The organism is Flavobacterium suncheonense GH29-5 = DSM 17707, assembly GCF_000430025.1.
Taxonomy (GTDB): domain Bacteria; phylum Bacteroidota; class Bacteroidia; order Flavobacteriales; family Flavobacteriaceae; genus Flavobacterium; species Flavobacterium suncheonense.
Genome location: NZ_KE387021.1, coordinates 244,448 through 302,118, shown reverse-complemented (window position 1 = coordinate 302,118; position 57,671 = coordinate 244,448). Strand labels below are relative to the sequence as shown.

General features: G+C 39.5%; 49 protein-coding genes (2 of these 49 running past the window's edge). 23 read left to right on the top strand and 26 right to left on the bottom strand.

Annotated elements, in window-relative coordinates:
* From G498_RS0113885 to G498_RS15200, 10 genes are all read left to right on the top strand, one after another.
* Positions 1 to 717 carry the 3' portion of a M48 family metallopeptidase gene (locus tag G498_RS0113885; RefSeq protein ID WP_026981713.1) on the top strand. 99 nt of this gene lie to the left of the window's left edge, so the window shows 717 of its 816 coding nt (coding positions 100-816); the start codon falls outside the window, past its left edge; it ends in the stop codon at positions 715 to 717.
* 65 nt (positions 718 to 782) lie between these two features.
* On the top strand, positions 783 to 2,093 hold the full coding sequence (locus G498_RS0113880) for an MFS transporter (protein WP_026981712.1): 1,311 nt from the start codon (positions 783 to 785) through the stop codon (positions 2,091 to 2,093).
* A gap of 62 nt (positions 2,094 to 2,155) precedes the next feature.
* Positions 2,156 to 2,869, top strand: coding sequence for a hypothetical protein (locus tag G498_RS15205; RefSeq protein ID WP_051269918.1), 714 nt, complete (start codon positions 2,156 to 2,158; stop codon positions 2,867 to 2,869).
* Between the two features lie 192 nt (positions 2,870 to 3,061).
* Positions 3,062 to 5,515 (top strand): endopeptidase La, encoded by a 2,454-nt coding sequence (gene lon, locus G498_RS0113870; RefSeq protein ID WP_026981711.1) that lies wholly within the window; start codon positions 3,062 to 3,064, stop codon positions 5,513 to 5,515.
* 120 nt (positions 5,516 to 5,635) lie between these two features.
* Positions 5,636 to 6,655, top strand: coding sequence for a type IX secretion system protein PorQ (porQ, locus tag G498_RS0113865; protein WP_026981710.1), 1,020 nt, complete (start codon positions 5,636 to 5,638; stop codon positions 6,653 to 6,655).
* 4 nt (positions 6,656 to 6,659) lie between these two features.
* Entirely contained in the window at positions 6,660 to 7,346 is a 687-nt protein-coding gene (gene cmk / locus G498_RS0113860; RefSeq protein ID WP_026981709.1) for a (d)CMP kinase, read from the top strand.
* A 190-nt stretch (positions 7,347 to 7,536) separates the two neighbouring features.
* Positions 7,537 to 8,790 carry a nucleoside permease gene (locus G498_RS0113855; protein WP_026981708.1) on the top strand — a complete coding sequence of 418 codons (1,254 nt, stop codon included), beginning with the start codon at positions 7,537 to 7,539 and terminating at the stop codon, positions 8,788 to 8,790.
* A gap of 159 nt (positions 8,791 to 8,949) precedes the next feature.
* Positions 8,950 to 9,828: a cupin-like domain-containing protein gene (locus tag G498_RS0113850; protein WP_026981707.1), complete on the top strand. Its 879-nt coding sequence runs from the start codon at positions 8,950 to 8,952 to the stop codon at positions 9,826 to 9,828.
* Between the two features lie 346 nt (positions 9,829 to 10,174).
* Complete coding sequence (gene rpsA, locus G498_RS0113840; protein WP_026981705.1) at positions 10,175 to 11,944, top strand: 30S ribosomal protein S1; 1,770 nt, start codon at positions 10,175 to 10,177, stop codon at positions 11,942 to 11,944.
* Between the two features lie 102 nt (positions 11,945 to 12,046).
* Positions 12,047 to 14,263, top strand: coding sequence for a DUF7619 domain-containing protein (locus G498_RS15200; RefSeq protein WP_035744095.1), 2,217 nt, complete (start codon positions 12,047 to 12,049; stop codon positions 14,261 to 14,263).
* A 53-nt stretch (positions 14,264 to 14,316) separates the two neighbouring features.
* Here the strand turns inward: G498_RS15200 and G498_RS0113830 are convergent, their stop codons facing one another.
* From G498_RS0113830 to G498_RS0113810, 5 genes are all read right to left on the bottom strand, one after another.
* A complete protein-coding gene (locus tag G498_RS0113830; protein ID WP_026981704.1) occupies positions 14,317 to 15,033 on the bottom strand; it encodes a hypothetical protein in 717 nt (238 codons plus the stop codon).
* A gap of 131 nt (positions 15,034 to 15,164) precedes the next feature.
* Positions 15,165 to 17,591, bottom strand: coding sequence for a phenylalanine--tRNA ligase subunit beta (gene pheT, locus G498_RS0113825; protein ID WP_026981703.1), 2,427 nt, complete (start codon positions 17,589 to 17,591; stop codon positions 15,165 to 15,167).
* Between the two features lie 82 nt (positions 17,592 to 17,673).
* Entirely contained in the window at positions 17,674 to 18,537 is an 864-nt protein-coding gene (locus G498_RS0113820) for a bestrophin family protein (protein WP_026981702.1), read from the bottom strand.
* A gap of 57 nt (positions 18,538 to 18,594) precedes the next feature.
* A complete protein-coding gene (gene recG, locus G498_RS0113815) occupies positions 18,595 to 20,697 on the bottom strand; it encodes an ATP-dependent DNA helicase RecG (protein ID WP_026981701.1) in 2,103 nt (700 codons plus the stop codon).
* A gap of 108 nt (positions 20,698 to 20,805) precedes the next feature.
* Positions 20,806 to 21,534: a Dph6-related ATP pyrophosphatase gene (locus G498_RS0113810; protein ID WP_026981700.1), complete on the bottom strand. Its 729-nt coding sequence runs from the start codon at positions 21,532 to 21,534 to the stop codon at positions 20,806 to 20,808.
* Between the two features lie 75 nt (positions 21,535 to 21,609).
* Between G498_RS0113810 and G498_RS0113800 the strand changes: the two genes are divergently transcribed.
* Entirely contained in the window at positions 21,610 to 23,670 is a 2,061-nt protein-coding gene (locus G498_RS0113800) for a M1 family metallopeptidase (RefSeq protein WP_026981699.1), read from the top strand.
* Between the two features lie 96 nt (positions 23,671 to 23,766).
* On the opposite strand, the gene G498_RS0113795 is transcribed toward G498_RS0113800, so the two are convergent.
* A complete protein-coding gene (locus tag G498_RS0113795; RefSeq protein ID WP_026981698.1) occupies positions 23,767 to 24,285 on the bottom strand; it encodes a DUF7935 family protein in 519 nt (172 codons plus the stop codon).
* Positions 24,286 to 24,384: 99 nt separating this feature from the next.
* On the opposite strand from G498_RS0113795, the gene G498_RS0113790 reads away from it, so the two are divergent.
* The 3 genes from G498_RS0113790 (at position 24,385) to G498_RS0113780 (ending at position 28,929) form a co-directional block, all read left to right on the top strand.
* On the top strand, positions 24,385 to 25,557 hold the full coding sequence (locus G498_RS0113790) for a carboxypeptidase-like regulatory domain-containing protein (protein WP_026981697.1): 1,173 nt from the start codon (positions 24,385 to 24,387) through the stop codon (positions 25,555 to 25,557).
* A 273-nt stretch (positions 25,558 to 25,830) separates the two neighbouring features.
* A complete protein-coding gene (locus tag G498_RS0113785) occupies positions 25,831 to 28,161 on the top strand; it encodes an ATP-dependent helicase (protein ID WP_026981696.1) in 2,331 nt (776 codons plus the stop codon).
* 147 nt (positions 28,162 to 28,308) lie between these two features.
* On the top strand, positions 28,309 to 28,929 hold the full coding sequence (locus G498_RS0113780; protein WP_026981695.1) for an L-threonylcarbamoyladenylate synthase: 621 nt from the start codon (positions 28,309 to 28,311) through the stop codon (positions 28,927 to 28,929).
* A gap of 88 nt (positions 28,930 to 29,017) precedes the next feature.
* Here the strand turns inward: G498_RS0113780 and G498_RS0113775 are convergent, their stop codons facing one another.
* From G498_RS0113775 to G498_RS0113765, 3 genes are all read right to left on the bottom strand, one after another.
* The gene (locus G498_RS0113775; RefSeq protein WP_026981694.1) at positions 29,018 to 29,851 is read right to left on the bottom strand and encodes an OmpA/MotB family protein; all 834 of its coding nucleotides are present in this window, start codon (positions 29,849 to 29,851) and stop codon (positions 29,018 to 29,020) included.
* A gap of 77 nt (positions 29,852 to 29,928) precedes the next feature.
* Positions 29,929 to 30,924 (bottom strand): glycosyltransferase family 2 protein, encoded by a 996-nt coding sequence (locus G498_RS0113770; protein ID WP_026981693.1) that lies wholly within the window; start codon positions 30,922 to 30,924, stop codon positions 29,929 to 29,931.
* Between the two features lie 12 nt (positions 30,925 to 30,936).
* Complete coding sequence (locus G498_RS0113765; protein ID WP_026981692.1) at positions 30,937 to 31,386, bottom strand: type I restriction enzyme HsdR N-terminal domain-containing protein; 450 nt, start codon at positions 31,384 to 31,386, stop codon at positions 30,937 to 30,939.
* Between the two features lie 60 nt (positions 31,387 to 31,446).
* Between G498_RS0113765 and holA the strand changes: the two genes are divergently transcribed.
* The 3 genes from holA (at position 31,447) to G498_RS15900 (ending at position 33,163) form a co-directional block, all read left to right on the top strand.
* Complete coding sequence (gene holA / locus G498_RS0113760) at positions 31,447 to 32,451, top strand: DNA polymerase III subunit delta (RefSeq protein WP_026981691.1); 1,005 nt, start codon at positions 31,447 to 31,449, stop codon at positions 32,449 to 32,451.
* A 32-nt stretch (positions 32,452 to 32,483) separates the two neighbouring features.
* Positions 32,484 to 32,912, top strand: coding sequence for a hypothetical protein (locus G498_RS0113755; RefSeq protein ID WP_026981690.1), 429 nt, complete (start codon positions 32,484 to 32,486; stop codon positions 32,910 to 32,912).
* A gap of 74 nt (positions 32,913 to 32,986) precedes the next feature.
* Positions 32,987 to 33,163: a CAL67264 family membrane protein gene (locus G498_RS15900; protein ID WP_240470452.1), complete on the top strand. Its 177-nt coding sequence runs from the start codon at positions 32,987 to 32,989 to the stop codon at positions 33,161 to 33,163.
* Positions 33,164 to 33,225: 62 nt separating this feature from the next.
* Here the strand turns inward: G498_RS15900 and G498_RS0113745 are convergent, their stop codons facing one another.
* The 6 genes from G498_RS0113745 to G498_RS0113720 form a co-directional block, all read right to left on the bottom strand.
* Positions 33,226 to 33,432 carry a helix-turn-helix domain-containing protein gene (locus G498_RS0113745; protein ID WP_026981689.1) on the bottom strand — a complete coding sequence of 69 codons (207 nt, stop codon included), beginning with the start codon at positions 33,430 to 33,432 and terminating at the stop codon, positions 33,226 to 33,228.
* Between the two features lie 3 nt (positions 33,433 to 33,435).
* Entirely contained in the window at positions 33,436 to 33,972 is a 537-nt protein-coding gene (locus tag G498_RS0113740; protein WP_026981688.1) for a DUF2975 domain-containing protein, read from the bottom strand.
* A 155-nt stretch (positions 33,973 to 34,127) separates the two neighbouring features.
* On the bottom strand, positions 34,128 to 35,657 hold the full coding sequence (locus G498_RS0113735) for a carboxypeptidase-like regulatory domain-containing protein (RefSeq protein ID WP_026981687.1): 1,530 nt from the start codon (positions 35,655 to 35,657) through the stop codon (positions 34,128 to 34,130).
* 127 nt (positions 35,658 to 35,784) lie between these two features.
* Complete coding sequence (locus tag G498_RS0113730) at positions 35,785 to 36,171, bottom strand: ribosomal maturation YjgA family protein (RefSeq protein WP_026981686.1); 387 nt, start codon at positions 36,169 to 36,171, stop codon at positions 35,785 to 35,787.
* Positions 36,172 to 36,196: 25 nt separating this feature from the next.
* Positions 36,197 to 37,594, bottom strand: a complete 1,398-nt coding sequence (locus tag G498_RS0113725) for a S41 family peptidase (protein WP_026981685.1) — start codon at positions 37,592 to 37,594, stop codon at positions 36,197 to 36,199.
* A gap of 124 nt (positions 37,595 to 37,718) precedes the next feature.
* Positions 37,719 to 38,003 (bottom strand): hypothetical protein, encoded by a 285-nt coding sequence (locus G498_RS0113720; RefSeq protein WP_205619164.1) that lies wholly within the window; start codon positions 38,001 to 38,003, stop codon positions 37,719 to 37,721.
* A 116-nt stretch (positions 38,004 to 38,119) separates the two neighbouring features.
* On the opposite strand from G498_RS0113720, the gene G498_RS0113715 reads away from it, so the two are divergent.
* Positions 38,120 to 38,875: an oxygenase MpaB family protein gene (locus tag G498_RS0113715; RefSeq protein WP_026981683.1), complete on the top strand. Its 756-nt coding sequence runs from the start codon at positions 38,120 to 38,122 to the stop codon at positions 38,873 to 38,875.
* A 434-nt stretch (positions 38,876 to 39,309) separates the two neighbouring features.
* Here G498_RS0113715 and G498_RS0113705 read toward each other — a convergent pair whose 3' ends face one another.
* From G498_RS0113705 to G498_RS0113680, 6 genes are all read right to left on the bottom strand, one after another.
* Positions 39,310 to 40,782: a T9SS type A sorting domain-containing protein gene (locus G498_RS0113705; RefSeq protein WP_026981681.1), complete on the bottom strand. Its 1,473-nt coding sequence runs from the start codon at positions 40,780 to 40,782 to the stop codon at positions 39,310 to 39,312.
* Between the two features lie 344 nt (positions 40,783 to 41,126).
* On the bottom strand, positions 41,127 to 41,432 hold the full coding sequence (locus G498_RS0113700) for a YciI family protein (protein WP_026981680.1): 306 nt from the start codon (positions 41,430 to 41,432) through the stop codon (positions 41,127 to 41,129).
* A gap of 15 nt (positions 41,433 to 41,447) precedes the next feature.
* Positions 41,448 to 41,915, bottom strand: coding sequence for a hypothetical protein (locus G498_RS0113695; RefSeq protein ID WP_026981679.1), 468 nt, complete (start codon positions 41,913 to 41,915; stop codon positions 41,448 to 41,450).
* A 95-nt stretch (positions 41,916 to 42,010) separates the two neighbouring features.
* Positions 42,011 to 43,099 (bottom strand): hypothetical protein, encoded by a 1,089-nt coding sequence (locus G498_RS0113690; protein WP_026981678.1) that lies wholly within the window; start codon positions 43,097 to 43,099, stop codon positions 42,011 to 42,013.
* A 165-nt stretch (positions 43,100 to 43,264) separates the two neighbouring features.
* Positions 43,265 to 44,797, bottom strand: a complete 1,533-nt coding sequence (locus G498_RS0113685) for an ATP-binding protein (protein WP_026981677.1) — start codon at positions 44,795 to 44,797, stop codon at positions 43,265 to 43,267.
* A gap of 171 nt (positions 44,798 to 44,968) precedes the next feature.
* Positions 44,969 to 45,718 carry a hypothetical protein gene (locus G498_RS0113680; protein ID WP_026981676.1) on the bottom strand — a complete coding sequence of 250 codons (750 nt, stop codon included), beginning with the start codon at positions 45,716 to 45,718 and terminating at the stop codon, positions 44,969 to 44,971.
* Positions 45,719 to 46,020: 302 nt separating this feature from the next.
* Here G498_RS0113680 and ettA point away from each other — a divergent pair, with 302 nt between their 5' ends.
* Positions 46,021 to 47,712, top strand: a complete 1,692-nt coding sequence (ettA, locus tag G498_RS0113675) for an energy-dependent translational throttle protein EttA (RefSeq protein WP_026981675.1) — start codon at positions 46,021 to 46,023, stop codon at positions 47,710 to 47,712.
* 121 nt (positions 47,713 to 47,833) lie between these two features.
* The gene (locus tag G498_RS0113670; protein WP_161625349.1) at positions 47,834 to 50,053 is read left to right on the top strand and encodes an ATP-binding response regulator; all 2,220 of its coding nucleotides are present in this window, start codon (positions 47,834 to 47,836) and stop codon (positions 50,051 to 50,053) included.
* 45 nt (positions 50,054 to 50,098) lie between these two features.
* Here G498_RS0113670 and G498_RS0113665 read toward each other — a convergent pair whose 3' ends face one another.
* From G498_RS0113665 to G498_RS0113655, 3 genes are all read right to left on the bottom strand, one after another.
* On the bottom strand, positions 50,099 to 50,551 hold the full coding sequence (locus tag G498_RS0113665; protein ID WP_026981673.1) for an Hsp20/alpha crystallin family protein: 453 nt from the start codon (positions 50,549 to 50,551) through the stop codon (positions 50,099 to 50,101).
* 95 nt (positions 50,552 to 50,646) lie between these two features.
* A complete protein-coding gene (locus G498_RS0113660) occupies positions 50,647 to 51,924 on the bottom strand; it encodes a DEAD/DEAH box helicase (RefSeq protein WP_026981672.1) in 1,278 nt (425 codons plus the stop codon).
* A 63-nt stretch (positions 51,925 to 51,987) separates the two neighbouring features.
* Complete coding sequence (locus tag G498_RS0113655) at positions 51,988 to 53,019, bottom strand: formimidoylglutamase (RefSeq protein WP_026981671.1); 1,032 nt, start codon at positions 53,017 to 53,019, stop codon at positions 51,988 to 51,990.
* A gap of 106 nt (positions 53,020 to 53,125) precedes the next feature.
* Here G498_RS0113655 and G498_RS0113650 point away from each other — a divergent pair, with 106 nt between their 5' ends.
* Positions 53,126 to 54,001, top strand: coding sequence for a hypothetical protein (locus G498_RS0113650; RefSeq protein ID WP_026981670.1), 876 nt, complete (start codon positions 53,126 to 53,128; stop codon positions 53,999 to 54,001).
* A 109-nt stretch (positions 54,002 to 54,110) separates the two neighbouring features.
* On the opposite strand, the gene hutI is transcribed toward G498_RS0113650, so the two are convergent.
* The gene (gene hutI, locus G498_RS0113645) at positions 54,111 to 55,346 is read right to left on the bottom strand and encodes an imidazolonepropionase (protein ID WP_026981669.1); all 1,236 of its coding nucleotides are present in this window, start codon (positions 55,344 to 55,346) and stop codon (positions 54,111 to 54,113) included.
* 70 nt (positions 55,347 to 55,416) lie between these two features.
* Here hutI and corA point away from each other — a divergent pair, with 70 nt between their 5' ends.
* Positions 55,417 to 56,499, top strand: a complete 1,083-nt coding sequence (gene corA, locus G498_RS0113640; protein ID WP_026981668.1) for a magnesium/cobalt transporter CorA — start codon at positions 55,417 to 55,419, stop codon at positions 56,497 to 56,499.
* 12 nt (positions 56,500 to 56,511) lie between these two features.
* Positions 56,512 to 57,210 carry a DUF1003 domain-containing protein gene (locus tag G498_RS0113635; protein WP_026981667.1) on the top strand — a complete coding sequence of 233 codons (699 nt, stop codon included), beginning with the start codon at positions 56,512 to 56,514 and terminating at the stop codon, positions 57,208 to 57,210.
* On the opposite strand, the gene fumC is transcribed toward G498_RS0113635, so the two are convergent.
* Positions 57,207 to 57,671 carry the 3' portion of a class II fumarate hydratase gene (gene fumC / locus G498_RS0113630; protein ID WP_026981666.1) on the bottom strand. 918 nt of this gene lie beyond the right edge of the window, so only the last 465 of its 1,383 coding nucleotides appear in the window; its start codon lies beyond the right edge, outside the window; it ends in the stop codon at positions 57,207 to 57,209. The genes G498_RS0113635 and fumC overlap by 4 nt on opposite strands.

Sequence of the window (57,671 nt, the reverse complement as noted above, 5' to 3'; positions counted from 1 at the left end):
TCTAACAGCGAAATATTTCCGTCTTCTTTCCAGCAATACAACCAGTTTCTTGGTGAAAATAAAGTGATTAAAGGCACAAAGGATGCCCAGAGAGTGGAAAATGTGGGGATGAAAATAAAAGTAGCTGCCGAAAAATGGCTGAATGCCAACGGTTATGAAGGTTACCTGAAAGATTATAAATGGGAATACAATTTGGTGGACAGTAAAGAAGTTAACGCTTGGTGTATGCCGGGAGGAAAAATCGTGTTTTACACCGGAATTTTACCAATCTGTAAAGACGATGCCGGAATGGCCACCGTTATGGGCCATGAGGTTGCACACGCCTTAGCCAATCACGGGCAACAGCGTATGAGCGCCGGAATGTTACAGCAGTTAGGAGCTGTAGGTGTTGGTGTGGCAACAGGCGGAAAAAGTGCAGAAACCCAACAAATTGCCATGACGGCTTATGGAGCCACTACAGAATTGGGCGGGATGCTGCCTTTTAGCCGCTCACACGAAAGTGAAGCGGATATGATTGGTCTTACCTTAATGGCTATTGCTGGGTACAACCCTGATAGCGCTGCGGATTTCTGGGTAAGAATGTCGGCTAATTCGGGAGGACAAAAACCGCCGGAATTTATGAGTACGCACCCTTCTGATGAAACGCGAATCAAAAAGATTAAAGAGTTGATTCCGCAGGCAAAAGCAGAAGCAGCCAAATTTGGTGTGAAGTTTTAACTGAAAAAAAATATGTATATTCGAATCCCGGTGCAAATCGGGATTTTTTTATACCAAATACCATTATGAAACAACTTGAAAAGGGAAGCGGTAAACTTTTAAATGCCTGGGCTTCTTACGATTGGGCTAATTCTGTATACAGTCTTGTTATTGCTTCGGCAGTTTTCCCCATATATTACGGTCAGCTTTTTAAGGACAAAGGAACTCAGGAAATCGAGGTTTTCGGAACCGTTTTAAAAAACACGGCGTTAATTAGTTTCATAACTGCTTTTGCCTTTTTGGTAGTGGCTTTTTTTTCTCCTTTATTATCGGGAATTGCAGATTATGTGGGAAATAAGAAAAACTTCATGCGCTTTTTCTGCTATTTAGGAGCGTTCTCCTGTATTGGATTGTATTGGTTTGATTTGGACAATATTTATGTGGGTTTGGCCTGTTATTTCTTGGGATTGATTGGTTTCTGGGGAAGCTTGGTTTTTTATAATTCCTATTTACCGGATGTCGCTTTTCCGGAGCAGCAGGACAGAATCAGCGCCAGAGGCTATTCCATGGGGTATATCGGAAGTGTAGTGCTTTTGATCATTAATCTGGCCATGGTTATGAACCCCGATGCTTTTGGAATTCACGGGGAAAACGCCTCCATAGTTGCCATGAAATATTCCTTTGTTTCGGTAGGAGTTTGGTGGATTGTATTCAGTCAGTATGCCTTTTATTATTTGCCGATCGGAAATGCGAACAGTGGTAAAATACATTCCGGAGTCCTTTTCAACGGTTTTAAAGAGTTGCGGAAAGTCTGGCATCAGTTGGAAGACAATTTAAGACTGAAGCGTTATCTGGCAAGTTTTTTTGTGTACAGCATGGCGGTGCAAACCGTAATGTTGGTCGCTACCTATTTCGGAGAACAGGAAATCGCCTGGAAAAACGATGACGAGAAAACAATGGGTTTAATTATCAGTATTCTGGTGATTCAACTGGTCGCGGTGTTGGGAGCAATACTGACGTCCAGAGCCTCCGAAAAATTTGGAAATATCAAAACACTAATTGTCATCAATTGTATTTGGGTGGTTATTTGTATCACGGCTTTTTTTGTAACCCTGCCGATTCATTTTTACCTTACCGCAGGATTTGTAGGTTTGGTTATGGGAGGAATTCAGGCACTTTCCCGTTCCACCTATTCAAAATTTCTTCCGGAAGACACGCTGGATACCGCTTCGTTCTTCAGTTTTTACGATGTGGCCGAGAAAATCGGGATTGTAATAGGCATGATGCTATATGGTTTTATAGACCAGATTACCGGAAGCATGCGCAATTCGATTGTGTTTTTAGCGTTGTTTTTTATCTCAGGTGTGATATTATTAACACGGGTGCCAAAAAAATAATGCTGAAAGAAAAATAATAGTATATTTGGAAAATTTTATAAAAAAAACTTAACCTGATAAATATGAAAAAACTAAAATCACTTGCTTTTTTTGCATTGTTTTTGTCTGCTTTGTCTTTTACTTCCTGTGACGGAGATGTTGAACCGTTAGATCCGGCTTTAAATCCAGGTGATGGAGGAGGTGGAGGAACACCATCCGGAGATTATTGGCCGGCAGCAGTGAATAATGAATGGACTATGGAGATGAACGGTGTAGAACAAACGCCGATGAAAATGATAGGAACAGATACCTTTAACGGTGCAACCTATTACAAATTTTCATCCCAATCCAGCGGAGGTGTTACCAGCGCAACAACATGGTTACATAAAGCAAATGGCGTTTATACGCTTAAAGTGGGTGATTTGAATCTTAATATGGGCGGAATTACCGGAACACAAACAGGTTACGAGATGGTTATTCTAAAAGATTTAGCCGTAGGACAAACCTGGAGTGGAACTTATCAACAATCAACAACTTATACAGGTATCCCTGCTATTGTACAATCAACAACTTATACAGGAACCATCGAAGAAAAAGGAATTACTTTAACCGTCGATGGTGTTGAATACACAGATGTTATCAAAGCACATATTTATCAGCATACAGAGTCTGAAACCTCAATGTCAATTGTAAATACAGATTACTGGTATGCTAAAAACGTAGGGCCGATCAAATCTGTAACTTATAGCGGTAGTGGAACTTACGAGAGTATTTTAGTAGACTATGTTCTACATTAAGAAATAAAATAACAGAATGTAAAAGCCCGGAATTACTTTCGGGTTTTTTTATGGCATAAAGATTGACTAATACTAATAAAGAATAGCAATAAAACGTAAATTTGTATTGATATTCAACAGGATAGCTGTTTTTTGTAAACCACGCAGTTATCTGTTTTTTATTGTTTAATGACAAAAAGTCCTAAAAATACTATGTCAAACCACAAATTACTTACACTTGACAACTTGTCACTTCAGGAAATCGATACGGATGCCGAATTAATTCCGTTATTAACTCCGGAAGATGAAGAAGAAATGACCAATGAAGCACTGCCTCAGGATATTTCCATACTGCCGTTGCGCAATACGGTGCTGTTTCCGGGCGTTGTAATTCCGATTACAGCCGGAAGAGATAAATCGATTAAGTTAATTAACGATGCCAACAACGGTAATAAAATCATCGGAGTTGTCGCTCAGAAAGATGAAAATGTTGAAGATCCGGGAGAGCAGGATATCCATAAAATCGGAACTGTTGCCCGAATTCTTCGTGTCTTGCGACTTCCTGACGGCAATACAACCGTAATCTTACAAGGAAAAAAGCGTTTCGAAATCGATAGTGTAACCACGGAAGAACCTTACTTAAAGGCTATAATCAAAGAAGTTCCGGAGGCAAGACCAACCGTAAGAGACAAGGAATTTCTGGCGATTATCGAATCGATAAAAGAACTGGCTATTCAAATCATAAAGGAAAGTCCGAATATTCCAACTGAGGCTACTTTTGCGATCCGTAATATTGAAAGTAATCCTTTCCTGATCAATTTTGTTTCGTCCAATATGAATTTAAACGTAGAGGAAAAACAAGGATTGCTTTCGGTTAACAATCTGAAAGAAAGAGCGTTGGAAACCTTGCGTTACATGAATATCGAGCAGCAGAAACTGGAGCTGAAAAACGATATTCAGTCGAAAGTGCGTTTTGATCTGGATCAGCAACAGCGTGAATATTTCCTGCAACAGCAAATGAAAACCATTCAGGAAGAATTGGGTGGCGTTTCACACGATCAGGAAATTGAAGACATGCGCGTAAAATCCAAATCCAAAAAGTGGAATGAAAAAGTAGCGCAACATTTCGATAAAGAGATTGCCAAATTACAGCGTATGAATCCGCAATCGCCGGATTTCAGTATTCAGCGCAATTATCTGGAACTGTTTCTGGAACTGCCCTGGAATGAATATTCGACCGATAAATTCGATTTAAAAAACGCCCAGAAGATTTTAGACCGCGATCATTTCGGTTTGGAAGATGTGAAAAAACGAATCATCGAACATTTAGCGGTTTTAAAGCTGCGCAACGACATGAAATCGCCAATCATTTGTCTGTACGGACCTCCGGGCGTAGGAAAAACATCCATCGGAAAGTCGATTGCCGAAGCTTTGGGACGACAATATGTTCGCATGTCCTTAGGCGGTTTGCGCGACGAAGCCGAAATCCGCGGACACCGAAAAACCTACATTGGAGCCCTTCCGGGAAGAATCATTCAGAACATCAAAAAAGCGGGCACTTCCAATCCGGTTTTTGTGTTGGATGAAATCGATAAATTGTCCTCAAGCAACAGTGGAGATCCGTCTTCGGCCTTACTGGAAGTTTTAGATCCGGAACAAAATTCGGATTTTTACGATAATTTCCTTGAGATGGGTTACGACTTGTCAAAAGTGATGTTTATCGCCACTTCAAACAGTTTGTCCAGCATTCAGCCGGCGTTGCGCGACCGTATGGAAGTGATCAACGTGAGCGGTTATACCATTGAAGAAAAAATCGAAATCGCGAAACAGCATTTGTTGCCAAAACAGTTGAAAGATCACGGTTTAACAGCGAAAGATCTGCAAATTGGTAAAAAACAGCTTGAAAAAATTATTGTAGGTTATACCCGTGAATCCGGAGTGCGCGGTTTGGAAAAACAAATTGCGTCTATGGTTCGAAATGCGGCCAAATCCATCGCTTTGGAAGAAGAATACAACAAAAAAGTAACTGATGAAGATATCGTTAAAGTATTGGGTGTGCCGAGAATGGAGCGCGACAAATACGAAAACAACGAAACGGCCGGAGTCGTAACAGGGTTAGCCTGGACCAGTGTTGGCGGTGATATTTTGTTTATCGAATCGATTATTTCCAAAGGAAAAGGCAACATGACCATGACCGGAAATTTAGGAACGGTGATGAAAGAATCGGTAACCATTGCCTTGGAATACATCAAAGCCAATGCCGAAAAATTAGGCATCAGCCCGGATGTTTTGGCGAATTACAACGTACACATTCACGTTCCGGAAGGCGCTACGCCAAAAGACGGACCAAGTGCCGGTGTGGCGATGTTAACGTCTTTGGTATCAAGTTTTACCCAAAAACGCGTGAAGAAAAGTCTGGCCATGACCGGTGAAATCACCTTACGCGGAAAAGTGTTGCCGGTGGGCGGTATCAAAGAGAAGATTCTGGCGGCTAAAAGAGCAAACATCAAAGAAATCATTTTATGTTATGAAAACAAACGTGACATTGATGAAATTAAAGCAGAATATTTAGAAGGTTTAACCTTTCATTATGTAGATAAGATGAGTGAAGTACTCGATATCGCCATCACCGATCAGAAAGTTAAGAATGCCAAGAATATAGCTTAATAATATCAAGTATTACCAAGAGATTCCAATTTAGCTTTTAAGTTGGAATCTCTTTTTTTGTGAAATCTCGTATATAATTTTATCTTCGCAATTGCGTTATACATTCAGAAATACAGAATAATGTTAAAAAAAATAGCCAGTCTGACCATTTTACTTGTCTGCACGTTAAGTTACAGTCAGATTGGAGGAAAATACACCTATCAGTTTCTGAATCTGGTAACCTCGCCGCGTCAGGCTGCGTTGGGCGGAAAAACCCTTACCATTTACGATCAGGATGTGAATCAGGGCATTTACAATCCGGCTACGATAAACGCAGAGATGGACAACCACTTGGCGTTAAATTACGGCAGTTATTTCGGAGAAGTAAGTTACGGTACGGGTGCTTATGCCTACACTTGGGACAGACACGTGCAAACCCTGCATGTCGGGGTAAACTATGTCAACTACGGTAGTTTTGAAGGGTATGACGAAATGGGACTGAAAACCTCCGATTTTACCGGAAGCGAAATGGCACTTTCTTTCGGCTATGCCTACAACATTCCCTGGACACCCATTTATGTTGGCGCCAATGTGAAACTGATTTCTTCCACTTTGGAATCCTATAATTCCTTTGGAGCCGCCGCCGATTTCGGAGCTTTGTATATTGATGAAAAAAACGACATTAACATTGCCATAGCAGTTCGTAATGTCGGAACACAGCTTACGACTTATGCCGGTGAACGCGAAAAACTGCCTTTGGAAGTGATGGCCGGAATTTCGCAGGAACTCGAAAATGTGCCGTTGCGTTGGCATTTAACGCTGGAAAATCTGCAGGAATGGAATATTGGTTTCAGCAATCCAAACCGGTCTGAGCAAACCATTGACGGTCCGGCTAAGGAAGAAAAAGTGGGTTTTGTAAACAACGCATTGCGCCACGTAATTATAGGTGCCGAACTGTTTCCGAAAAAAGCGTTTAACGTTAGGTTGAGTTATAATTTCAGAAGAGGCGAGGAGCTCCGAATTGTGGAGCAGCGTAACTTTTCGGGAATTTCTGCCGGTTTCGGACTTCGCTTCAATAAAATAAAATTTGATTATTCTTATTCGCGTTATACCGTAGCGGCTAACATGAGTCTCTTCGGCTTAACGCTTAATTTACAATAGCATTTTGAAAAAAATAACCATTGCCATCGACGGATTTTCCTCCACCGGGAAAAGTACACTTGCGAAACAGTTAGCCAAGCAATTAGGGTATGTTTATGTGGATACCGGCGCCATGTACCGGGCCGTAACGCTGTATGCCATGCAAAATGGTTTTGTTTCCGAGTCGCATTTAAACAAAGAAGCTTTGATACAAAGCCTGCCCAATGTAAAGCTGCATTTTGAATTCAATCCGGATTTGGGTTTTGCCGAAATGTACCTGAACGGAATCAATGTGGAAACCGAAATCCGAACCTTAGATGTTTCAAGATTGGTGAGTAAAGTGGCCGAAATCTCGGAAGTTCGCGCTAAATTAGTGGAACAGCAGCAGGAGATGGGCAAAAACAAAGCCATTGTGATGGACGGCCGCGACATCGGAACCGTGGTTTTTCCGGATGCCGAACTGAAAATATTCATGACCGCAAGCCCGGAAACCAGAGCGCAACGCCGTTATGATGAGCTTTTGGAAAAAGGTCAGTCTGTAAGTTTTGCAGATGTTTTGCAAAATGTAAAAGAACGCGATTATATCGATACCAACCGAGAGGATTCTCCTTTGGTAAAGGCAGACGACGCCATAGTGGTAGACAATTCCGCCATGGACCGCACCGAACAGTTTGAATTAGTACTGAATATTGTAAAAGACAAATTGAAGTAAATCTAACCGTCATTTCCATAAAAAAACAGCTTTAAAAAGGAAGTTTAAAAAACAGAATTCTCCGAAAATCTGTAAATTATTCATCATACTCTTAAATCCAGAGTAAGTTCCGCAACAAAACCGGAATTTATTTTGGATTTTTTGTTTTTAGTGTTAGATTTACCGGCTTTTTTAAATTTACCAAAACCACATGAATATTAAAATCAGATTAACTTTAATGAGCTTCCTGCAATTCTTTGTTTGGGGAGCCTGGCTTATAACCGTTGGTAATTATTGGTTCGGAACAAAACAATGGAGTGGTGCCGAGTTTGGAGCGATTTTTTCCACTTTGGGAATTTCTTCCATCATTATGCCGGCGCTGACCGGAATCGTGGCAGACCGTTGGATTAATGCAGAGCGTTTGTACGGTGTTTTGCATATCTTGGGAGGTTTGGCTTTAGCGTATATTCCGCAGGTGGACAACCCGACTACGTTCTTTTGGGTGATTTTTGCGTCGATGTTGTGTTATATGCCGACGATTTCGCTGTCCAATTCGATTGGTTATACCATTTTAAAGAGCAATAATTTTGATGTGGTAAAAGTGTTTCCGCCCATTCGTGTTTGGGGAACCGTAGGTTTCATTGTAGCGATGTGGATAACGAATTTAACCGGAAATAAAGCTTCCGCTAATATGTTTTACATTTCAGCTATAGCGGCTGTAATTCTGGGGCTTTATTCGTTTACGTTGCCGGCTTGTCCGCCGCAGAACAAAACATCAAAAGATGCTTCATTGATACAATCATTGGGTTTAAATGCTTTCAAGCTTTTTGCCGATTATAAGATGGCTTTGTTTTTCATCTTTTCGATGTTTTTAGGAGGCGCTTTGCAGTTAACGAATATGTATGGCGATACCTATTTGTCTGAGTTTGAAAAGATTCCACAATATGCAGATTCTTTTGTGGTGCGCTATTCAACTATTATTATGTCGATTTCGCAGATTTCGGAGACTTTGTTTATTTTGGCGATTCCGTTTTTCCTGAAGCGTTTCGGAATTAAGCAGGTAATGCTGATTTCGATGCTGGCTTGGGTGTTACGTTTCGGTTTGTTTGCTTACGGCGATCCGGAAGGCGGTTTGTGGATGATTATCCTGTCGTGTGTGGTTTACGGAATGGCATTCGATTTCTTTAATATTTCAGGTTCTCTTTTTGTGGAGACGACTACCGATTCTAAAATTCGTTCTTCGGCTCAGGGATTGTTTATGATGATGTCCAACGGTTTCGGAGCGTTTTTCGGCGGATTAATCAGCGGATATGTGATTGATACCTATTTTACGGTTAATGGTCAAAGAGACTGGCATAACATCTGGCTGGCGTTTTCGGTTTACGCTTTGGTAATTGCGATTGCCTTTGCGGTGTTGTTTAAGCACAAGCACAATCCGAAGGATGTGGAGAATATTGCACATTAAATACAAATAATGACTTATAAAGAAGCCTTTTTGAATTTTCAGAAAGGTTTTTTTATTTCCACGATGTACTAAAACAATCCAAAAAATGTTAGTATTTTTAGGTTTGTTAATCGCTCGAACCTGATATTAATAATGATTTTGCCTAAATGATTGTTATCTATGAGATTAGAAAAAGTAACCGTAGTAGAAAGTATCTCCAAAGAAGATTTTATTAAAAATTACTTTAAGCCTCAAAAGCCGTTACTTATAAAAGGTTTTGCCAAGCAATGGGAAGCCTTTGAAAAATGGAATCTGGATTATATTTATGAAAAGGCAGGGGAACAGGTAGTGCCGCTTTACGATAATAAACCGGCCAGTGCTTCTAAAAGTTCCGATGCGCCGGTTACTCATATGAAGTTTAGGGATTATATCAGCAAAATCAAAAAAGAACCTTCCGATTTGCGTATTTTCTTTTACATCATCACAGACAGAATGCCCGAGTTGTTGAAAAATTTCGCCTATCCGGATTTGGGAATGAAGTTCTTCAAACGTTTGCCTACTTTGTTTTTCGGTGGGAGCGAAGCCCGCGTTTTAATGCATTACGATGTGGATTTAGGGGATTTCATTCATGTACATTTTGAAGGGAAGAAACGTATTTTGTTGTTTGATCAGAAGCAATCGGCGTTTTTGTACAAAGTACCACTTTCCGTACATACGATTTATGAAGTGGATTATGAAAACCCCGATTACGAAAAATTCCCGGCTTTGAAGTATGCCGAAGGCTATGAGATTTTTATGGAACACGGCGATGCGCTTTACATTCCCGGTGCGTTTTGGCATTTTAACCGTTATTTGGATGCGGGTTTCTCCCTTTCGTTAAGGGCTTTGCCTAACCGTCCGATACAGTTTACCAATATGCTGTACCATGTTTTTGTGATGCGCTATACCGATAAGCTGATGCGTAAACTTTTCAAGCAAAAATGGGTCGATTTTAAACAGGAATGGGCCTATAAAAAAACAGCTAAAAAACTGAAAAAGCATTTGCGAGAAACTGCGTAATATACAAGACCCGATGTTTCATCGGGTTTTTTGTTGGCTGGTATTCAATACAGTTTTTCTAATAGCCCCGATTGAAGAAAGCGCCATGCGCGCCGGAAAGCGGGAATTTCGTTTTCCAGAAATGCCGGAACCATTCGCTCCAGAATATTCAAAACTCTTTTTTCTTTGTTTTTGGTTCTATTCTCTTGCTCAAAACTTTGGTAATTAAAGATTTATTTGTACTTTTGCACACCTTTTGGCGCGAAGTGTTTCCTTTAGGTATCAATCATTTATATGTAAAACGCTTCTGTTTTTTCTAACGCATTACGAAACACGAGAGGAACAGAATACAAATTTTTTATCAGACATGTCTGAATTACAAAAAACACAAGAAGAGTTTTTAGCAAATTTTAACTGGCACAACTTCGAAGAAGGTATCGATGCAGTAGACGCTCAAAACCTTAAAGAATTCGAAGATTTAGTAGCTAAAACATTCATCTCTACCGATGCTGAAGAAGTAGTGGAAGGTGTAGTGGTTAGAATTACTGAAAGAGACGCTATCGTTGACATCAACGCTAAATCTGAAGGTGTTATCTCTTTAAATGAGTTCCGTTACAATCCGAACTTAAAAGTGGGTGACAAAGTGGAAGTATTAATCGACGTTCGTGAGGACAAATCAGGTCAGTTAGTATTATCACACAGAAAAGCACGTACAATCAAAGCTTGGGATAGAGTTATCGCTGCTAATGAGTCTGGAGAAATCGTTAACGGTTTCGTGAAATGCAGAACTAAAGGTGGTATGATCGTTGACGTATTCGGAATCGAGGCGTTCTTGCCAGGTTCTCAAATTGACGTGAAACCTATCCGTGATTACGATCAATATGTAAACAAAACTATGGAATTCAAAGTGGTGAAAATCAACCACGAATTCAAAAACGTTGTTGTTTCTCACAAAGCGCTTATCGAAGCTGATATTGAAGTACAGAAAAAAGAAATTATCGGTCAATTAGAAAAAGGACAGGTATTAGAAGGTGTTGTTAAAAACATTACTTCTTACGGTGTATTCATCGACTTAGGAGGTGTAGACGGATTAATCCACATCACTGACTTATCTTGGTCTAGAATCAACCACCCATCTGAAGTTCTTGAATTAGATCAAAAACTGAACGTGGTAATCCTTGATTTCGATGATGAGAAAACAAGAATCCAATTAGGTTTAAAACAATTACACCCTCACCCGTGGGATGCTTTAGATGCTAACTTAAAAGTGGGTGACAAAGTGAAAGGTAAAGTTGTAGTTCTTGCGGATTACGGTGCTTTCATCGAAGTGGCTGAAGGTGTTGAAGGTTTAATCCACGTTTCTGAAATGTCTTGGTCTACACACTTAAGAAGTGCTCAGGATTTCGTAAAAGTTGGGGATGTTGTTGAGGCAGTTATCTTAACTTTAGACAGAGAAGAAAGAAAAATGTCTTTAGGTATCAAACAATTAACACAAGATCCTTGGACTGATATCACGGCTAAATATCCTGTAGGTTCTAAACACACAGGTATCGTTAGAAACTTTACTAACTTCGGTATTTTCGTAGAGTTAGAAGAAGGAATCGACGGTTTAGTATACATCTCTGACCTTTCTTGGACTAAGAAAATCAAACACCCATCTGAATTCGTTAACGTAGGTGACAAATTAGATGTTGTGGTATTAGAATTAGACGTAGAAGGACGTAAATTGTCTTTAGGTCACAAACAAACTACAGCTAACCCTTGGGATAAATACGAAGAGGCTTTCGCGGTTGGAACAATCCACAACGGAACTATCGCTGAAATCGTAGACAAAGGTGCTACTGTAGAATTTGGTGATGATATCGTGGCTTTCATTCCTACTCGTCACTTAGAAAAAGAAGACGGTAAGAAATTGAAAAAAGGAGAAACGGCAGACTTCAAAGTAATTGAGTTCAACAAAGAATTCAAAAGAGTAGTGGCTTCTCACACGGCTATCTTCCGTGAAGAAGAAGAGAAAAACGTGAAAGCTGCTGAGTCTAACAATGTTGCTTCCTCTTCAAACAATGCTGAAAAATCAACTTTAGGTGATATCGATGCATTAGCTGAACTAAAAGCTAGAATGGATAAAGGAGAGTAATCTTTTTATTCTTAAATATTGAAAATCCCAACCGTTACCGGTTGGGATTTTTTTGTAAGAAAAATCTAGATACGATATATTTACACCACTAAATCTACTTAAATGAAGAAATTTTACTTTTTATTAATTCTTTTTAGCATTATATCAGTTTCGAAGGCACAGGTTATTACCTTTTCGGATACAAATTTAGAATCAGCAATTTTATTGTCGAGTCCGAGTAATAATACAGCTAAAGATTTTAATAATAATTTTGTTGCAGTTGATGTTAATGAAAATGGATTGATTGAACTGAGTGAAGCTTTATTGATTAAAGAGTTATATCTTGAGAACAGGAGTATTGTTTCATTAGAAGGGATAGGTTATTTTGTAAACCTAACTTCTTTAGACTTTAATTTTAATCAGGTTTCAAACACTGATTTAAGCGCATTGGTAAATTTGGAGAAGCTTCATTGTTCGACAAATCAGATTACCTCTTTATTAGATTTAAATTTATCTCCAAATGTTAATTTAAACACATTGGATTGCAGTTTTAATTCGCTAACAGATTTAGATTTAAGTATATTTACTGGTTTGACTTATGTTGAATGTTCGAATAATTTTATTCAAGATTTAAATCTTACTAATTTGCATAGTCTTACAGAGTTATATTGTGTAAACAACCAACTTACAGCTTTAAATGTTTCTGATTCTGAAATGCTTAACATTGTTGACTGTTTTAATAATTATATTCAAACGTTAGATTTTAGTCATGTAACATACGGGTCTTTTGGCTTTAGTTGTGACAACAATCAGCTAAGAAGTCTTTTTGTGAAAAACGGACAGTATAATAATTTTAATTTTTCTGGAAACCCAACGCTTGAGTATATATGTGTTGATGAGGCGGAATTAGATGATATACAAGCAATGGTAAGCGTAAATGGGTATTCAAATTGTGTTGTAAATTCATATTGTTCTTTTGTTCCTGGAGGTAGATTTTACACTATACAAGGTAATTCTAAATTTGATGATAATAATAACGGTTGTGATGTTTTGGATTCAACATTTCAAAACTTAAAATTCAGTATTTCTGAGGGAATAAATAGCGGAACTTTCATTTCAGATACTTCAGGAAATTATTCTATTACTGTGCAGGCAGGAACACATACTATAACTCCGGTCTTGGAAAATCCATCCTATTTCTCTGTTTCACCCGCTAATGTTGTTGTAGATTTTCCAACACAACCATCTCCATTCACTCAAAACTTCTGCTTAACAGCCAATGGAGTACATCAAGATTTGGAAGTTGTATTATTCCCTACAAACCCTGCAAGACCTGGTTTTGATAGTTATTATGCCTTAATATATAAAAACAAGGGAAATCAAATACAATCAGGGGCTATTTCTTTGAGTTTTGAAGATTCAAAAATGGACTTATTATCAGCTTCTCCAATGCCTAATAGTCAATCTGTTGATAATTTGAGTTGGGATTTTACCAATTTGCAACCATTAGAAAGCAGAGTTATTTACTTCACAATGAATATTAATGCTCCAACTGACATACCTTCAGTTAATATTGGAGACCAGTTGAATTTTACCACCACAATAACATCAATGGTTGGTGATGAAGTGCCTTATGATAATATTTCTGCTATCAAACAAATTGTTGTGGGTTCTTACGATCCCAACGATAAAACTTGTTTGGAAGGAGCTGTAATTTCGCCAAGTGAAGTAGGGAAGTACGTGCACTACGTAATCCGTTTTGAAAACACCGGAACTTATCCTGCTGAAAATATCGTAGTAAAAGACATGATTGATACCACAAAATTTGATGTGAACTCAATTGTTCCAATCAAAGGCAGTCACGATTTTTATACCAGAATCAACGGCAACAAAGTAGAATTCATCTTCGAAAACATCAACTTACCTTTCGACGATGCCAACAACGACGGTTACGTAGCCTTCAAAATCAAAACCAAGCCAACTTTGGTAAACGGCGATACTTTCAGTAATTCAGCAAACATTTATTTCGATTACAACTTCCCGATTGTAACCAACACAGCTACCACAACAATTCAGGCGTTAAGCACTCAGGATTTTGAGTTTGGACAATATTTCAATGTATATCCGAATCCGGTAAATACTGTTCTGAATATTGACACTAAACAAACTATCGAAGTAAGCTCTATCAGCATTTACAACCAATTAGGACAGTTAGTTGTTGTGGTTCCAAGTGCGCAAAATGTGAAAACGGTTGATGTTTCGAGTTTGGCTTCCGGGAATTATTTTATCAAAATCAATTCGGATAAAGGAACTTCTAACGCTAAGTTTATCAAGAGATAAAATCAGAAAATAGTCTGAAATAATCCCGATTGCAGTTTGTGGTCGGGATTTTTTTATCCGCCAAAATTACTGTTCCAGATGTTCACGTTGAAGTTTTTTCCTTTCGAAACAAAAAAGTAAATCGCAATGGCGCACCAGTATTTGAACAGAAAAAGAAAGGAAATCAACCGGAAAGTTGTCGGTTCGGCTTTGCCATAGAAATTATCGGGTAGTGCCATACTGCACAGCACACTGATAAGGACAAGGGTTAGTAACAGCCAGCCTAAATTCCGGAAAGGCAGTACCAGCCATTTTCGCAGCGGATGCAAATCATTGCCCCATTTGTGAATCAGATAGTAATAATCGTTGCCGATGGGCGCAAACAGAATCGGGTCGTTGTATTTTTTCAGTTGGAATACTTTAGACGGCGCCATGAGTTTAAAGCCGCTCAATGTGGTGTGATGCCGTTTTTCAAGATGACTGATTTTCGTGATAACTTCCTCCGGAAAAGGAACTTTGTACAAATGACTGTCCAGAAAACGCAGACGATAATCAATACAAATGGCTTTTATCTGATCGATATGGAAAATATTCTCAGTTTCCAGCAAATCGAAAACAAAAGCATTCTCAGTATTTTGATTTTTAGAACTCAGTTTTTTCCGGATTGCGGAGCGTTTGGCTTCATTTTCAGCCAATATCTTCTCAACAGACGCTAACTGCTCTGAAATGATTCCGGTTTTTTGCCGCTTAAGAATCAGTTTCTCGCGAATATCCGTTGGTTTTAGAAGCATAAGAGCTGTATTTGTAATCAGCTCTAATTTAGTGATTTAGTGGCTGAAAATCAAGTTTTTAACTTTGTTATTTGCAATAAAAAAATCCTGCAAAACGGGTCTGCAGGATTTTGTATGTATGGTTTCTTTTTTTATCGCAAGGTAGCACCAACTTCTTTCTCGAAATTTTGTTGCAGCTTACTCATAATTTTGTCAATCTGAGCATCGGTAAGCGTTTTGGAGCTGTCTTGCAGCGTAAAACTCACCGCATACGATTTTTTGCCTTCCGGAAGGTTTTTACCCCGATATACGTCAAACAGGTTTACTTCTTTAAGCAACGATTTCTCCGTTTGTTTCGCGATTTCGTAAATCTGTTCGAAACCAACCGAAGCATCAAGCAATAAGGCTAAATCTCTGCGAACTTCCGGATATTTTGGAATGTCTGTAAATTTAATCTTTGTGCTTATCGCTTTTAAAACGGTTTCCCAGTTGAAATCAGCAAATAAAACTTCCTGTTTGATATCGAAATGCTTCAAAACCGATTTTTTAACGGTACCGAACTCCACCAAAGTATCTGTTCCGACATTCAGGCGAACACCTTCGGCAAAAACATCGCTTTCCAAAGGCTTGGTGATGGTTTTGGCAATTCCCAATCGGGATAAAATGGCGTTGATGTATCCTTTGAAAAGGAAGAAATCCGATGCTTTTTCAGGCGTCGTCCAGGATTCCATCAAACGGTTTCCGGTTACGGTTAACGTCAAATGTTTGTGTTCTTCATAGCCTGAAATCGGTTTATGGTAAGATTTCCCGAATTCAAATAATTTTAAATCGGAATTTCTTCGGTTGATGTTATACGACACCGCTTCCAAAGCACTGAACAACAACGATTGGCGCATGGCCGACAAATCACTGCTCAACGGATTCAGCATCAGAACATTGTGCTCTTCTTTCAGTTTTTCCGACAGCGAAACGTATTCCGGTGAGGTTAACGAGTTGGCCATCATTTCATGGAATCCCAACGAAGTCAGCTGATTAGCCACAATATTCTGAATCTTGTAATCTTCCGTTCGCGAGGAATTGGAAATCGAAGCGTTCAGTTTGGTGGTAAAATTGATGTTGTTGTAACCGTAAACGCGCAAAATTTCCTCAATTACATCGATTTCGCGCTGTACATCCACACGGTAGGACGGAATGACCAATCCTAAACCGGCATCGGAAACACTGTTTACTTTAATATCTAAGGAAACCAAAATTTTCTTGATTGTTTCTTTCGGAATTTCCTGTCCGATGATTTTGTTTACGTTGTTGAAATTCAACAGCACGGAAAAATCCTCAATTTTTTTCGGATACAAATCAATTGGATCGGAAGTAATTTCCCCGCCTGCAACCTCCTGAATTAACAAGGCCGCACGTTTTAACGCATATTCGGTAATGTTCGGATCGATTCCTCTTTCAAAACGGAACGAAGCATCGGTACTTAAACTGTGTCGTTTGGCAGTTTTTCGCACGGAAACCGGATTGAAATAAGCACTTTCAAGGAAAATCGTAGAAGTACTTTCCGTTACCCCCGAATTTTTTCCGCCAAACACACCCGCAATGCACAGTGGGCCGATTTCATCACAAATCATTAAATCTTCTTCGTGCAAAATGCGCTCCACGTCGTCCAGTGTAGTGAATTTTGTGCCTCCGGGAAGGGTTTTAACAATCACTTTGTTGCCTTTTATTTTGGCTGCGTCAAAAGCGTGTAACGGCTGTCCTAATTCGTGTAACACATAATTGGTTACATCGACTATGTTGTTTTTTGGCGTTAATCCGATGGCTTTCAGACGGTTCTGCAACCAGCTTGGCGATGGCTTTACCGTGATGCCGGAAATGGTAACCCCGCAATATCTCGGCGCTAATTTTGAGTCTTCAACTTTAACGTCGATTTTTAAGGTTCGTTTTTCCACTTTGAACTTGCTTACCGAAGGCGTCATCAGTTCGGAATGGTTGATGCCTTTCTGAATCAGTCCGGCACGCAAATCTCTAGCAACACCCCAATGGCTCATTGCATCAGCACGGTTAGGCGTTAAACCGATTTCAAACACTTCATCGGTTTCAATGTTGAATACTTTCGAGGCCGGTGTACCCGGAGTCAGTTTTTCATCCAGAACCATAATCCCGTCATGACTTTCGCCCAACCCCAATTCGTCTTCGGCACAAATCATTCCGTGGCTTTCTTCCCCGCGGATTTTTCCTTTTTTGATTTCAAATGCATTTCCTTCTTTGTCGTACAATTTTGTTCCGATTGTGGCTACCGGTACTTTCTGCCCCACGGCAACATTTGGCGCTCCGCATACAATCTGAACCGGTGTTCCCGCACCGATATCCACGGTAGTAACTTTTAGTTTGTCGGCGTTAGAATGTTGAACACAAGTAAGTACATGACCTACCACAACGCCTTCCAATCCGCCTTTTAAACTTTCAAATTTATCCACACCTTCAACCTCAAGACCTAAATCTGTAAGCAGGGCGGCTGTTTCTTCCGAACTCCAATCTGTTTTAATGAATTGTTTTAACCAATTGTAGGATATGCGCATTTCTGTATCGTTTTATAAGTGTGCAAAGATAGTTATTTTTCATTGTTTTGTGCTTTCCAACCCGTCAAAAAAAGCAGATTATTTACAGGATTTCGGTAACGTGTTTTTCAATGTTCTCAGCTATTTTTTTCGTAGGCAAATCATTTTCATCATTCCCGAACGGATCTTCAATTTCTTCGGCAATTAATTCCAGACTGGCCAGCACGTAGAAGATGAAAACTACTACCGGAACCACATAATAACCCAGACTGAAAACATAGCCAAAAGGCAACGTCATCACGTAAAAGAAAATGAATTTTTTGATGAAAGCACTGTACGAGTAGGGAATGGGCGTGTTTTTGATGCGCTCACAGGCACCGCAAATGTCGGTAAACGACTGAATTTCCGCGTTGAGAATAATCAACTGATCGCCGGTTATTTTCCCTGAAGTGTACAAATCGTTTACTTTCTGAAACAACATTTTCGCAACCTGATTCGGACGGTGTTTCTCGTGGTCGATTTTTAAATCCAGCCCGTCAAAAAGCATCAAACCCGTTTCTTCATTTTTCAGGTGTTTGTTCAAAATGGAAGCATAACTGGAAATCAAATTGCGGAAGTATGTTTTATCCTGCTCGTCGTTTAAAATAGCAGACAGTTTGATGGCGAGATTCCTACTGTTGTTAACCAGGCTTCCCCATAATTTCCGGCCTTCCCACCAGCGGTCATAGGCAGTATTCGTGCGGAACACAAGCAAAAGAGAAATTACAAAACCCAACATCCCATGCATGATGGTAATGTTTTTTACATGGCTGTTCTCAGACAGTTTCCAGTATTCCATTTCCAGATAACCCACGCCGTACGAGTACAAACCAATTAAAATCATCATCGGAATCAGTTGCCGAAACGTATCGGATTTATGAAATCGGAAAATAAAAGTAATCCAGTCTTTTGGGTTGTATTGAACCATTTTTTATAAAGTTGCTAAGTTATGAGTTGTAAATTATAAGTTGTTCCCTTTTCCCTTCTAACTAATATAATTCCAGATGCTCTTCTTTTTTCCGAGTTCGATAAAAACCCGTCGTAAAGTCTGGTGTTCCGGTTTTTCCATGGCAGCATCGTCCTTTAAAAGCCGGATGGCGTGATGGCGCGCGAATTGCAGAATTTCCCGGTCTTTTACCAAATCGGCTATCTGTAAGTTAAGCACACCGCTTTGCTGGGTTCCCATGATGTCGCCCGGGCCGCGGAGTTTTAAATCGACTTCGGCTATTTCAAAACCGTCGTTGGTGGCGCACATGGTTTCGATTCGGGTTTTGGTATCGTTGCTTAATTTATGACCGGTCATCAGAATACAGTAACTCTGTTCGGCGCCACGACCTACACGGCCTCTTAACTGATGCAATTGCGACAATCCGAAGCGCTCGGCACTTTCAATAATCATCACACTGGCATTCGGCACATTGACGCCTACTTCGATAACGGTTGTGGCCACCATGATATTGGTTTTCCCTTCGGCGAAGCGTTTCATTTCGGCATCTTTTTCCGCGGGTTTCATCTGTCCGTGAACAATTGAAACGGAATATTTAGGTAGTGGAAAATCACGCGTAATACCATTATAGCCATCCATTAAATCTTTATAATCCATTTTCTCAGATTCCTGAATCAGCGGATAAACTATATAGATTTGTCTGCCTTTTTCAATTTCGTCCCGAATGAATTTCCACACTTTTAAGCGGTTGTTATCGTAACGATGCACGGTTTGAATCGGTTTTCGTCCCGGCGGCAGTTCATCAATCACGGAAATGTCCAAATCGCCGTATAAACTCATCGCTAAAGTTCTCGGAATAGGTGTGGCGGTCATCACCAAAACATGTGGCGGCACTTCGTTTTTCTTCCACAATTTGCTGCGCTGTTCCACCCCGAAACGATGTTGTTCGTCAATAATAGCGAGTCCTAAATTTTTGAACTGCACTTTATCTTCCAGCAAAGCATGCGTTCCGATAATGATATGCAGACTGCCGTTTTCGAGTTCCTCGTGAATCACTTTTCGGTCTGCCGTTTTAGTGGAACCGGTCAGCAGTTTTATGTTGAGGTTTAAGTCTTTAGCTAATTCTGTAATACCGTTAAAATGTTGTGTGGCTAGAATTTCAGTCGGTGCCATCAGACAGGCCTGAAAACCGTTATCCAAAGCCAGAAGCATGCTCATTAAGCCGACGATGGTTTTTCCCGAACCCACATCGCCCTGAAGCAAACGGTTCATTTGGGCATTGCTGCCTAAATCGTTGCGGATTTCTTTCAGCACCTTTTTTTGGGCGTTGGTCAAATCGAACGGCAGATGATTATTGTAAAATGTCGTGAAATAATCGCCTACTTTTTCAAACGGATGGCCTTTTATTTTGTGTTTGCGGATAAGGTTTTTGGTTATCAGCTGCAGCTGAATGAAGAACAATTCTTCAAACTTCAGCCGGAATTGCGCCTTAGCCAAAAGTTCCTGATTTTTAGGAAAATGAATGTTGAATAACGCCGCATTTTTAGGTATCAGTTTTAATTCTTCCATCAAATACCCCGGTAAAGTTTCAGTGAACAAAGACTGGGTTTCAAGAAACAACTGCTGCATCATTTTATTGATGACTTTGTTGGAAATCCCTTTGTTGGCAAGCTTTTCCGTGCTCGGATAAACGGGTTGCATCGCACTGCGCAAACTGGCTTTGTGTTCTTCGAGCAGTTCCATTTCCGGATGTGCCATATTGAAAACGCCGTTGAAGGAAGAGGTTTTTCCGAAAATCACATAAGGCACATTGATTTTTACCGCTTCCCGAATCCATTTAATGCCCTGAAACCAAACGAGCTCCATTTGTCCGGTATCATCTACAAAAGTGGCAACAAGCCGTTTTCCTTTTTTCTGCTCAACGGTTTTGATGTGAATGATTTTCCCGACAATCTGAACCTCTGAATTGCTGTTCTGAAGTTCGTTGATTTTATAATACCGCGTACGGTCGATATAACGGTTTGGGTATAAGTTGATTAAATCGCCGTAGCGGTGAATGTTCAGTTCCTTACGCAACAAATCTCCACGCTGCGGGCCAACGCCTTTGAGGTATTCTATGGGAGTGTCGAGAAGGTTGTTCATTTTGGCTTATAAATCGTATAGCGAATATAAAACTAAATTTTAAATCGGCCACGAATTGCACCAATTTCTACGAATTTATTAGTGCTAATTTGTGGCAAAAAAAACATTTTATTTCGGAATCAAATCACAATACCAAAAGCCATAATCAAAAGCATCATCAGTATCGCAGGCTGTGCTGGAAGCATCAGTTTTCGGTTTTTCGTATTTACGGTACACGATTTCCCCAACTTTAAAATTTATGGGTTCAGCGAAAATCGGGCCATCAAAAGTAAACGTGTGAAATTCGCCGTTTTCCCCACACACATCCACATCTTCGGGTAAATCAGCCAGAAACTGTTCGTCAATAATCCGACCCACAAAACTTTTATCGAGATTGCGCTCGTTCACGCAGGTAACAATCGTTTTGAATCCTAAATCCAAAAACTCCCGAATCAGTTCTTTAGTATTGGTTTTCCAGAGTGGAAAGAGGCCTTCAAGTTGCATTTCGGCTAATTTGTCTTCGCGGTATTTCCGCAAATCTTCCAGAAAAATATCGCCGAATACGGAATGGGTCACGCCTTTATCGGTAAAATGTTTCAGCGTTTCACGCATCACTTCTTCATAAACTTCCATCGTGGGCATTTCGGGGATTTCCATTTTGTAAAGCGGTAAACCGATGCTTTGGGCTTGCTGTTCCAGTAATTCGGTACGAACGCCATGCATGGAAATACGATTGAATTGTTTGTTCACACTGGTTAGGAGTGAAACAATTTCGATTCCAGGATTTTGCAGGGTTTTATAAAGAGCCAGAGCTGAATCTTTGCCGCTGCTCCAGTTGAAAATGGCTTTTGTTTTCACAGACGTTAATTTGAGCGTAAACTTACTGAAAAGTCTGAAATTCCTTTGTATTTTTGGATTCCTGATTTTTGAAACATGAAATATATTTTCCTCTTTATATCCGCATTTGTTTTTGCCCAGCAAACCAAAAAAGTTGATTTTACAACGATGCACGCCCATCTTACGCCCAATGCAGCCGAAAAAAGCATCAGCGGGAAAGTGGTGTATGATTTTGTGGTCAAATCGAAAATCGATACCATAAAAATCGACGCGATCCGAATGGAATTTTCAGAAGTAAAACTTAACGGAAAAACAGTTGCTTATAAAAACTCCGGAAAGTCGCTTAATCTGTATAAAGGGTTTAAGAAAGGGAAGAACAAGCTTGAGTTTACCTATTTAGCCAAGCCAAAACAGACAATGTATTTTGTTGGAGATCTTTCGACCGGACAAATTTGGACACAAGGACAAGGAAAATATACGTCACATTGGCTGCCGAGTTTTGACGATGTAAAAGAGAAAGTGGTTTTTAATCTTTCGGTGGAATACAGAAATGACTTTACGGTACTTTCAAATGGTATTTTAAAAGACGTTGCGTTTAATTCCAAAGGAAATTTAAAAACCTGGAATTACAACATGCAAAAACCGATGTCTTCTTATTTAGTAATGCTTGCCATCGGAAAATATACAAAGCAAACCGAAACCACCAATTCCGGGACACCTTTAGAATTTTATTTGAAAGAAGGAGATCAGGACAAATTCGCGTCCACGTATAAATATTCCAAAGAAATATTCGATTTTTTTGAGCGGGAAATAGGCGTGAACTATCCTTGGGAAATCTATCGTCAGGTTCCGGTGATGGACTTTTTGTACGCCGGAATGGAAAATACCACTTCAACAATCTTTGCACAGGATTTTGTGGTGGATACCATCGGTTTTAACGACAGAACTTATACTAATGTAAATGCGCACGAACTGGCACATCAGTGGTTTGGCGATATGGTTACGGCGCAATCCGGAAAGCATCATTGGCTGCAGGAAGGTTTTGCCACGTATTATGCGTTGTTGGCCGAAAAAGAGTTATTCGGCGAAGACCATTTCAACTACGAATTGTATCAGACGGCGGAAACCCTTCAACGAGCTTCTAAAACAGATACTATTCCTTTGATGAACGAAAAAGCAAGTTCGTTAACGTTTTATCAGAAAGGCGCCTGGGCGTTGCATTATCTGCGGGAAAGCATCGGAGCCGAAAATTTCAGAACGGCCGTTAAATCGTATCTGAAAAAATACGGTTTTCAAAACGTCAATACGGATAATTTCCTTGATGAGGTGAAGAAAGTTTCCAAATTCGACACCGGAAAATTTAAGAAAACATGGCTTGAAAAATCCGGTTTTGAAATTCAGGAAGCCTTAACCATTCTAAAGAAAAACAAGTTTATCAACGAATATCTTTCCCTTTCGGAACTATACGAAACCCCGTTATCGGAGAAGAAAAACCAATTTGAAGCCATCCTGAAATCGGAAAACTTTTATCCGTTGAAAGAAGAAGTGGTGTATCAGTTGCAGAATGTTCCGTTCGAGGAAAAAAAGGACATACTGTTTTTAGCCATGCAGTCGGGTAATTTAAAAGCCAGACAAGCTGTGGCTGCCACTTTAAAGGAAATTCCGTCCGATTTTAAAGAACAGTATCAGTCGCTTTTAAGCGATGCTTCTTACATTACCAGAGAAATTGCTTTAAAAAGTTTGTGGCAGCAGTTTCCGGAAGACCGTTTCGAATTGCTGAACAAAACCAATACCTGGATGGGTTTTAACGACAAAAATCTGAGAGTTACCTGGTTGACGTTAGCGCTGGCTACAAAAGACTACAAAAACGAAGAAAAAGTAAACTACTACGATGAATTACTGGACTATTCGTCACCAAAATATGAAGCGAACACGCGTCAGTATGCCATAGTGAACTTGTTGTATCTGAATAAAACGGATCAGAATGTTTTGCCGAATCTGGTCAGTTCGCTGGTGCACCACAAATGGCAGTTTTCAAAATTCGGAAGGGATAAAATCCGGGAGTTGATGAAACAGGAGATTTTTAAAAATTATTTTAAGGAACTGCTTCCGAAATTACCTGATAATGAGAAGGTTCAGTTAGAAAGGCTTTTTTAACGGTTTTCTTTACGCAACCAAACTAATTTTCTTACATCTGTATAGTGTAGTGACTATAATGAAAAAGCCCTGAAAAATCAGGGCTTACGTTTGTTATCAAAACAATTCGCTTACTTCGTTCTTTATATAGGCTAAAGCTATAGTGCTTGGAGCTTCGCGATCCAGTAATTCACTTAGGAGAATTTCTCTTAGCTTGTCTGCGTTTTCAGCTTTCATGGCGGCTTTACGGATCATTTGAATCGTGGTGTTTTTTGCCGTCGAAATGGCACCCCAGGCTTCATCAGAAAGGTAAACCTGTTGCGTAAGGTTGTGTTCAAACTCCTGATCGATATGATAAATCAGTAAATTTTCATAATCGTTTTTGTCGTTCGACGAACCCGGTGCTACTCGGATGACCAGTTTGGCAGGACTGATGCGTTCCAAAAACAAAGTCATACGCTCGTATGCCTGTAACCGGATGGGTAAAACGTTTTTCTGAGCATCTTTGTGCAATAAAAAACGGCGTCTGCTTTTTTCGTTTTTCACAAAGCCGTCAAAAAAGTAGTAAGCCACGCCTCCTGTAACTAACGAAGGAATTGTATAGGCTGCGATATCAATAAGTTTTGTATAATCCATTGCTAAAATTGTTTATGCAAAAATAAAATAATATTGCAATCAGGATAATATAGCAGCTCACGTTTTTTAACTAAATTTGTTTAAACCTATTCCGTAGTAATGAAAAGAACTTTACTCGCCTTTTTGCTTCTCTTTCAAATTGGGCTTTGGGCCCAGAATAAAGAAATTGTGGTTATCCTGAAAGATTATGAAACCAATTTACCGGTTAGTGATGCCACCATTACGGTACTTTCCACCAAACAAGGTCTTGTAAGTAACGAAGAAGGGGTCTTTAAACTTTCACTGGAAAAGCCGTCGAAGATTGAAATTTCGCATACATCGTATAAAACACTAACCGTTAATTCTTCATCCTTAAAACTCAAAGAAAACATCATTTATCTGGAGAGCAACAACAAAACACTTGAAGAGATTATCGTTACCAAAAAACACCCGCAGGAAATCCTGAAAAACCTCGTAGAGAATTCGTCTAAAAAACTAACAATTCCCATCAATCTTAAAATTTACGTTCGCGAGTTTTTTAAGAGCAATGATAAATATACCTCCTTTAACGACGGGCTTCTCAATTTTTATATTCAGGGAAAACCCGGAAATATAAAGGCAGACATTTTAGTAGAACAAAACCGTTTTTACGGATTAATTAACGAGGTGGTTGAGGAAAGTACCTTAGGGTATAATCTGAATGACATCATCTCCAATTATTACGAATTCAAATACCTAAAAAAAGTAATAGAGGCCTACAGTAAGAAAAAATACGAATACGAAATCAAAACTTATGCGGCCAATCCGGATTATTATCTGATGAATATCCGACCGATACCTACAATAGACGAATATTTGCCGGATTATTTTGTAGTGTATGATTACAAGAAAAACATTATCATCGAAATCAATTCTTCCGTGCTTACCGAGCGATATGAATTTAAAGGCGTAACAGATTTTCTTGTAGTTAAAGGAAAAGTGTTCAATTCCGAATTTAACGCTGCTTACAAATACGACGGAGATGACTATTATCTGGCCAAATCCAAAGAAGAAATCGGCTTTATTACCACCAATAAAAAGAAGGTTGAGGAACGCATTGAAGTAAAAAATTATCTGGTAACCACCAACCACAACAACAAACCGGTACCGTACGACAAAGAAGACGTTTACAAAGAGAAATCGTTGTTTAACAAGCGCAACAGCATCCTCACCAACTATTGGGAATTCGATTCCGGATTAACCCCAACCGAAGAAGAAAAGAAAATTATCGAAAGTCTGGCCGAAAAATTCTAAATCCGTTTGCAGGATATTGCCTAAAAGGTGCATTGTTAATCTTTGTACAAAGGCGATGGGTTAGGCAAGTATTAGCATTGAATTCCGGTCTAACGCCAGCCCAAAAAGAACAGACCGTTACCGATTAATCTTAAGAGCAAACTATAGTTATCAACAAATACACACATAAAGACATTCACAGCCTGAATGTCTTTTTTTTATGTTATTTTTGTTCCTCCGAATTCAGAACAATACGTTAATCAGATATTTTTACGAGTGGCGACAAAAGATCAGATGCAGCAGATAATCAACCAGCTTAACGAGGCACAACGCGCACCGGTTTTACAGAAAGACGGTCCGATGATTGTAATTGCGGGTGCCGGTTCCGGAAAAACCCGTGTACTTACCGTGCGGATTGCCAATTTAATTCATTTAGGAGTCGATGCGTTTAACATCCTGGCGTTAACCTTTACCAATAAGGCCGCCCGTGAGATGAAAAAACGGATTACCGATATCGTGGGAGCCGAAGCCAAAAACCTCTGGATGGGAACTTTCCACTCAGTATTCGCAAAAATCTTGCGGATTGAAGCCGATAAATTAGGCTATCCGAGTAATTTCACCATTTACGATTCCCAGGATTCCGTACGCCTTATTGGACAGATTATCAAGGAAATGCAGTTGGACAAGGATATTTACAAACCCAAACAGGTTTTCGGACGCATTTCCTCGTATAAAAACAGTCTGATTACTGTCAAAGCGTATTTTAATAATCCGGAATTAATGGAAGCCGATGCGATGAGCAAAAAGCCTCGAATGGGTGAAATTTATCAGAATTATGTAGAGCGTTGTTTCAAATCCGGTGCGATGGATTTTGATGATTTATTGTTGAAAACTAACGAATTATTGAATCGTTTTCCGGATGTATTGGCCAAGTACCAGGATCGTTTCCGCTACATACTGGTAGATGAGTATCAGGATACGAACCATTCCCAATATCTGATTGTTCGTGCACTTTCCGACCGTTTTCAGAACATTTGTGTTGTTGGTGACGACGCGCAGAGTATTTATGCCTTCCGCGGCGCGAACATCAACAACATTCTGAACTTCCAGAAAGACTACGATAACGTACAAACCTATCGTCTGGAGCAGAATTACCGATCCACCAAAAACATTGTGGAAGCGGCAAATACAATCATCGACAAGAACAAAGTCAAACTCGAAAAAGTAGTTTGGACGGCCAACGATTTCGGACCAAAAATAAAAATTCACCGCAGTTTAACCGATGGGGAAGAAGGCCGTTTTGTAGCGTCCACTATTTTCGAGGAGAAGATGCGAAACCAAATGCACAACGGCCAGTTTGCCATTTTGTACCGAACCAATGCGCAATCCCGTGCCATGGAAGACGCGTTGCGCAAACGGGATATTCCGTATCGTATTTATGGTGGTTTGTCGTTTTACCAGCGCAAGGAAATTAAAGATGTTTTGTGTTATTTACGACTGGTAATTAATCCGAAAGACGAAGAAGCATTGGTGCGCGTTATCAATTATCCGGCCCGAGGAATTGGCGATACCACGGTAGAAAAACTAACCGTAGCGGCGAATCATTACAAGCGTTCCATTTTTGAAGTGATGGAACACATAGATAAAATCGACTTAAAACTCAATTCCGGAACCAAAAACAAGTTGCAGGATTTCGTGACCATGATTAAGAGTTTCCAGATTATCAATGAAAATCAGGATGCGTTCTTTTTAACCGATCACGTTACCAAGAAAACCGGTTTAATTCAGGAACTGAAAAAAGACGGTACACCGGAAGGAATTGCCCGAATCGAAAACATCGAAGAACTTTTAAACGGTATCAAAGATTTCACCGAAGGCCAGAAAGAAGTAGACGGTGCCAGAGGTTCTTTGGCCGAATTCCTTGAAGACGTAGCCTTAGCGACCGATTTGGATAACGATACCGGAGACGACGACCGTGTAGCGTTAATGACCATCCACTTGGCCAAAGGACTGGAATTTCCAACCGTATTCATCGTGGGAATGGAAGAAGATTTATTCCCAAGCGCGATGAGTCTGAACACCCGAAGCGAACTCGAAGAAGAGCGCCGATTGTTTTACGTAGCGTTAACCCGAGCGGAACATCAGGCATATTTAACCTATGCACAGTCGCGTTACCGTTGGGGAAAACTGGTAGACAGCGAGCCCTCCCGATTTATTGAAGAAATAGACGATCAGTATCTCGAATATTTAACACCGGTGGAAACGAATTACCGTTACAAACCGATGATTAACACGGATATTTTCGGTGATGTGGACAAATCGAAACTGCGTTTGGCAAAGCCTGTTGCCGGAACACCGCCTAAATATATTACAGACAATGCACCAAGCCCCAATGCGAACATCCGCAGGTTAAAACCGGTATCGGGAGCATCGTCAAGTACCAAAGCCAATTTGTTTGACGGCAATTTAGCAGTCGGAAACATCGTCATGCACGAACGTTTCGGAAAAGGGCAAATCCTTAATTTAGAAGGCGCCGGAGCGGATAAAAAAGCCGAAATCAAGTTTGATGTGGGCGGTATTAAGAAGCTTTTGCTGCGTTTTGCGAAGTTGGAAGTGATTGGGTAGTGATAAGAAAAGTGATAAGGGAAAAGGGAGAAGCTCTAAGAATTATCAACTTATAGTAATAATCTGAAACAATTAATATTGTAAATTTGTTTATTATAGACTTTTAGCTCTTGTTTCTTGCTTCTGGTCTCTATTTATCTGAAAAATATGGCACAGTTCATCAAAATATATCCGGAAAATCCCAGCGAGAAAGAAATCGCAAAGGTAATCAGAGTACTTCGCGACGGTGGTTTAATCATTTATCCGACCGATACAGTTTACGGTTTGGGCTGTGATATCACCAATACAAAAGCTTTGGAACGCATCGCTAAAATCAAAGGTGTGAAATTGGAGAAAGCCAATTTTTCCTTTGTTTGCCACGATTTAAGCAATCTTTCCGATTATGTGAAACAGATTGACACGTCAACGTTTAAAATCCTGAAAAGAGCCTTACCGGGGCCGTATACATTTATTCTGCCGGGAAACAACAACCTTCCGAAAGAGTTTAAGAAGAAAACTACTGTAGGTATCCGTGTACCGGATAACAACATCGCTCTGGAAATTGTCCGTCAGTTAGGCAATCCGATAGTTTCCACTTCCATTCATGATGACGATGAGGTTATCGAATACACCACCGATCCGGAACTAATCTTCGAAAAATGGCAAAACCTGGTCGATTTGGTTATCGACGGCGGCTACGGAGATAACGAAGCCTCCACAATTATTGATTTATCACAAGGCGAACCTGTTGTAGTCCGTGAAGGAAAAGGAAGTTTGGATATTTTATAGTAAATAGTGAAAAGTGATTAGTAAGTTGTATAAAAAAACGCCTTGATAACTCAAGGCGTTTTTCATATCTAATAATCGAATAATTCAATTACTTGCTCAAATTTTTCATCTCTTTCTCCAACATATCGTAGAACTGATCAATTTTCGGCATGATAATGATTCTCGTTCTTCTGTTTTTAGCGCGGTTAGCAGGCGTATCGTTGTCCGCTAACGGAATGTAGAAACTTCTTCCCGCAGGAATTAACTGTTTCGGATTTACACCCAAATCTTTCTGTAAAACACGAACAATAGAAGTCGCGCGTTTCACGGATAAATCCCAGTTGTCTAACAATACCGCGTTTTTAATCGGCACGTTATCGGTATGACCTTCCACCATACATTCAAAATCAGGCTTGCTGTTGATTACTTTCGCCACTTTTCCTAAAACTCCTTTGGCTTTGTCACTCACTTCATAACTGCCGGATTTGAACAACAGGTTATCCGCAATGGAAATCATCACCACACCTTTTTCCACATTGATGTTGATGTCCGGATCATCAATGCCTACTTCACGTTTTAAGCTGGTAACCAAAGCCAATGTCACACTGTCTTTTTTGGTTAAAGCATCCTGTAAACGGGAAATTTTCAAATCCTTTTCGCGTAAACTTTCCAGTGATTTCTCTAGATTTTCCGCTCCTTTTGTGGTTAAAACAGTCATTTCTTTAGAACTGTTAATCAAGTCGGAATTGGTCTTTTTCAGGTATTCATTCTGATTGTGAAGCGCTTCTTTTTCGGTTAAACACGTATTCAGTTTAACGGTACAGGTGTTCAGTAAATCCTGAATCTCCTTGTTTTTGGCTTCTAATTCTGCGATTTTCTTTTTAGTACCGCACGACGTTAAGGTTAACGCCACAACGGAAAGAGCGATAAATAATCTTCTCATGATTAATGATTTTAATAATGAATTACAAAGTTAGTAAGTTCTGTAAGGGTTACACAGTTTGAAACGATAAACTATTGTTAAAAATTAACATCAAAAATCTTACCGTTTTTTACGAAATAACGGTATACAATCGAATTTATTTTGTAGTAGTTTTGGCTTTGAACCGCCTCTCTTTTACCTAAAAACTTGAAAATGTGACGATAAAAAGAAAAGTGTGACTGTAAAACCGCCCATAAATGTTTGGGTTTCCCCTGTGTTAAAAAGCGGATTCCGGCAATACCGTCGAATACCAACCGGATAAAAATCACCGGAAAAAGTTGCCCTTTCGGAAGGTTTTTCAGCAACATCCAAAGCGAATTTCTGAAATTCAGGTATGTTTTTTGGGGATTTCCGGCTTCCAAAGTAGCGCCGCCTACATGATACACCGTTGAGGTTCCGCAATATTTGGCCACATAGCCTTTGTTAAACGCCCGCCAGCACAAATCAATTTCTTCCTGATGCGCAAAAAAATCGGCGTCAAAGCCTTTTAAATCGTGAAAAACTTCTTTTCGAATAAAAAAACACGCACCCGAAGCCCAGAAAATAGGGAAGATGTCGTTGTATTGTCCGTTGTCTTTTTCAAGCGTTTCAAAAATGCGCCCGCGACAGAACGGAAAACCGTGTTTGTCGATAAAACCACCGGCAGCTCCGGCGTATTCAAAATAGTCTTTGTTTTTGAAATCTAACAGTTTAGGTTGAATGATAGCCGTTTCCGGCTCCTTTTCAAATAAAGCAAGTATGGGCTGCAGCCAGTTTTCCGTCACTTCAATATCCGAATTTACTAAAGCATAAATGGGTTCTTCCACAAACTGCAAAGCCTCGTTATAACCTTTGGCGTAACCGAAATTCCCTTTGTTTTCGATAATTTTAACGGTAGGGAAATGCTCTTTTACAAAGCTTACGGATGCATCAGTAGAAGCATTGTCGGCAACGTAAATTACAGCCTCTCCGGAATATCGGATAACAGAAGGTAAAAACTGTTCTAATAGTTTTACACCGTTCCAGTTCAATATGACAACAGCAATTTGGTTCAATTTGTTTGGTACTTATTGATTTATGAAATCCGGCAATTCGCGAAGAAACTGATAGTGTTCCTTTTCAAAATCCATTTGGCAAAAATAATGATTTAGTCCGTTGGTTACCATTAAATATTCCGATTCCAAAACCATGTTGTACCGGGCAATCTGGTCGAAAGTATGTTGGGAAATGTTTACTTCCGGAGCTTTACATTCTACTAAAAGAAATAATTTTCCATCCGGTTGAAATACAACTACATCGTATCGTTTGGTTAATCCGTTAATTTTAATAGACTTTTCAACGTTTATATACGATTTCGAATATCTTTTTTCAACAAGCAGAAACTGAATCACATGTTGGCGCACCCATTCTTCCGGAGTAAGTACCACAAACTTTTTACGGATTTCGTCAAAAATAAAGACTTTATTTTCGCTATTTTTGAACCGAAACGAATACGCAGGGAAATTCAGTTTTTGCATGGAACAAAAATACGTATTTCAATCAAACTGCCAACTGCGACTACCAACTGAATACTTACAATGGACGAAGTACTGAAAATCATCAAAGACATACAAGCCGGGAATATCAAGCCGATTTACTTTTTAATGGGCGAAGAACCCTATTACATTGACAAACTGGCGGAATACATCGAAGATAATATACTGCAGGAACACGAGCGGGACTTCAACCAAACGGTGTTGTACGGGCGCGATGTGTCGATAGAAGAAGTCATCGGCAATGCCAAACGTTTCCCCATGATGGCCGATCGTCAGGTGGTGATTGTGAAAGAAGCCCAGGAATTGTCCCGAACCATCGACAAACTGGAATCGTATGCCGAAAATCCGCAACCTACAACGGTTCTGGTTATCTGCTACAAATACAAAACCCTCGACAAGCGCAAAAAAGTAACCAAAGTATTAGAGAAAAACGGCTTGGTTTTCGAAAGCAAAAAGCTCTATGAAAACAAAGTAGGCGAGTGGTTAACCAGAGTGCTGGCCGGAAAAAAATTAAACATAGAGCCCAAAGCCACGGCCATGTTCGTCGATTTCCTCGGGACCGATTTAAGCCGAATCGCTAACGAAATAGACAAATTAGCCATCATTTTAAAACCGGGCGACACCATAACACCCGCCATTATCGAAGAAAACATAGGTTTCAGCAAAGATTTTAACCCGTTTGAACTGCGCAAAGCCATCGGAGAACGCAACCAGTTAAAAGCCTACCAGATTGCTGATCACTTCGCCAAAAATCCGAAAGACAACCCGATTGTGCTTACCATAGGACTGGTATTCGGTTTCTTTTCGCAATTGCTGCAATATCATGGTTTAAAAGATAAAAGTCCTGCGAATGCGGCTAAAGTGCTGAAAGTAAATCCGTTCTTTTTAAAGGATTACGACGTAGCGCTTAAAAACTATCCGATGAAAAAAGTAAGTGCCATTGTGGGCGCGTTGCGGGATATCGATGTAAAAAGCAAAGGAGTGGGCGCGAACAACTTAAATGAAGCGGATTTATTAAAAGAGATGTTGGTTAAAATTTTTAATTAAATTAGTGATAACTAACCAAAAACAAATTATTTATGAATCCAATCGTGAGAAACATTTTAGCTGTTATAACCGGAATTATTGTAGGTTCGGTCGTTAATATGGCATTAATTTCATTAGGCCATGCAATTATTCCTTTACCGGAAGGAGCTGATGTATCAACAATTGAGAAGATGAAAGAGTCCGTGCATCTTTTCGGTTCCGAACAGTTTATTTTTCCGTTTATAGCACACGCTCTTGGAACCTTAGCGGGAGCCTTTGCAGCGGCCAAGCTTGCTGCTACCAGTAAAATGAGAATTGCTTTAGGAATAGGAGTGTATTTCCTTATCGCAGGAATTTACATGTGCTTTTTAATGCCTGCTCCTGTTTGGTTTATGGCATTGGATGTTCTCGTTGCTTATATCCCAATGGCTTACTTAGGCGGTAAACTCGCTGTAGGAGCCGTAAAGAATTCAGTGGCTTAATGTTAAGAAACTTTTGAAAAAGAATTAAAATCCCGACATTTGCACACCTCAAATAAAAAACAGCAGTCAAAATGATGAATAAAAACACAGTATTAGGGTGGGCAACATTAATCATGATCATCATGGGGATTTTGATTATAAGCTTAGCCGTTTATCGCTATGACGACGTAGCCGGTTGGGGCTTCGGCGCCGTAGGCATCGGTTTCTTCGCCATAGCCTGGGTATTCAACGCCCTAAAAGGAAGAGTATAAGTAAAAACTCATCAATAAAAAAAGCCGAATCCTACGATTCGGCTTTTTTATTATCCAACAATCTAACCATCGACATACTCCAAAATATCCCCCGGCTGACAATCCAAAGCCTTGCAAATAGCCTCCAGAGTACTAAACCGTATCGCCTTGGCTTTCCCCGTTTTTAAGATGGAAAGATTCGACAGCGTCAAATCCACCTTTTCCGAAAGTTCGTTTAGCGACATCTTCCGTTTGGCCATCATTACATCTAAATTAACTACTATGGGCATGACTTATACTGTTAAATCATTTTCGTTTTGAAGATCCACGCCTTTTTTGAAAATAGTGGCAATAATGTAAATTACCGCTCCCATTATAATAAAAGCCTGACTGTCTGCCCAAAACTGATTTATTCCTTCTGGAACAAAACCGTGATGCATTAAATTTTTAGTAAACTGTCTGGCAATATAACTAAACAGTCCAATGGTAATGGTATAATAACTGATTTGTAAAATCTGATCGGAAACAAAGCTGTTAAACGGTTTCTGCCTGTCCATTTTGTGCATCAGTCTGATGACCGTGTAGAAAAGAACCGCTTTTAAAATCGAGAGGAACAGAATAAAACTATAGATGCCGAAAAAAGCCATTTTACTATTAGTGTACATAGCCGACAGATCCAGTTTTTGATACAGATTATGGATCACTTCCGGTTTGAATACACTGAAAATGAAGTTTACCAGTAGGCCGCCAGCTTCAATGGATAAACCGATAAAAATGAGCCAAGCCACAATGTACAGGCCCCAGAATACGAAGTTATTTGCTTTCGTCATGATTTAAAATTTAAAAATGATTAAGCAAATATAAATAAATATTTATTGAAAAACGATAAATAAATACTAATATATAATAAATTAAGTATTGACACAAACCTATTAAGCAGACAAACGGCCATAAAAAAAGCTGAATCTAAATTCAGCTCTTATTCTTAAAAATCATCCGAAACCCGATATTGTTTCATGGCTTCCAAGGGCTCAATGGAAACTTGATTTTGCCAGATGGCAGGATCGTAACGTTTGAGCTGTATGTAATTGAAATCCGTTTCTTTAAAAGCCTCAAAAGTGTTTTCGGAGATCTCGGAACGGGAAATGTTTAACAACTCGGTACGTTCTACAGTACTGCCTTCAATTTTAAAATCCAAAGCCACCACGTCTTTTTCTTCTTTGGTCAGCTCAATGAATTTTAAAGGCCTGTTGATATAAAAGTACTGTCCGCTTTCTTCATACGCATAATGCAATTTGTAAATTTTGTCTTCAGGATCCTTCCTGAAAATCAGGGTTCCTTTGCTTACGTTTTCTGAAGTTTTAACGCCCAATAAGAATTTCAGGTTCAAACCGCTTACTTTTTTGCCCTCGGCCAATTCATAATTGCATTTTACCACGGCATAATCCGATTCGCTTATGTAGAGCGTTCCGGTATAAATGCCCTTACTCTTTTTGGGAGAAAATTTCAGGATATAAATAATTTCATTATCCGCTTCATTATAAATAGAGCCTTCAAAACTATACGAATACAATTTGGATTCTTTAACAAAGTCCAGCTTATTGCCGTTAAAGTGCTGTTGGGACAAAAAAGAAAAAATACTGTTTTTGGTATTGTTAAGTTTAGATACCGGCTTTTTATTTTTCTTTTTGTTGTTGTAGCTTTTGTTTAAAGTAATCGTATCACGGGAGCCGAAAAGCCCGCTTTTAACCCGGTAAAATTTTGTGCTGTCAAGATGTTTTAACAGCAGTTTAGCCCCGTTTTCTTCCATGGCGTCTAAGGAAGTCGCACTTTGGTCTCCTGTAATATTTGTGGCTTTAACCACGTCCAGTTTTGAAAGAAAATAGGTTTTGTTATCCTTTCCGGTTGCTTTACCGTAGTAATAGTCACAAAGAATATCTTTAAAGGCCTGAACAGGTTTACTGACAAGCCTGTCGGAAAACTTCTTTAAATCCGCGTTGGCTTCTTTCAGTTGCTCTTTTGTAAAACCGGTAGATTTCGTAATGTCAAGATCAAGTACAGAAGGTTTAAAAAAGGATGATTCCCGAAAGAACAGTTTACTTTTAGTGTTTTTTCCGGAGTGTTTGTAATTTTCTTTAAGCCGCTTGTTTACTTCGGCGATAATCTGATACGGATCTGGTTTTTTATTGCTGATGGTGATGTTGTCAAGTTCAAAATTGGCCGGAACAAGTTTAACAATCAGGTTCTGTTTTTTTAATTCCGCCAGGGTAATTTGCTGACCGACATATCCGATAAAAGAAACTTTTAAAATACTGGAGACATCCAATCCGTTTTCGCTGAAATTAAAATACCCTTCGTTGTTGGAAATTAAATCGGTCGAACCGTCAATTTTAATAGTCGCGTAAGGAAGAGGTTCGCCGGTATTGGAATCCGAAATTTTTGCCGTCAGGTTCTGAGCCAGAAGCGGAAGGTTTACAGCAAGCAGCAGTAATGAAAAAAAGAATTTAATTTTCATGTGTTGTTTAAATGTGGGCCGTTATTACTTACGTTAAAAATGATATAATTCTTACATTTTCATGCAAACATATAAAATTGCACAGGAAATAAACATAAAGCTATGTTATTTTTTTTCAGAAATTTCTTTAAAAGGAAAGCGGCTTTTTCAGAACAGAGCGATTTTCAAAGAAGAGCAACAGTCCAAACCCGCCCAAATACGCCAGCAAATCCTGCCAGTCAAACGAACTTCCCAAAACAATTCTTGCCACTTTGTGATTTTCCAGTCCCAATACCGTTACAAAATTGAAATACTGCAGCATTTCAATCCCACAGGCAAAAAGCAAAACTCCAAAGGCCGCCGGAACTGCCGGAACCTTTAAAAACGATTTCACAAAACAGTAAATCAGTATAACAACAAGTACATCGCCCAAATAAGGCCGGATAAACTGGTCATGCACATATAAAGCAATCACCGTTTCGAGTATAAAAAGCAAAACGGTGAGTGCTAAATAGTTTTTGTTAAGCGTCAGCATGAGAAGATTTTGGATTTCAATACGGTTACTTTGCCGCAAATAAAGATAAGGCGTACTTAACCCAGTCTTTTTCTTTGGCTATTTTATGCATCGGCGGTATTCCGACAAATTCATATTTCGATTTTTCTTCATATCGGGTTGTAGTCGATCTTATTTTGAATTTTCCGCAAGGTATTTCTGCTGTCATTACATTTCCGTAACCGATATAGCCTCCCGAATTCTCACCAACGGTTATTACTTTATCACTTTGCTGGAAATAGGTTATCAATCCTTCGGCGGCGCTTGCAGTTCCTTTGTTAAACAACAGCACAATTTTTTTTGGATAGGCAGTAGGGTTTTCTATTGTATAAGTATCTTGGCCTTTTTCTGATTGAGGGATGAAAGTAAACGGTGTTGCTTTTTTCATCCGATCGATAAGTTCCTTGTTGCTTTCTTCGGAAGTTTCTTCATAGCGTTTAATGTTTTCTGGAGAAACCCAAACACTCGACGGATCGATTTTTAGCGGTCTGGTGTAAGCATAAGGAAGTAAATTCAGATACGAGCGTTCACTTCCGCCGCCATTGTTTCTTAAATCGACAATCAGATAAGGTTTCGATTGAATGGCTTGGTCGATTTCATTGTAAAAAGCATCCAGTTTATCCGTAAGTCTGGCATCAAAATCACTCAAACGCAGATAATTTACAGAATCGGTCAGGGCTTTGAACTCATAAGGCTTATCGCTGGATTCCGAACCGGTCTGTACTTTTGAAAAACCAAAACTGGCGAGCTGGCCGTTTTCAATTTTCATACTTTTTAAAACCCGGTTGAAATTAAAGCCAAGCAAACCAACATTGTAACTTACGTCAAACAGGTTTTTATCTTTTTGGGTGAGTTCCATCAATATGTGGCCTACGTCTAACAACTTGTTTGATTTCAGTACAATGCCTTCATAGGTATTTTTACTTTTTTTCTTTTTTACGATTCCGAAAACTATTTTTCCGCCATCACTGTAAATGCCTTCGATATTGGCAAATTCCTTCGCTTTTAAATAAGGAATAAGCTGTAATGTGTCAATATTTTTTTTTGGGAATTGGCGGTAACGCTCAGAAGTTTTAAAAGCAGCTATTAATTCCGGACTGCTTAAATCAATACGCTTGAGCTGAAACCCGATGTCGCTGTGATGGTCCTTTAAAAGCGAAACATAGCGATCCAGATGTATAATGCAGGCATCATCATCTTTTTCAAGTCTGGCTTTCTCAAGTAATTTTGCCTTTTCAGAATTATACTTTTTAGCTTCTTCAGCATCGTTTTCTAGCTTCTGAAAAGCAGGGTTGTTTTCTTCGTAATATTTAATCACATACGACAATTGGGATTTACAGTCACAGTCTTGTCCAAAAACACTGAAAGCCATTAAAGCAAAACCCAAAGTAAAAAGTGTTCTCATTGTCAAAAAAATTAAGATTAGGCTAAAATCACTTAGTGAAGTTACAATATTTAACTTTTGTTAACAATTTTAATACCAGATTCCGATTGCTGTAATCCATTGTCAGTTTTTGGTTATATGTCTTTTACGACCCGGCCAAAGGCGAACCAAAAATACCCACCGCAAGCTCCGCCCAAATCAGCAGTAAAGCGGCCAATATAGCTATACACAACAGAATGCGGGACTGTTTGCTTTTTACGGTTCGCAGCACAAACTCAAGCAACAGGCCGGTGCCAAGCAATAGTACGCCGGCTACAATAAAATCAATTGCAGACCAGTCCACCTCGTCGGTAAAACGCATGGCAATAAAAGGAATCAGTAATAAAACCGCTACTGTAATCAGAATTCCGATAAGTCTTTCGTTTTTCATAATGATGATTTTTTAAGATTGATTTTTACTTTCTTCAGCAAAGATATAAAAAACTTTGAAATACAAAGTACTTTTAAATTATATTTATTTGTACCTTAGCAAAAACATCCTACAGTATGGAATTCTTTGTAAATCAAAACTCAATAGTCCGCGAAATATGGGGCAAAAGCGATACGGTCTTATTCATTTTTGCCGGTGCTTCCGCAGAATTCGCGCTCAACAAAGCCGTAGACTGGCTGTATTTTACCGGGAAACTGCCTTCCGATCCGTTAGGAAGACTGTTCTCAACCGTCGGCTATGCCAAAAAAATCGTTTTCGCTCCCGCAGCCGAGGCCAATAAAGCCATCGATATGATGAGCCAAATCCACCAGGCCGTAGAGAAAAACCGAGGCACCACCATACCCGACTGGGCCTACCGCGACGTATTATTTATGCTAATCCATTATTCCATAGCCGCCTACGAGCTACTGGAACGAAAGTTATCCGATCCGGAAAAAGAAGAAGTCTACAACGTTTTCTACAGAGTAGGCCTCCGAATGGAGCTAAAAGCCTTGCCGCCAACTTATTCGGAATGGTTACCGGTACGCCATCAGCATCTCATCGAAAATCTCAAAAAAAGCCACTATACCGAAGATTTATTCCAGCAGTACAAAAAACACTTAGGCAGCTTGCGCTATAAGGTATTAGTGGAAGGCCAGAAATTAGTGGTGCCTAACAGGGTAAAGGAGCTGCTCGGTTTTTCAGGTTTTTCCCTGCTTGCGCCAATGGTGCCGTTGTATAAATACAGCAGAAGGGTAGGATTGGATGGGCTGATTCGGGGAGTGTTGTTGCCTGGGAAGTATCGGGAGGAAATTAGGCGAATTGATAATTGAGAGTATTGTTTAACAATGCTAAACCCTTCCCGGTGCGGGCATTCATCATGCTGTTTTTTGCGCGTCCGTCTAGTTCTTTTTGGTCGGTTAGGGCAAGCGGAATAGTAGAAAGCTCAGCAGTAAGTTTTTTTGTAGTGGGTAACTATTGCTGTAAGTAATTCTTCTTTGTTTTTTGGTATTGGTATTTTTTTTCGGAATGTCTTTTTACTTTTCAGGGCTTTGCTAAGTTGCAGAATTTTGGCAACTCCATTACAAATGTATACTAAAGTTTGTTTTGAAAATAAAAATTGCAGATACAAAATGTACCTGCAATTTTGCAAAACCCTTGTTGTAAGTGGTTTTCTCGTATTGTACTTTTTTATTTGCTTAACCTGTCAGGACTGTTATATCCGTTTATGTATACAAACTCAATACGCTCTTGGTTAACTTTAAAATTACTCCACTATAATTTTCTTTGTTGCCTTTCCTTGGTTGGTAACAACTTCTACATAATAAATTCCTTTTGCTAAGGCTGTGGTATTTATTACAGATGTTGCTGCTGTTTTTACCAATTGGCCCAATTGGTTGTAAATATTTACTTTTTCTAATTGTAAAGGGTTGTCTAAAGCAATAGTTACAATTCCGTTTGAAGGGTTCGGATATACAGAAAAGTTAGACTGCACAAAAGTATCGGAAGCCAGAACAGCAGTTAAGTCAAACACCCGCACATGGCCGGAATTAGAACCATTGCCGTCATTTAGATAGCCGCCAATAACTACAATATTCCCATCGGATGACAGGGCAACACTATTATAGCTACTGTAATCATCGGCAGCTTCTCCGTCAATATCCGGTACGGTTTGTGTCCAAACGCCCGACAGATTTCTGTAGATACGCACCTGTCCGGAATTAGAACCATTGCCGTCATTCTGATAAGCCCCAATAGCCAGAATACTGCCGTCATCAGATAAAGCAACAGAATCACCGCTTCGGTCTAAGGCCGCTTCTCCTACAATATTAGCACCTATTTGTGTCCAAACGCCCGATATATTTTGATACACCCGAACATGACCGGTATTATTGCCGTATTCATTACTGAAAGGCGCACCCGAAGCCAGAATACCCCCATCTGCAGATAAATCAATACTGAAACCGAGATGAATATCTGTTTCGCCGTTAATGTTAGCACCTATTTTGGTCCAGACACCGGCTACATTTTGAAACACGCGTATCTGTCCGGAATCAGTACCGTTTACGTCACTATACGGAGAACCAATAGCCACAATAGTACCGTCTGACGATAAAGCAACCGCTAAACCACTTCGGTCTCCGGCAGCTTCACCATCAATATCAGCCCCTATCTGTGTCCAAACCCCTGATATATTCCGAAACACCCGCACATGGCCGGAACTGATACCATTACTACCGGCATTATAGGAAGCTCCAACCGCTACAATACTGCCATCGGAAGATAGCGAAACACTACAGCCGCTTTCATCATAGAAGGCTTCTCCAACAATATCAGCGCCTATCTGTGTCCAAACGCCTGATATATTCTGATACACCCGTACATGACCGGAAGCATTACCAACGCCACCGTTACGATGTGCCCCAATGGCTACAATACTGCCGTCTGCAGATAAGGCAACACTACCGCCGCTAAAGTCTCCAGCCGCTTCTCCATCAATATCAGCACCTATCTGCGTCCAAACGCCGGATATATTCTGATACACCCGCACATGGCCAGAATCGGCACCGTTTCCGTCATTATTTCGGCCACCAATAGCGATAATACTGCCGTCAGAAGAGCAGGCAACACTATAACCGCTCCAGTCATTTGCAGCTTCTCCGTTAATATCAGATCCTATTTGTGTTTGGGCAATGGAAATTGCCGAATGTAGTAATAATAAAAAGTAAAATTTCTTCATTTTTAATCGTTTAATTAGTGCAAAAAAACATAACTAAATTTATTTTTTTAGGTAAAATGAATAAACGCAACAAATTGGCACAAAAACGTAGGGAATTTCAACATATTCGTTTTCTTGTTTTGAAGAGAGTGAGGCGTGAGGCGTGAGGCGTGAGGAGTGGAAAGGGATAAGCAGGAGTGTTATGAATTGTAGTAGCCGGAAATAATTGATAAAGTTTTGGTTAAAAACAGCAAAAACGACTTAACACCTAACAGGTGTGGAAAACCTTTTTATATGACTTATCTGGTAATAAATCACAAACTCATTGCCTTCAAACAGTTTTCCAATTTAGTCCCTAAAATTTCTCATGCACCATTCAGTAACTCCTCAGCAAAACAGGCAAAGTCCTTGTCATATTTAGTTGGGATAACTTCGGTAATGTCGTAGTCGGCTATTTCGTTCTGATAAAACGGGTCTTGTTTAAGGATGTCCAGCAAGGCGGGTCGGTTTACATTACGAACTAAAATAACACCGCCGGTTCTTGGGTTTTTCCTGCCCGAAAAAATGAATTTCTTCTCCGCGTAGTATTGGTCCAGAAATGCAAGGTGTTGTGTGATGTATTTTTCTACCTCGGTCAGGTCTTTTTTGTAGGTTAGGGAGACGATGAACATTTTGTGATTTAAGGTTTAATTTTCTTTTGTTTTTTGATGCTGTTCAGTTTTTATGGAATCATTTTTCTGTGCTAAGCTTTCTTCTTTATCGTTAATTTCACTCTGATTGATTGTGTCATTTTCAATTACTTCTTCTTGTGTTGCTCGTTTCCCCATAATGCAACTTGTAAACGTAAAAAGAAAAGTTAATGAAAATAAGGCAATCATTTTAACAGGCTTAATTCGTATGCGGTTAAACCGATTTCTTAAACGGATATAATTGGTATTATTCTCATTTTCTACCTGATTAAATTTATAATACCCACAAATACCGGCCTCATGATGTGAATTTTCATCGAAATACTTTTGAATTTCAGTATTCTTCATTTTTCTAAAATCAACTACTGTTTTACTGCAGGAATTACAAAATCTTCCTTTTTCATTTGGTAACATTGCCTTCCAGTTTTCGTTACACGGATTTTGTATTCTTATTGTATTTTCCATAATATTCACAAAGTGTTTTTTATTGTTTATTAAGCAGTCTCGTCCTATTATGAGCCAAACCTCCAATTTCTTAAAACCGCTGTTAGCGGTTGTTTTTAATTTCTAATTATTTCATACCAAGCTCCATCTCCTTTTACGATATATTCATATTTATTTTTAAATGAATCTTCAAATATAAATTTTGATTTAAATTTCAGAGTATCTGGATCGGACGTTGTACTTGCTTGAACATAAATATCACTTAAATATTCATATGATTTAAATTCTATGGGTAAATTATCTGTCCATTGTATTTTATTTTCAATATTTTGTATTTTGATTAAATTTACAGGTATACCAAAATTTTGAAAAGTTAACTTAAACGTCCAAGAACGTTCATTTTTATATCCAGTAAATCTACTATTATAATATTGAAATTTTTGTTTTCTAATTACATTCCAAAAATCCCAATCAATATTGCCATCAATCACAGGTTTATCAAAATATTCAATGCTTTCAATTCTGTATTTTTCTTTGCCAAAAAATCGAACACCATAGGGTTTGTATTCTTTTACAATATCATAATCTGTACAAATTGCTTTTTGAAGTTCGTTTTTTGTGAAAGTCAGAGTGTCAATACCGAAATCTTCAAAATAATACTTTTCATTTGAATTTTTTGGAAAACGGACTTTTTTAATTATAAATCTATAGTTATTGTTGTTAAAATCAATAAGTTTAAGTAAGGTTTTTTCGTTATCTGGTTTTTCAGTATTTATAATTCTTAAATACGCATTTTTGGATAATTTTTGTAGTTTATTTTGAACATCAGTAATTGCAATTTCGTATTGTTTTTTATCTTCCCTATAATGATTATTTTTCATTATTGATTCTGCAATGTAAATATAAATTCCAGTAATTATTGGTATTGCAATCAGCAAAATTGGAAGTAAAAAAGAATACCAAGGGGTTCTAATTCTGCCTTTATTTCTAATTTTTACAACAATATTTTCTTGTAAATCATATAATTTACCTTGTTTTTTTAAAGCGTATAATTTACCTAAGCTGAAAACAGGAATCCAAAATAAATGAAATACTTTTTGTCGAACTTCAAAACTTGAATCCTTCCACTGTTCTATATCTAATTCTAAATCTTTAGCAGAATAAGATTTTACCTTAAAACTATACCAACCAAAAGCTATTCTCATAATTTATTCACGTATTTTTCTTAAAATAACCGCCAACGTTCCGCGGCTTCGCGACAGTTGTGAAGCCAGCGAACGGATTATTTTCTGTTAAATATAAACGTTTTTCGTGAACACTTAAAAATAAAAACCAGCAATTGCGCGAAACAGCTGTTAGTGGCTGGCATGTTAAGTTATTAATGTCTGTATAAAAGTTCTCATCAAATTTACAGAATCAGACAACTGTTGAAATGTGAATCGTGTGTTATGTGTATTTTCTGAATGATGGATTTGATGTCTTATATAATCAGTCAAAACCACATTTTCAACAACAATTGACCCGTCTCTCCTTTGTTTGTTGTATGCCATAGTCGCTTTTCCATTTCTAAAATTTGTCATTTCACTTTCCAATTCAATATAGCCATATAATTCGTTATGGTACTCTTCTGTAACTTCGGTAAACGCTAAAAAATTTACTTCATTTAAAGATGGATTGGGAAGGCAATTTGGTAAAACTTTCTCAATAGTTTTGGTTGTATTGTCAAGTTTTACGAGTCTTAAATGTTGAAACTCTAACTCTTTAACCAACGTCCCACTATGAGTAGTTATTATTACTTGTGTGTTTGCAATTTTAGAAAGTTCCAAAAAAGCTTTGATTAGTTTTTTTTGGTGCTCCGTGTGTTGAGATGTTTCTGGTTCTTCAATTGCGTATATGATACTCGGAATATTTTCTTCAATTTTTCTTCTTTCTGCTTCAGCACGGAAGAAGTTTAAAAGTATAAGACGCTTTACGCCGCTTCCTCTTTTGTTAATTGGAATGTCTTCGTCTCCTGTGATTGAAACACTTTTGAAAACATCATTCCATTTTAAACTGTTTGTTTCTGGAATTACTGGATTCAAACTACTTGCAATTTCAGGATTCATTTCCTGAACCTTTGCTAATGTTCTCGTCGCAACATCTTGTAATTTGGTTTTTACTTCGTCAGCAATTTCATCAAATTTAGTTTTTAATGCAGGGTCATTTAAAATTTGTTTTACAGCTTCTTTTAATGGGTCTTGAACTTCACTATCTCCATCACTATTTTTTCTATCTGATTGAAATAAAGTATAAAGGGGTAAATACGTTTGAAGTTTATCCCAAATTGATTTTGTATCACCTTTAGTAACATCAATTTCTATCTCAGACAAATCAAGTTCGATAGTAAAATGCTGCCAAATTGCTGTTCGCATTACAGCGTTAATTGTTTGGTTGCTGCAAGTAATGGAGTTCTCTTTAATGATTTTTTGAAGTTCTGTATTCTTCTTTTGCAGTAAGTCAGCACAATTATTGCCTGTTGGATGGTTAGCTTTGACAAACACTTTTTCTTTCCCTGCGTTTGTATATTTTTTAATTATTTCAAGCTGACCATTCGAGTTTAAAAGATATTCATTTTCTAATGTCGTTTCATTTGTACTGTCAATGACAATCTTTGTTGGCAATTCTTCGAAGCAAACAGTGATAACAGTTTCTGTGTCACCAGCGGCAAGTGCTTGTTTATTAATATCTTCTTTGTCTAGTTTTATTATTCCTTTACCATCATTGAAAAATATGTCCAGTGCTTCTAAAACTGTTGACTTTCCAATGTCATTTTTTCCAACAAAAGCGGTTAAGTCTCCGAATTCAATTTCAACTTCATCTTTATAACTTCTAAAGTTTTTAATCTTAATTGTTTTTATTTTCATAAGTAAATTTTTTTGGAGAGTGTAATATGCTTGCCACTAACTTGCCTACATGCATGAAAAAACCAAACCGTAAATAATCTATAGTCTCCTCATTTCCCCACCAAATATAAAATTCCCCCTAACAAAAACAAACATTTTCCTAAAAAAAATCATACAAAAAACTCATATAAACTACCCAACCCACAAACAATCCAACCCAATCCCCGCAACGCCCTTCAACCCAAACAACCGCCCATTCACCTCCTCATAAAACCGAACCCCTACAAAAGCAATAGGAGTACCGGACAATTCAGGAGCGGTTTCCGGGCTTAGGGTAAAGAAGGTAGCGGTTGTGGTTTTAGCGAGTACCAAAGGAGCGCTCAGTTGCAGGGAAGCCGTTAACCTGTCGAAATCAAAATCCAAAACGCCAAACAGGATTTCTACATGCGTAGCGCCGGCGGGAAAAGCTACTGTCTGTACCGTCCAATCACTAACCGTTAAAGTAAATGTGGCAGAATCATACGCCAACACACCACCTAACAAATCCGCCGCCGAGTGCGGAGCGGTAAACGCAAAATCCTGAAACAGTTTTTGGCCTTCCGGGGTCTGCAAGCCCAAACCAACCTTGCGTTGCCCGCGTTCCGAAACCGGGTCGCAGTTTTTCACCTCCTGCAGCATCCGCATCAGCCTGCCGTGCAGCGTCGTTTCTTTATAGTCTTTTAAAAAAGGGTAGAGGGCCAGCCGCAGCTGCTTCTTAACTTTGGCGCAATCGCCAAACTCCGTATTGTTTTCCCGTATTCTTACCATCGAAGGCTTATTTTTAATTGCCTTGCCGGTAAACCCGCCACCCGCTTTGCGCGCCACCGGAACGCCTTTACGGTAATAAAAGTTTATCCCTTCCAAAGTACCCGATAACGGGAGTATTCCTTTTTGCTTTGCCATTCTAAAATCTGCTTACAATAGTCTTGTCATAGTTTTTTTACTCCCAACATAAAACCGATATATGTCGTATATATGTCGTGTATATGTCGTGTATATGTCGTGTATATGTCGTGTATATGTCGTGTATATGTCGTGTATATGTCGTGTATATGTCGTGTATATATCATGTCAAAAATACTGAAAATTCAGACAAAAACCATACCGTTTTTAAATGTCAGGCGAACATTCCGTAAATCTGTCATAATCCGTATATTTGTAAACTTTTGTAAAAAACAGCAAATACAAACATAAAACAGTACACTATGTCTGATGATAAGAAAGTGATATTTTCCATGTCACGCGTGAGTAAAACCTACTCATCCACCAACAAACAGGTCTTAAAAGACATCTACCTGAGTTTCTTCTACGGAGCCAAAATCGGGATTCTGGGTTTAAACGGTTCGGGTAAATCGTCCCTGCTAAAAATCATTGCCGGAGTAGATAAAAACTATCAGGGCGATGTGGTCTTTGCACCGGGCTACACCGTAGGTTATTTAGAGCAGGAACCTCAGTTAGACGAAAACAAAACCGTTATCGAAGTAGTCCGCGAAGGTGTGGCCGAAACGATGGCAATTCTGGACGAGTTCAACAAAATCAACGACATGTTCGGCGATCCGGAAGTATACGAAGATGCCGATAAGATGCAGAAACTGATGGACCGTCAGGCGGATTTACAGGATAAAATCGATGCCGCCGGCGCCTGGGAAATCGATACCAAATTAGAAATCGCAATGGACGCGTTACGTTGTCCGGATGCCGATACGCCAATAAAAGTATTATCCGGAGGAGAACGCCGCCGCGTGGCCTTATGCCGCTTGTTGTTGCAACAGCCGGACGTTTTGTTATTAGACGAGCCTACCAACCACTTGGATGCCGAATCCGTGCATTGGTTAGAACAGCACTTACAGCAATACCAGGGAACGATTATCGCTGTAACGCACGACCGTTATTTCTTAGATAACGTAGCCGGCTGGATTTTAGAGTTAGACCGTGGCGAAGGGATTCCGTGGAAAGGAAATTACTCCTCTTGGTTAGACCAGAAATCCAAACGTATGGAACAGGAAGAGAAAACCGCTTCCAAACGCCGCAAAACCTTAGAACGCGAGTTAGAGTGGGTGAGACAGGGCGCAAAAGGCCGTCAGACCAAACAGAAAGCCCGTCTGCAAAACTACGACCGTTTGTTAAACGAAGATCAGAAAGAGCTTGACGAGAAATTAGAGTTGTACATCCCTAACGGACCGCGTTTGGGAACCAATGTAATCGATGCCAAACACGTAGCCAAAGCCTACGGCGATAAGATTTTATACGATGATTTGAACTTCAGCTTACCACAGGCGGGTATCGTGGGCATCATCGGACCAAACGGTGCCGGTAAAACCACCATCTTCAAAATGATTATGAAGGAATTACAGCCGGACAGCGGCGAATTCACTACCGGAGATACCGTAAAAATTGCCTACGTAGACCAAACGCACTCCAATATCGATCCGAACAAAACCATCTGGGAAAACTTCTGTGACGGTCAGGAATTGATTATGATGGGAGGCCGTCAGGTAAACTCCAGAGCGTATCTGTCCCGTTTTAATTTCGGAGGAAGCGACCAGAACAAAAAGGTAGCCACCTTATCCGGAGGAGAGCGCAACCGCCTGCACTTGGCCATGACCTTAAAAGAAGAAGGTAACGTGTTACTATTGGATGAGCCAACGAACGACTTGGATATCAACACGCTTCGTGCATTAGAGGAAGGTTTGGAGAATTTCGCAGGATGTGCTGTAGTGATTTCCCACGACCGTTGGTTCTTAGACAGAATCTGTACCCACATTTTAGCCTTTGAAGGTGATTCTCAGGTGTACTTCTTCGAAGGCGGTTTCTCCGATTATGAAGAAAACCGTAAGAAGCGTATGGGCGATGTTGCACCAACCCGATTAAAATACAAAAAGCTAATCCGCAGCTAATAGCAAAGCGCTCCAACCGGGGCGCTTTTTTATTATAACAATTTTCTTGAAAAATCTTATAAAAATTCAGTCTGTTTTGAATCTACTTTGTTAAATTAGTCATCTTTAAAATTAAATGGTGTTGAAATTTAACAAAATCCTTTATTTGCTTGTTACGCTGATTTCTTTTTGGGGCTACACACAAGACAGTGTACGCACCGATAAAGAGATTGCAGCGCTTATTAAGCAGGCCGGCCGCCATTTAATGAACCTCGAATCCGAACAATCCTTAATGATTGCCAAACGGGCTCTGGCCGAAGCCTTAAAGGCGGAAGACGACCTGCTGATAGCCAAATCCTATAACGTCATCGCGCTTAACTTCGAGGAATTCTCAGACTACGAGAAAGCCATCGACTTTTACAACAAAGGGCTGGCGTACGCCATGAAAACGGATAACGACACTATCAAAGACTGGCTGCACAATAATCTGGGCAACGTCTATGCTTTCCGCAAGAGGGATTCCAAAAAAGCCATAGAATACTATAAAAAGTCCTTAATTTATTCCAACAGGATAGACACTCCCATAGAAAAAGCCTACCTCGATTTAAACATCGCCAGCGCTTATTTTTCCGATGAGCAGTATAAGGCCGGTTATCCGTACCTCAAGCGGGCCGAAAAAACCGTTTTGGAAAGCGATGAAGTAGAAGCCAAGATTAGCATGTATTCCCTTTTGGGTTCGTACTACACCTATACCAAAGAATACGACAAAGCCGAAAAATCCTTTAAACAGTCGCTGTACTACTGCAATCAGGACAAACCCGAGCTGGTAGAAACCCATGCCGTTGAGGTGTACGACGATTTCGCCACACATTATTTCAAACGAGGCGATTACAAAAACGCCTACCTGTACTTAGACAAATACAATACCCAGAAAGATAAAATCTATAACGACGAACGTACCAATACCACCAAGTTTGCCGGCCTTCAGATAGAATTAGACGAGTCCAAACGGCAAATCGATAAAATCGAGTCCGAAAACTTCAAATTTCAGCGTTCTTTAAAGCAGTCTAAGGTTATTGTATTCTTATTTATCGCCATCTTAGCCATACTGTTGCTGTATGTGTACACACTCTTTAAAAGCTATAAACGAAGAATCAAGATTAACAGTGAATTAAAGGCGGCCAACGAAGCTCTTTTTGTAGCTAAAATACAAGCCGAAGAAGCCTCGCGCCTAAAAGAGCAATTCATCTCAACCGTAACCCACGAACTGCGCACACCGCTCTACGGCGTAGTCGGCATTACCGATTTGCTTACCGACGAGCACAAAGAACTCAAAGACAGTAAATACATCAATTCGTTGCGTTTTTCCGCCAAATACCTGTTGTCGTTGGTGAATGATATCCTTCAGGTGTATAAAATTGAAGAGAAAAAAATTACACTCGAAAATTCCGTATTCAATTTATCCGACGAGCTGAATTCCATTGTGGAGAGCGTACAGTTTTTAGCCGTTAAGAACAACAACAAACTGAAATTAGACCTCGATCCGAACATACCGGAGTTCTTAATAGGGGATAAAGTACGCCTGTCCCAAATTTTCATGAACCTGATTACCAATTCCCTGAAGTTCACAGACAACGGCACCGTAAAAGTAGTAGCCAAACAGCTCCGCTTGGAAGATGCCTTCAGTTTCATCGAGTTTAAAGTCATCGATAACGGTATCGGAATCAAAAAAGAAAACCAGCAAAAGGTATTCGAAAAATTCGTCCAGCTCGAACGCCGCGCCGACGATTATCAGGGAACGGGATTAGGCTTGCCCATCGTAAAACAATTAGTGGAAATTTTCGGCGGTACCATCGAGATAGAAAGCGAAGAAAACGTAGGCACCACCATGACCTTTACCCTTGCCTTCGACACAGACGAGCAGCACCGCAACGAAATGCTCCAAAACCTGGAAGTAGACTTCTACGAAGAGCGCACCTATAAAATCTTAGTAGTCGAAGACAACAAAATCAATCAGATTGTCACCAAGAAAATCCTCGATGTACGCCATTTTGAAAGCACCATTGCCAACGACGGATACGAAGCCGTGGAAATCCTCGAAAAAGAAACCTTCGACGTCATTCTGATGGACATCAACATGCCCAAAATAGACGGTTTTGAAACCACGAAACTAATCCGGGATAAAGGTATTGAAACCCCGATTATTGCGTTAACCGCCTTCGACCGCGGCGATATCCTCGAAAAAGCCATGCAGTACAAAATGAACGAAGTAGTGGTAAAACCTTTTGAACCCAATCAGTTGTATAAAAAGATTATCGCACTCAGCAAAAGCAAAACAGAAGACGTAAAAGAAAGCACTTAAAAACAAAAAGGGCTGTTCAAAATGTATTGAACAGCCCTTTCGGTATTAATGAATCTCAATTCGTTTAGCAGAAGACTGTTTACCGTTCGTCTGTTTCTGAATCTCAACATGAAGTATACCGTCTTTATAAGTGGCATCGATGGTATCCTTTTTCACATTGTCCGGTAAATAAAAAGAACGGCAGAACGACTGATAACTGAATTCCTTACGCATATAATTCTCTTTCTTGTTTTTTTCTTCTTTCTTCTCTTGCTTTTCCGAAGAAATGGAAAGCATGTTGTTGTTCAGTTCAATTTTAAAATCTTCTTTTTTCATACCGGGAGCGGCCAAATCAATCGTAATCTGGCTGTCGTTTTCCATCAAATTTACCGAAGGTAAAGTACTGCCCAGGCTGGAATAGTTTTTGTCATTCCAGTCAAAAAAATCTTTGGAGAAAACATCATCAAAGAACGAATTCATTGATGGGAAAAGGCTGTTTTTGTTAACTAAAGATCCCATGATACTAAAATTTAAAAGATTAAACACAGCACAAATTTAGCTATTATCTAACTTTTATAAAATGATAAATATCAGGTTTTCAGTTGTTTAGGTTGCTAATACCAGCGTTTCTTATTTTTCTTGGAACCGTCCGATTTTCTGGATTTGTTAGCATCGGAACCCGATTTAGGCTTAGCCGTGTTGGGTTTTTTCTTGTTTCTGAAATCCGGTTTAGCGTCCGGATTCTTCACTTCCTCTTTCCACGGAAACGGATTGTCGGTAACCACCTTAACCTGCTGACGGATCAATTTTTCAATATCCTGCCAATACGTTTTCTCATCTTTTCCGCAGAACGAAATCGCCAATCCCGAGTTTCCGGCGCGTCCGGTACGGCCAATACGGTGTACATAGGTTTCCGGAATGTTAGGCAAGTCAAAGTTAATCACATACGGAAGTTGTTCAATATCAATACCTCTGGCGGCAATATCGGTAGCCACCAGCACAGAAGTTTCCTTGTTTTTAAAACTTTCCAATACCCGCTGTCTTGCCGATTGCGATTTGTCCCCGTGAATCGCTTCTGCACTGATGTTCTGTTTCTTAAGCGCTTTCACCACATTATCGGCACCGTGTTTGGTACGTACAAAGACCAATACATTCTCCAGTTTGTCTTCCTGAATGATATGGTACAAAAGTTTTCGTTTGTCTTCTTTATCCACAAAATACACCTTCTGGTTCACTTTTTCAGCTGTACTGGAAATCGGCGTAACTGAAATGTATTTGGGTCTGGTCAAAAAAGTATCTGCCAACTCACGGATTTCCAACGGCATAGTAGCCGAGAAAAGCAAGGTTTGTCGGTTATCCGGAGTTAGTTTAATGATTTTGCGCACATCGTTGATAAAGCCCATGTCGAGCATCAAATCCGCTTCATCCAAAACCAGGTGATGCAAATGGTTTAAATCGATAAAACCTTGTTTGTGAAGGTCTAACAAACGTCCGGGCGTGGCAATCAGGACATCAACGCCTTGTTTCAATTCGTTCACTTGTGGCACTTGGTTAACCCCTCCGAAAATCACTAAAGGTTTTACGGAAGTATATTTTCCGTACGTCTCAAAGCTTTCGCAAACCTGAATGGCTAACTCGCGCGTTGGCGTAATCACCAGCGTACGAATGTGCTTCATTTTTTTCGGAGAGCCAACAATACGATGTAGGTAATGTAAAATCGGAATAGCAAAAGCCGCGGTTTTTCCGGTTCCGGTCTGTGCGCATCCCACCAGATCATAACCCTCCAAAACGGCTGGGATGGCTTGTTCCTGAATAGGAGTGGGGTTAGTGTAGCCTTCCTCTTTGATGGCTTCCTGTATATTTCGGTGTAAATTTAAATCTGCAAAAGTCATAAAAAAACGACAGCGGTTAGTTGCTATCGTTTGCAAAAGTAGTTTAAAATATTGATATGGGTTTTACGCCGTTTTAGCTTTGATGAAATCCGTAATCAGATAAGCAATAAATTTCCCGATTAAATGATTGTTTTTTTCGAAAGCCAAATCGGGAGCACCTTCACAAATATGAAGATAAGAAGCGTTTTTATGTTTCCCGAAATAGTGCAGGAACTGACGCAGTTGTTCGGCAGAGAATCCGCTGTAAGTCATCGCACTGCTTGGAATGTTCGGTATGGCATCCAAATCGATTTCTATTCCGAAAGCATCGGTGGTAATGTGTTTTTCGGCCTGTACCATTTCCTCCTTAAAATCTTTTTCCCCGCGAACGGCGATTTGCTCGTAGGTATTGAATTTTACTTTATCCTCTGTCTTTTTGATGGTTTCCAGTATACTTTTGGAAGTATAGTTTTCATGCAAACCAAAAATAAAATACTTCTTCAGAAAGCCCTCTTCGTAGGCATACGAAAATCCGTTGCCGCTGTGACGGCCTTCCAGTGGACGAAAATCCGTATGGGCATCAAAGTTAATGGCGTTTACCGGTTTTCCTTTTGCTAAGGCCAAACCTTTAATATTACCGTAAGCATTATTATGTCCGCCGCCAATTACAATAGGCGTTTTACCCTTTTTAATAATCTGGCAGACAATATGCGATACTTCTTTGTCAATCTTTTCTACCTGTTTATAGAACACCTTTCGGTCGTTTTTGTCGTTGGGGTTTAGTTCCTGCAGGAACTCCATTTCTTCGGTCACATCAATTTGCCCCAAAATGATAAGTTTTCCGCCTTTACAGAAACGATTGTGCTGAATGTTTACAATGCTTTTCAGTGTGCTTTCCCAGGCAGAGGCGGTACCGGGTCTTCCCAGATTGGCCCGTACACCAATGTCTTCCGGAATGCCTAAAAGAACAAATTCGGCATCACTGGCTTCCAGAAACTCGAGCGTATCCATCTCTTTCGGCACGGTTTGTATGCGTTCCCCAAATTTAATTTCACCGCTGCGGTGACTGGTTATTTTTGCTAAATCACTTAAGGTAAAGCGAATAAGTTTCTCCATAAAAAGTCAAAAAAATAGACTCTCAAAAATACTATTTTTCGTAAAATCTTCGTTTACTATTTTAGGTTTAAATGAAAAAAAATTATATTTGAAAAAAACTATTATTATGGAAAACCAAAAAAGTAATTCAAGTTTAAAAGCTGTTGTTGTTGTTCTCGCATTATTGTTATTAGGGAGTTTGGGATATATGTACAAAATGAGTACTGATAATCAAACCTCTGAAAATAAATTGATGTCAGACAAAGAAAAGCTGAGCGAAGAATTACAAGCCTCAATTGCAAAATATGATGAAGCAATTGCCGAAAATACGTCGTTATCGGATGAACTTTCTGTAGAAAGAGAGAAATTAGTACAACTTCAGGCTGAGTTGGAAAAATCTAAAGGCGATGCTGCAGCAATGGCAAAATTCAAAAACGATTACCTGCGTTTAAAACGCGAAATGGATAATTTAATGAAAGAAAATGACGCGCTGAAAAAACAAAACGTGGTGTTAACCAATCAGCGTGACAGTACACAGGTAGTGTTAGAAGATACTCGAAAAGTGAGAGATACATTAGTAGCTAAAAACGATGAATTAGCGAAAACAGTTGAAAAAGGTTCTAAACTTTCTGTACTAAACTTACAAACCACAGCCGTTAAACAAAGAAGTTCCGGAAAACAAATTGACACTGACAAAGCTTCACGTGCCGATGTGTTGAAAATCAGTTTCATGATTGCGGAAAACCAAATTGCAAAATCCGGTGATAAAACCTATTACGTTCAGGTAATCGATTCCAAAAACAATGTGTTAGGCGACAAGAAAACCGAAATTTTCGGCGATAAATCGTTAACCTACAGTTTTACTAAAACCGTGAAATACGAAAACAAAACGGTTAAAGTAGAGCAGGATTTACCGGTTAAAGACATTGAAGGCGGTTCATACTTCGTAAACATCTTCGATAAAGGCGAATTGGTTTCCAAAACGTCATTCACTTTAAGATAATCTACTCTTAATATAAAAGTAAAGGCTGCCAGAAATGACAGCCTTTTTTATTGATTTATAGTAACAGATTACTAATTGTAACAATCTGCGAATCTGCGGTTAATTATTTTTAAATCAATTTTCCGTTAACAATAACCTGTTCAATCAGATTACTTCCGAAAGCATACGGCAACTGATAATAGGAGGTAAGTGGTTTGGTAATGATCACACTAGCTGATTTTCCTCTGGTAATACTGCCGTGAGTATCCGAAATTCCCATGGCATAAGCACCGTTAATCGTAGCCGCATTGATAGCTTCTTCCGGAGTCATTTTCATTTTGATGCAGGCTGTTGCCACTACAAAATTCATATTTCCCGACGGCGTCGTTCCCGGGTTAAAATCAGTAGCTAAGGCTAAAGGTAATCCAGCCGAAATCATTTTACGGGCCGGCGTATAAGGAATGCTGATGAAATACGAACAACTCGGTAAAGCAACCGGCATGGTTACGCTTCCTTTTAAAACTTCGATATCCTCATCGGTTACAATTTCCAGATGATCTACCGAAAGCGCACCGTGTTTCACACAGGCTTCAATCCCATTGATAGCCGTAAACTGATTGACGTGGATTTTCGGCGTCAAGCCGTATTGCTTCCCGGATTCCATAATGCGTTCGGTTTCTTCTACGGAGAAATAACCGGTTTCGAGAAAAGCATCCACATAGTCGGCTAAATTTTCCGCAGCGATTTTTGGTAACATTTCGTTGATAATCAAATCAATATAAGCGGAATGGTCTTCTTTGTATTCCGTCGGAAATGCGTGAGCTCCTAAAAAAGTAGCCTTAATTTTTACCGGATAATTTTCCGCCAGTTTTCTGATTACGCGCAACATCTTCAATTCGCCTTCCACCGTTAAACCATAACCGGATTTAATCTCCACGGCACCGGTTCCTTGCGTCATGACTTCCTTTAAACGCGCTTTCGACTGGTTGTAGATTTCCTCTTCAGAGGTTTCATTCAGTTTTTTGGCCGAATTCAGGATGCCGCCGCCGCGATTGGCAATTTCTTCATAGCTCAATCCGTTAATGCGGTCTACAAACTCCTGAACGCGGTTTCCGGCGTAGACGATATGCGTATGACTGTCAACCCATGTTGGCAAAACGGCTCTTCCTGTAGCATCGATTATTTTATCAAAGTTCCCGTCCGGGCAGTTGCTCATTGTTCCGAAATCGGCAATGACATTATTTTCAAGAATTAAAAAAGCATTGTCAATTTTGGGTAAAACAGCCATTTCGGCACCGGAAACTTTATCGATATTTTCTTCGCGAACCTGTAATAGTTCTTTTATGTTTTTGATTAGAATTTTCATCAGCTGAAATTTTCCGTAAAAGTAAAATGGAATTTCAAAAACTCCTATCTTTATGACAAATTATTCGGTTTTGAGAAAGATTAAATACAAAAAAGGACGCAAAGTCAACCCTAATTTTTACGAGTATACCGGCATCCATAAAACCGAAGCGGTAGAAATGCAACTGTTCGTTTACAATGAAACCCACTTTGAAGAATACAAAAATGTTTCGTTAAATAAAATAGAAAGCGAACTTAAAGACAAAAGTCAGGTAAATGATGTTAAGTGGTTAAATGTTCACGGTTTGCACGATGTCGAACTTGTTAAAAATGTAGGTGATTTACTCGAAGTTGAACCGTATATCATTGGTGATATTTTAAACACCACCCGCCGTACCAAAATGGAAGAACTGCACGATATGCTGTTCTTTAATATCAAGTCGATTCTGCCGGGAGAAGACCTGAACAATATACGGGTGGAACAGATTAGTTTTATTCTTAAGGATAATTTGCTGGTGTCGTTTCAGGAGAAAAAGAGTGATTTTTTCAGTCATATCCGGGAGCGTATCCGAACGAACAGCGGCATTGTCTGCAAAAAGAAAAACGATTATCTGTTGTATCTGATGCTGGATGCCGTCATGGAAAACTTCTACATTACTATCGAAAATTATGAAGACAGGATAGAAGCGTTAATGGTGGAAGCCAAGACCAATCATCGTCAGGACGTTTTAATCCGGATTGAGAATAATCGTGAAAATCTGAATTATCTGAAGCGGGCGATTATTCCGTTACGGGATGCTTTATTCAGTCTGAAAAGCTTCCAGGACGATAATGAATATGACGGTATCGAAACATCAAATTATACCTTTTTCGCCCGTTTGCATCAGAAATGTTTAGAGCTTTTGGAACAAATTGATTATGATTTGAATTCCCTTGACAGCGCTTCCCATTTTCACTTCTCGGCACAAAGCCAGCGGATGAACGAAATTATGAAAACGCTTACGGTGGTATCGGTATTGTTTATTCCGTTAACGTTTATTGTTGGCGTTTATGGTATGAATTTCGACAATATGCCGGAACTTCGATGGGAAAACGGATATTTCCTGATTTTAGGCCTGATGTTCGTACTCGTTTTGGGCATGCTGGGCTATTTTAAAATGAAAAAATGGTTTTAAACCGACGGTACAATGAAGACATTTGTTAGTGATATTTCAGGACAGGAATTCCCGATGGCCGATTGTGTATACGCCAAAATGATCCGAAAAGCGATTTTTGACTGTATTAAAGGCGAATATCCGGATTTTAATTTAGACAGCGTTTTGTCTATCAGTGAACTGAATTACTTCCGGGAAAAATATATTTCAACATTTTTACTGAAAGAAACCCGGGAACTGAATGAACTGGAGAAAACCGTCATCAAATCGTTAAAAGACAAGCAGTCCGTTCTCACACAGTTGGAAGATGAGACCGCGGATTATACCTTCGGTCAGAAAATTGCCGATAAAGTGGCCGAATTCGGCGGAAGCTGGACGTTTATCATCTCCTTTGTCATTTTCCTGGCATTATGGATTTTGGTAAATGTTTTTGTATTGCTCAACAAAGGTTTTGATCCGTATCCTTTTATTCTTCTGAATCTGATTCTATCCTGCATTGCGGCTTTACAGGCTCCGGTAATCATGATGAGTCAGAACCGTCAGGAAGAAAAAGACCGCAAACGTTCCAAAAACGATTACATGGTGAATTTGAAATCAGAACTGGAAATCAGAATGTTGCACGAGAAAATCGACCATTTGATTATGCATCAGGAACAGTCGTTAATCGAATTGCAGAAAGTACAGATTGATATGATGAACGACATCATCAGCAAAATCGAAAAGAAAGGCTAAACCATGTCTTCCGGTTTTACCCAGGCATCGAAATCTTCTGCAGAAACATAACCTAAACGAACGGCTTCTTCTTTTAAGGTCGTACCGTTTCTATGGGCGGTTTGTGCAATTTCAGCTGCTTTATAATACCCGATTTTGGTGTTTAAAGCGGTAACCAGCATCAGGGAATTATCCACTAATTCTTTGATTCTCTTGTAATTCGGCTCAATTCCTTGGGCACAATGCTCATCAAACGAAACACAGGCATCACCCAATAATCTTGCGGATTGTAAAAAGTTAGCAGCAATCAGCGGTTTGAAAACATTCAGTTCGTAATGACCTTGTGTGGCACCGACGGTAATAGCAACATCATTGCCCATCACCTGAGCGCAAACCATCGTCAAGGCTTCACATTGCGTAGGATTTACTTTTCCCGGCATAATCGACGAACCCGGTTCATTTTCCGGAATAAAGATTTCACC

Coding starts and splice junctions, on each gene's coding strand:
- G498_RS15900 (WP_240470452.1), top strand. CDS start 32,987: ATGAATAAAAACACAGTATTAGGGTGGGCAACATTAATCATGATCATC.
- G498_RS0113830 (WP_026981704.1), bottom strand. CDS start 15,033: ATGCTTCTAAAACCAACGGATATTCGCGAGAAACTGATTCTTAAGCGG.
- G498_RS0113705 (WP_026981681.1), bottom strand. CDS start 40,782: ATGAAGAAATTTTACTTTTTATTATTACTACATTCGGCAATTTCCATT.
- G498_RS15205 (WP_051269918.1), top strand. CDS start 2,156: ATGAAAAAACTAAAATCACTTGCTTTTTTTGCATTGTTTTTGTCTGCT.
- recG (WP_026981701.1), bottom strand. CDS start 20,697: ATGAACAACCTTCTCGACACTCCCATAGAATACCTCAAAGGCGTTGGC.
- G498_RS0113650 (WP_026981670.1), top strand. CDS start 53,126: ATGGAAAACCAAAAAAGTAATTCAAGTTTAAAAGCTGTTGTTGTTGTT.
- G498_RS0113725 (WP_026981685.1), bottom strand. CDS start 37,594: ATGAGAACACTTTTTACTTTGGGTTTTGCTTTAATGGCTTTCAGTGTT.
- G498_RS0113775 (WP_026981694.1), bottom strand. CDS start 29,851: ATGAGAAGATTATTTATCGCTCTTTCCGTTGTGGCGTTAACCTTAACG.
- rpsA (WP_026981705.1), top strand. CDS start 10,175: ATGTCTGAATTACAAAAAACACAAGAAGAGTTTTTAGCAAATTTTAAC.
- holA (WP_026981691.1), top strand. CDS start 31,447: ATGGACGAAGTACTGAAAATCATCAAAGACATACAAGCCGGGAATATC.
- G498_RS0113795 (WP_026981698.1), bottom strand. CDS start 24,285: ATGGATTATACAAAACTTATTGATATCGCAGCCTATACAATTCCTTCG.
- G498_RS0113820 (WP_026981702.1), bottom strand. CDS start 18,537: ATGGTTCAATACAACCCAAAAGACTGGATTACTTTTATTTTCCGATTT.
- G498_RS0113720 (WP_205619164.1), bottom strand. CDS start 38,003: ATGAAAAACGAAAGACTTATCGGAATTCTGATTACAGTAGCGGTTTTA.
- G498_RS0113880 (WP_026981712.1), top strand. CDS start 783: ATGAAACAACTTGAAAAGGGAAGCGGTAAACTTTTAAATGCCTGGGCT.
- G498_RS0113755 (WP_026981690.1), top strand. CDS start 32,484: ATGAATCCAATCGTGAGAAACATTTTAGCTGTTATAACCGGAATTATT.
- porQ (WP_026981710.1), top strand. CDS start 5,636: ATGTTAAAAAAAATAGCCAGTCTGACCATTTTACTTGTCTGCACGTTA.
- G498_RS0113680 (WP_026981676.1), bottom strand. CDS start 45,718: ATGGCAAAGCAAAAAGGAATACTCCCGTTATCGGGTACTTTGGAAGGG.
- G498_RS0113855 (WP_026981708.1), top strand. CDS start 7,537: ATGAATATTAAAATCAGATTAACTTTAATGAGCTTCCTGCAATTCTTT.
- G498_RS0113745 (WP_026981689.1), bottom strand. CDS start 33,432: ATGCCCATAGTAGTTAATTTAGATGTAATGATGGCCAAACGGAAGATG.
- ettA (WP_026981675.1), top strand. CDS start 46,021: ATGTCTGATGATAAGAAAGTGATATTTTCCATGTCACGCGTGAGTAAA.
- G498_RS0113800 (WP_026981699.1), top strand. CDS start 21,610: ATGAAATATATTTTCCTCTTTATATCCGCATTTGTTTTTGCCCAGCAA.
- G498_RS0113655 (WP_026981671.1), bottom strand. CDS start 53,019: ATGGAGAAACTTATTCGCTTTACCTTAAGTGATTTAGCAAAAATAACC.
- G498_RS0113735 (WP_026981687.1), bottom strand. CDS start 35,657: ATGAAAATTAAATTCTTTTTTTCATTACTGCTGCTTGCTGTAAACCTT.
- G498_RS0113690 (WP_026981678.1), bottom strand. CDS start 43,099: ATGAGAATAGCTTTTGGTTGGTATAGTTTTAAGGTAAAATCTTATTCT.
- G498_RS0113730 (WP_026981686.1), bottom strand. CDS start 36,171: ATGCTGACGCTTAACAAAAACTATTTAGCACTCACCGTTTTGCTTTTT.
- G498_RS15200 (WP_035744095.1), top strand. CDS start 12,047: ATGAAGAAATTTTACTTTTTATTAATTCTTTTTAGCATTATATCAGTT.
- G498_RS0113850 (WP_026981707.1), top strand. CDS start 8,950: ATGAGATTAGAAAAAGTAACCGTAGTAGAAAGTATCTCCAAAGAAGAT.
- G498_RS0113715 (WP_026981683.1), top strand. CDS start 38,120: ATGGAATTCTTTGTAAATCAAAACTCAATAGTCCGCGAAATATGGGGC.
- G498_RS0113700 (WP_026981680.1), bottom strand. CDS start 41,432: ATGTTCATCGTCTCCCTAACCTACAAAAAAGACCTGACCGAGGTAGAA.
- G498_RS0113635 (WP_026981667.1), top strand. CDS start 56,512: ATGAAGACATTTGTTAGTGATATTTCAGGACAGGAATTCCCGATGGCC.
- G498_RS0113740 (WP_026981688.1), bottom strand. CDS start 33,972: ATGACGAAAGCAAATAACTTCGTATTCTGGGGCCTGTACATTGTGGCT.
- lon (WP_026981711.1), top strand. CDS start 3,062: ATGTCAAACCACAAATTACTTACACTTGACAACTTGTCACTTCAGGAA.
- G498_RS0113685 (WP_026981677.1), bottom strand. CDS start 44,797: ATGAAAATAAAAACAATTAAGATTAAAAACTTTAGAAGTTATAAAGAT.
- G498_RS0113785 (WP_026981696.1), top strand. CDS start 25,831: ATGCAGCAGATAATCAACCAGCTTAACGAGGCACAACGCGCACCGGTT.
- hutI (WP_026981669.1), bottom strand. CDS start 55,346: ATGAAAATTCTAATCAAAAACATAAAAGAACTATTACAGGTTCGCGAA.
- G498_RS0113790 (WP_026981697.1), top strand. CDS start 24,385: ATGAAAAGAACTTTACTCGCCTTTTTGCTTCTCTTTCAAATTGGGCTT.
- pheT (WP_026981703.1), bottom strand. CDS start 17,591: ATGCGCATATCCTACAATTGGTTAAAACAATTCATTAAAACAGATTGG.
- G498_RS0113660 (WP_026981672.1), bottom strand. CDS start 51,924: ATGACTTTTGCAGATTTAAATTTACACCGAAATATACAGGAAGCCATC.
- G498_RS0113780 (WP_026981695.1), top strand. CDS start 28,309: ATGGCACAGTTCATCAAAATATATCCGGAAAATCCCAGCGAGAAAGAA.
- G498_RS0113765 (WP_026981692.1), bottom strand. CDS start 31,386: ATGCAAAAACTGAATTTCCCTGCGTATTCGTTTCGGTTCAAAAATAGC.
- G498_RS0113665 (WP_026981673.1), bottom strand. CDS start 50,551: ATGGGATCTTTAGTTAACAAAAACAGCCTTTTCCCATCAATGAATTCG.
- G498_RS0113695 (WP_026981679.1), bottom strand. CDS start 41,915: ATGGAAAATACAATAAGAATACAAAATCCGTGTAACGAAAACTGGAAG.